This is a genomic window from Microbacterium sp. 67-17, assembly GCF_001898325.1.
GTDB lineage: Bacteria > Actinomycetota > Actinomycetes > Actinomycetales > Microbacteriaceae > Microbacterium > Microbacterium schleiferi.
In genome coordinates, this window is the sequence record NZ_MKTR01000013.1 from 1 (window position 1) to 56728 (window position 56728).

54 protein-coding genes, 4 tRNA genes and 1 pseudogene (1 of these 59 cut by a window edge) are annotated in these 56728 nt (G+C 66.1%); 36 read left to right on the top strand and 23 right to left on the bottom strand.

The genetic code is table 11. The features are described from left to right. Positions 1-57 precede the first annotated feature (57 nt). Positions 58-1215: a DUF222 domain-containing protein gene (locus tag BGO47_RS05165; protein WP_292709219.1), complete on the bottom strand. Its 1158-nt coding sequence runs from the start codon at positions 1213-1215 to the stop codon at positions 58-60. A 115-nt stretch (positions 1216-1330) separates the two neighbouring features. Here BGO47_RS05165 and BGO47_RS05170 point away from each other — a divergent pair, with 115 nt between their 5' ends. Together BGO47_RS05170 and BGO47_RS05175 are read left to right on the top strand one after the other, a co-directional pair. Next, entirely contained in the window at positions 1331-1717 is a 387-nt protein-coding gene (locus BGO47_RS05170; RefSeq protein WP_292709220.1) for a hypothetical protein, read from the top strand. 24 nt (positions 1718-1741) lie between these two features. Then, positions 1742-2428 (top strand): tyrosine-protein phosphatase, encoded by a 687-nt coding sequence (locus BGO47_RS05175; RefSeq protein ID WP_292709222.1) that lies wholly within the window; start codon positions 1742-1744, stop codon positions 2426-2428. A gap of 59 nt (positions 2429-2487) precedes the next feature. On the opposite strand, the gene BGO47_RS05180 is transcribed toward BGO47_RS05175, so the two are convergent. Beyond that, positions 2488-4191 (bottom strand): long-chain-fatty-acid--CoA ligase, encoded by a 1704-nt coding sequence (locus BGO47_RS05180; protein WP_292709225.1) that lies wholly within the window; start codon positions 4189-4191, stop codon positions 2488-2490. A gap of 82 nt (positions 4192-4273) precedes the next feature. On the opposite strand from BGO47_RS05180, the gene gatC reads away from it, so the two are divergent. The 3 genes from gatC to gatB are packed head-to-tail and all read left to right on the top strand — an operon-like array spanning position 4274 to position 7625. Next, the gene (gatC, locus tag BGO47_RS05185) at positions 4274-4573 is read left to right on the top strand and encodes an Asp-tRNA(Asn)/Glu-tRNA(Gln) amidotransferase subunit GatC (RefSeq protein ID WP_292709227.1); all 300 of its coding nucleotides are present in this window, start codon (positions 4274-4276) and stop codon (positions 4571-4573) included. After that, entirely contained in the window at positions 4570-6093 is a 1524-nt protein-coding gene (gatA, locus tag BGO47_RS05190) for an Asp-tRNA(Asn)/Glu-tRNA(Gln) amidotransferase subunit GatA (protein ID WP_292709229.1), read from the top strand. Before gatC ends, gatA begins: the two co-directional genes overlap by 4 nt. Beyond that, positions 6093-7625: an Asp-tRNA(Asn)/Glu-tRNA(Gln) amidotransferase subunit GatB gene (gatB, locus tag BGO47_RS05195; RefSeq protein ID WP_292709231.1), complete on the top strand. Its 1533-nt coding sequence runs from the start codon at positions 6093-6095 to the stop codon at positions 7623-7625. The genes gatA and gatB overlap by 1 nt, the downstream gene beginning before the upstream one ends. A 47-nt stretch (positions 7626-7672) precedes the next feature. Here the strand turns inward: gatB and BGO47_RS05200 are convergent, their stop codons facing one another. Next, positions 7673-8266, bottom strand: a complete 594-nt coding sequence (locus BGO47_RS05200) for a DUF2202 domain-containing protein (protein WP_292709233.1) — start codon at positions 8264-8266, stop codon at positions 7673-7675. A gap of 125 nt (positions 8267-8391) precedes the next feature. Between BGO47_RS05200 and BGO47_RS05205 the strand changes: the two genes are divergently transcribed. From BGO47_RS05205 to BGO47_RS05215, 3 genes are read left to right on the top strand one after another with little or no spacing between them, the layout of a single operon-like run. Continuing rightward, a complete protein-coding gene (locus BGO47_RS05205; protein WP_292709235.1) occupies positions 8392-9654 on the top strand; it encodes a DNA polymerase IV in 1263 nt (420 codons plus the stop codon). 58 nt (positions 9655-9712) lie between these two features. Then, a complete protein-coding gene (locus BGO47_RS05210) occupies positions 9713-10033 on the top strand; it encodes a hypothetical protein (RefSeq protein WP_195691589.1) in 321 nt (106 codons plus the stop codon). Next, on the top strand, positions 10008-10598 hold the full coding sequence (locus BGO47_RS05215; protein ID WP_292709239.1) for a hypothetical protein: 591 nt from the start codon (positions 10008-10010) through the stop codon (positions 10596-10598). Before BGO47_RS05210 ends, BGO47_RS05215 begins: the two co-directional genes overlap by 26 nt. Positions 10599-10619: 21 nt before the next feature. Here BGO47_RS05215 and BGO47_RS05220 read toward each other — a convergent pair whose 3' ends face one another. The 4 genes from BGO47_RS05220 to BGO47_RS05235 all read right to left on the bottom strand — a co-directional run bounded on the left by BGO47_RS05220 (position 10620) and on the right by BGO47_RS05235 (position 11866). After that, positions 10620-11105, bottom strand: a complete 486-nt coding sequence (locus tag BGO47_RS05220; protein WP_292709241.1) for a DUF2017 family protein — start codon at positions 11103-11105, stop codon at positions 10620-10622. Positions 11106-11119: 14 nt separating this feature from the next. Next, positions 11120-11422, bottom strand: coding sequence for an ATP-dependent Clp protease adapter ClpS (clpS, locus tag BGO47_RS05225; protein WP_292709243.1), 303 nt, complete (start codon positions 11420-11422; stop codon positions 11120-11122). Continuing rightward, a complete protein-coding gene (locus BGO47_RS05230; RefSeq protein WP_292709244.1) occupies positions 11413-11763 on the bottom strand; it encodes a metallopeptidase family protein in 351 nt (116 codons plus the stop codon). The genes clpS and BGO47_RS05230 overlap by 10 nt, the downstream gene beginning before the upstream one ends. Positions 11764-11790: 27 nt before the next feature. Further along, positions 11791-11866, bottom strand: a tRNA-Arg gene (locus tag BGO47_RS05235). Positions 11867-11929: 63 nt separating this feature from the next. On the opposite strand from BGO47_RS05235, the gene orn reads away from it, so the two are divergent. Beyond that, positions 11930-12553, top strand: coding sequence for an oligoribonuclease (orn, locus tag BGO47_RS05240; protein ID WP_292709245.1), 624 nt, complete (start codon positions 11930-11932; stop codon positions 12551-12553). A gap of 36 nt (positions 12554-12589) precedes the next feature. Beyond that, positions 12590-12665 (top strand) — tRNA-His (locus BGO47_RS05245). 7 nt (positions 12666-12672) lie between these two features. Here the strand turns inward: BGO47_RS05245 and BGO47_RS05250 are convergent. After that, positions 12673-13305 (bottom strand): hypothetical protein, encoded by a 633-nt coding sequence (locus BGO47_RS05250; RefSeq protein ID WP_292709246.1) that lies wholly within the window; start codon positions 13303-13305, stop codon positions 12673-12675. Positions 13306-13364: 59 nt separating this feature from the next. Here BGO47_RS05250 and BGO47_RS05255 point away from each other — a divergent pair, with 59 nt between their 5' ends. Further along, the gene (locus tag BGO47_RS05255) at positions 13365-14789 is read left to right on the top strand and encodes a PLP-dependent aminotransferase family protein (RefSeq protein ID WP_292709247.1); all 1425 of its coding nucleotides are present in this window, start codon (positions 13365-13367) and stop codon (positions 14787-14789) included. Between the two features lie 22 nt (positions 14790-14811). Here BGO47_RS05255 and BGO47_RS05260 read toward each other — a convergent pair whose 3' ends face one another. Further along, the gene (locus BGO47_RS05260; protein ID WP_292709248.1) at positions 14812-15030 is read right to left on the bottom strand and encodes a hypothetical protein; all 219 of its coding nucleotides are present in this window, start codon (positions 15028-15030) and stop codon (positions 14812-14814) included. 123 nt (positions 15031-15153) lie between these two features. Here BGO47_RS05260 and msrA point away from each other — a divergent pair, with 123 nt between their 5' ends. The 3 genes from msrA (at position 15154) to BGO47_RS05275 (ending at position 16880) form a co-directional block, all read left to right on the top strand. Continuing rightward, entirely contained in the window at positions 15154-15678 is a 525-nt protein-coding gene (gene msrA / locus BGO47_RS05265) for a peptide-methionine (S)-S-oxide reductase MsrA (protein WP_292709249.1), read from the top strand. A 160-nt stretch (positions 15679-15838) separates the two neighbouring features. Further along, a complete protein-coding gene (ssb, locus tag BGO47_RS05270; RefSeq protein ID WP_292709250.1) occupies positions 15839-16315 on the top strand; it encodes a single-stranded DNA-binding protein in 477 nt (158 codons plus the stop codon). 43 nt (positions 16316-16358) lie between these two features. After that, a complete protein-coding gene (locus tag BGO47_RS05275) occupies positions 16359-16880 on the top strand; it encodes a hypothetical protein (protein ID WP_292709251.1) in 522 nt (173 codons plus the stop codon). A gap of 93 nt (positions 16881-16973) precedes the next feature. On the opposite strand, the gene BGO47_RS05280 is transcribed toward BGO47_RS05275, so the two are convergent. Next, the gene (locus BGO47_RS05280; protein ID WP_292709252.1) at positions 16974-17858 is read right to left on the bottom strand and encodes a hypothetical protein; all 885 of its coding nucleotides are present in this window, start codon (positions 17856-17858) and stop codon (positions 16974-16976) included. Between the two features lie 1315 nt (positions 17859-19173). Here BGO47_RS05280 and ettA point away from each other — a divergent pair. Together ettA and BGO47_RS05290 are read left to right on the top strand one after the other, a co-directional pair. Then, on the top strand, positions 19174-20853 hold the full coding sequence (gene ettA / locus BGO47_RS05285) for an energy-dependent translational throttle protein EttA (protein ID WP_292709253.1): 1680 nt from the start codon (positions 19174-19176) through the stop codon (positions 20851-20853). Positions 20854-20860: 7 nt separating this feature from the next. Further along, positions 20861-21373, top strand: coding sequence for a thioesterase family protein (locus BGO47_RS05290; protein ID WP_292709254.1), 513 nt, complete (start codon positions 20861-20863; stop codon positions 21371-21373). Positions 21374-21400: 27 nt separating this feature from the next. On the opposite strand, the gene BGO47_RS05295 is transcribed toward BGO47_RS05290, so the two are convergent. Further along, entirely contained in the window at positions 21401-22312 is a 912-nt protein-coding gene (locus BGO47_RS05295) for an acyl-CoA thioesterase II (RefSeq protein ID WP_292709256.1), read from the bottom strand. Between the two features lie 68 nt (positions 22313-22380). Between BGO47_RS05295 and BGO47_RS05300 the strand changes: the two genes are divergently transcribed. Both BGO47_RS05300 and BGO47_RS05305 read left to right on the top strand, forming a co-directional pair. Further along, positions 22381-23046, top strand: coding sequence for a hypothetical protein (locus BGO47_RS05300; protein WP_292709258.1), 666 nt, complete (start codon positions 22381-22383; stop codon positions 23044-23046). Between the two features lie 56 nt (positions 23047-23102). Continuing rightward, positions 23103-24668, top strand: coding sequence for an APC family permease (locus BGO47_RS05305; protein WP_292709260.1), 1566 nt, complete (start codon positions 23103-23105; stop codon positions 24666-24668). Positions 24669-24690: 22 nt separating this feature from the next. Here BGO47_RS05305 and BGO47_RS05310 read toward each other — a convergent pair. The 6 genes and pseudogenes from BGO47_RS05310 to BGO47_RS05335 form a co-directional block, all read right to left on the bottom strand. After that, positions 24691-26373: pseudogene (locus BGO47_RS05310) on the bottom strand (FAD-binding dehydrogenase); the annotation flags it as partial. A gap of 22 nt (positions 26374-26395) precedes the next feature. Beyond that, on the bottom strand, positions 26396-26845 hold the full coding sequence (locus BGO47_RS05315; RefSeq protein WP_292709262.1) for a globin: 450 nt from the start codon (positions 26843-26845) through the stop codon (positions 26396-26398). Then, positions 26842-27924 carry a mechanosensitive ion channel domain-containing protein gene (locus tag BGO47_RS05320; protein ID WP_292709264.1) on the bottom strand — a complete coding sequence of 361 codons (1083 nt, stop codon included), beginning with the start codon at positions 27922-27924 and terminating at the stop codon, positions 26842-26844. The genes BGO47_RS05315 and BGO47_RS05320 overlap by 4 nt, the downstream gene beginning before the upstream one ends. Before the next feature lie 70 nt (positions 27925-27994). Then, positions 27995-30538, bottom strand: coding sequence for an aminopeptidase N (gene pepN, locus BGO47_RS05325; protein ID WP_292709266.1), 2544 nt, complete (start codon positions 30536-30538; stop codon positions 27995-27997). An 81-nt stretch (positions 30539-30619) separates the two neighbouring features. Then, positions 30620-32293: a SulP family inorganic anion transporter gene (locus BGO47_RS05330; protein ID WP_292709268.1), complete on the bottom strand. Its 1674-nt coding sequence runs from the start codon at positions 32291-32293 to the stop codon at positions 30620-30622. Then, positions 32290-32658: a metalloregulator ArsR/SmtB family transcription factor gene (locus BGO47_RS05335; protein WP_292709270.1), complete on the bottom strand. Its 369-nt coding sequence runs from the start codon at positions 32656-32658 to the stop codon at positions 32290-32292. Before BGO47_RS05335 ends, BGO47_RS05330 begins: the two co-directional genes overlap by 4 nt. Before the next feature lie 67 nt (positions 32659-32725). On the opposite strand from BGO47_RS05335, the gene BGO47_RS05340 reads away from it, so the two are divergent. The 5 genes from BGO47_RS05340 to BGO47_RS05360 are packed head-to-tail and all read left to right on the top strand — an operon-like array spanning position 32726 to position 36977. Continuing rightward, positions 32726-33256: a ribose-5-phosphate isomerase gene (locus BGO47_RS05340; RefSeq protein WP_292709271.1), complete on the top strand. Its 531-nt coding sequence runs from the start codon at positions 32726-32728 to the stop codon at positions 33254-33256. Then, complete coding sequence (locus BGO47_RS05345) at positions 33256-34254, top strand: DNA-formamidopyrimidine glycosylase family protein (RefSeq protein WP_292709273.1); 999 nt, start codon at positions 33256-33258, stop codon at positions 34252-34254. Before BGO47_RS05340 ends, BGO47_RS05345 begins: the two co-directional genes overlap by 1 nt. Before the next feature lie 30 nt (positions 34255-34284). Continuing rightward, on the top strand, positions 34285-34914 hold the full coding sequence (locus BGO47_RS05350) for an FMN-binding negative transcriptional regulator (RefSeq protein ID WP_292709275.1): 630 nt from the start codon (positions 34285-34287) through the stop codon (positions 34912-34914). Then, positions 34911-36404 carry an amidohydrolase family protein gene (locus tag BGO47_RS05355; RefSeq protein ID WP_292709277.1) on the top strand — a complete coding sequence of 498 codons (1494 nt, stop codon included), beginning with the start codon at positions 34911-34913 and terminating at the stop codon, positions 36402-36404. Before BGO47_RS05350 ends, BGO47_RS05355 begins: the two co-directional genes overlap by 4 nt. A 33-nt stretch (positions 36405-36437) precedes the next feature. Then, positions 36438-36977: a gamma carbonic anhydrase family protein gene (locus tag BGO47_RS05360; protein ID WP_292709279.1), complete on the top strand. Its 540-nt coding sequence runs from the start codon at positions 36438-36440 to the stop codon at positions 36975-36977. Between the two features lie 168 nt (positions 36978-37145). On the opposite strand, the gene BGO47_RS05365 is transcribed toward BGO47_RS05360, so the two are convergent. Then, positions 37146-37219, bottom strand: a tRNA-Gly gene (locus BGO47_RS05365). A 241-nt stretch (positions 37220-37460) separates the two neighbouring features. Here BGO47_RS05365 and BGO47_RS05370 point away from each other — a divergent pair. From BGO47_RS05370 to BGO47_RS05400, 7 genes are all read left to right on the top strand, one after another. After that, positions 37461-37534 (top strand) — tRNA-Pro (locus BGO47_RS05370). A gap of 71 nt (positions 37535-37605) precedes the next feature. Then, positions 37606-39036 (top strand): trigger factor, encoded by a 1431-nt coding sequence (gene tig / locus BGO47_RS05375; protein ID WP_292709281.1) that lies wholly within the window; start codon positions 37606-37608, stop codon positions 39034-39036. Positions 39037-39104: 68 nt separating this feature from the next. Then, complete coding sequence (locus BGO47_RS05380) at positions 39105-39638, top strand: tetratricopeptide repeat protein (RefSeq protein ID WP_366246874.1); 534 nt, start codon at positions 39105-39107, stop codon at positions 39636-39638. Positions 39639-39671: 33 nt separating this feature from the next. Beyond that, entirely contained in the window at positions 39672-40259 is a 588-nt protein-coding gene (locus BGO47_RS05385; RefSeq protein ID WP_292709283.1) for an ATP-dependent Clp protease proteolytic subunit, read from the top strand. Positions 40260-40291: 32 nt separating this feature from the next. Further along, complete coding sequence (locus BGO47_RS05390; protein ID WP_292709285.1) at positions 40292-40969, top strand: ATP-dependent Clp protease proteolytic subunit; 678 nt, start codon at positions 40292-40294, stop codon at positions 40967-40969. A gap of 145 nt (positions 40970-41114) precedes the next feature. After that, on the top strand, positions 41115-42383 hold the full coding sequence (clpX, locus tag BGO47_RS05395; RefSeq protein WP_292709287.1) for an ATP-dependent Clp protease ATP-binding subunit ClpX: 1269 nt from the start codon (positions 41115-41117) through the stop codon (positions 42381-42383). A 57-nt stretch (positions 42384-42440) separates the two neighbouring features. Continuing rightward, the gene (locus BGO47_RS05400; protein ID WP_292709289.1) at positions 42441-42998 is read left to right on the top strand and encodes a dihydrofolate reductase family protein; all 558 of its coding nucleotides are present in this window, start codon (positions 42441-42443) and stop codon (positions 42996-42998) included. A gap of 27 nt (positions 42999-43025) precedes the next feature. Here the strand turns inward: BGO47_RS05400 and BGO47_RS05405 are convergent, their stop codons facing one another. Next, complete coding sequence (locus BGO47_RS05405) at positions 43026-45086, bottom strand: M3 family metallopeptidase (RefSeq protein ID WP_292709291.1); 2061 nt, start codon at positions 45084-45086, stop codon at positions 43026-43028. 91 nt (positions 45087-45177) lie between these two features. Between BGO47_RS05405 and BGO47_RS05410 the strand changes: the two genes are divergently transcribed. The 3 genes from BGO47_RS05410 to BGO47_RS05420 are packed head-to-tail and all read left to right on the top strand — an operon-like array spanning position 45178 to position 47305. After that, positions 45178-45786 carry a helix-turn-helix domain-containing protein gene (locus tag BGO47_RS05410; RefSeq protein WP_292709293.1) on the top strand — a complete coding sequence of 203 codons (609 nt, stop codon included), beginning with the start codon at positions 45178-45180 and terminating at the stop codon, positions 45784-45786. Positions 45787-45788: 2 nt separating this feature from the next. Beyond that, positions 45789-46013: a hypothetical protein gene (locus BGO47_RS05415; protein ID WP_292709295.1), complete on the top strand. Its 225-nt coding sequence runs from the start codon at positions 45789-45791 to the stop codon at positions 46011-46013. Beyond that, positions 46010-47305 (top strand): MFS transporter, encoded by a 1296-nt coding sequence (locus tag BGO47_RS05420; RefSeq protein WP_292709297.1) that lies wholly within the window; start codon positions 46010-46012, stop codon positions 47303-47305. Before BGO47_RS05415 ends, BGO47_RS05420 begins: the two co-directional genes overlap by 4 nt. A 6-nt stretch (positions 47306-47311) precedes the next feature. Here BGO47_RS05420 and BGO47_RS05425 read toward each other — a convergent pair whose 3' ends face one another. From BGO47_RS05425 to BGO47_RS05440, 4 genes are all read right to left on the bottom strand, one after another. Continuing rightward, positions 47312-47563 (bottom strand): hypothetical protein, encoded by a 252-nt coding sequence (locus tag BGO47_RS05425; RefSeq protein ID WP_292709299.1) that lies wholly within the window; start codon positions 47561-47563, stop codon positions 47312-47314. A 1-nt stretch (position 47564) separates the two neighbouring features. Beyond that, positions 47565-50132 carry a valine--tRNA ligase gene (valS, locus tag BGO47_RS05430; RefSeq protein WP_292709301.1) on the bottom strand — a complete coding sequence of 856 codons (2568 nt, stop codon included), beginning with the start codon at positions 50130-50132 and terminating at the stop codon, positions 47565-47567. A gap of 206 nt (positions 50133-50338) precedes the next feature. Then, positions 50339-50905, bottom strand: coding sequence for a GNAT family N-acetyltransferase (locus tag BGO47_RS05435; RefSeq protein WP_292709303.1), 567 nt, complete (start codon positions 50903-50905; stop codon positions 50339-50341). Further along, the gene (locus tag BGO47_RS05440; protein WP_292709305.1) at positions 50902-51564 is read right to left on the bottom strand and encodes a pentapeptide repeat-containing protein; all 663 of its coding nucleotides are present in this window, start codon (positions 51562-51564) and stop codon (positions 50902-50904) included. The genes BGO47_RS05435 and BGO47_RS05440 overlap by 4 nt, the downstream gene beginning before the upstream one ends. A gap of 233 nt (positions 51565-51797) precedes the next feature. Between BGO47_RS05440 and ileS the strand changes: the two genes are divergently transcribed. The 3 genes in view from ileS to BGO47_RS05455 are tightly spaced (each overlapping or abutting the next) and all read left to right on the top strand, a layout consistent with a single transcriptional unit that may run on beyond the window. Then, a complete protein-coding gene (gene ileS, locus BGO47_RS05445) occupies positions 51798-55184 on the top strand; it encodes an isoleucine--tRNA ligase (protein ID WP_292709307.1) in 3387 nt (1128 codons plus the stop codon). Then, positions 55181-56533 (top strand): folylpolyglutamate synthase/dihydrofolate synthase family protein, encoded by a 1353-nt coding sequence (locus tag BGO47_RS05450; RefSeq protein ID WP_292709309.1) that lies wholly within the window; start codon positions 55181-55183, stop codon positions 56531-56533. The genes ileS and BGO47_RS05450 overlap by 4 nt, the downstream gene beginning before the upstream one ends. Continuing rightward, positions 56530-56728, top strand: the start of a protein-coding gene (locus tag BGO47_RS05455) for a DUF4233 domain-containing protein (RefSeq protein WP_366246875.1). The gene runs 218 nt beyond the window's last position; the window shows 199 of its 417 coding nt (coding positions 1-199); the start codon lies at positions 56530-56532; the stop codon falls past the right edge of the window. The genes BGO47_RS05450 and BGO47_RS05455 overlap by 4 nt, the downstream gene beginning before the upstream one ends.

The window sequence follows — 56728 nt, forward strand, 5'->3', positions numbered from 1 at the left end:
TGACCACGAACTGGAAACAAGCCCTCGAACAACTCGCACTCGCCTACCCCGACCGCATCACCCCCTACCTCTAACCACCAACACCAACCCGCTTACACAGAAGACTTGACAAGCCCGGAGCGCCGGCTGATTCCCGACCCCAGCAAGGGTCAGGACCGGAACGGTGATGGCCACTTCGCCGCGGATGGCGTCCAGCCCCGCCCCGTGCGCCACCGGGGCCCCGGCCAGCAGCATGTCGGCCAGCAGATCGGCGCGTTTTTGATCCATCGTCCTCGTGTCCACGGGGCGCCCCACGGTGGCGATATCGTGATGGTCGTCACCACCGGCGTCTCCCGACGGGCCGGTCACCACACGCACCACGATCTCGCCGTACGGCTCATCGCGGGGAGGAACCTCGCCCCGATGGGGTGCACGCCTCGCGCGCTGCTCATCAACCCTCGGTTCGGTCTCAGCATCCGGCTCCGACCCTTCGACCGGGAAGGGGTCGGGCGCGGCAGTATCGGGAGTATCCGGGACGTCCTGGGCCATGCGGGTGAGGCGGTCGTGGATGGCGTAGATCAGGGTCGCGGGCAGGTCCGCGATCAGGCGCGCCATGTCGTCGGGCAGGTCGATGACGCGGATGTTCCGGTCTGCTTTCGCGGCACGCTGGCGCCGGGCGGCAGATTCGGGGTCGATGCGGGCGGCGATGATCCGGGCGATACTCTTCAAGCGTCCGGCCGTTTCGGTTTCTGCGGCTGCGAGCACGCGGGCCTCGTACCTGGCGCGGAGATCAGGGGTGATGCCGGTGCCGGCGTCGAGGATCGCCGCGACATGGGCTGCGTCGATCGTTCCATGTTCCCAGGATGCGAGCACGCCCGGGTAGTCGGTGACCGTCGTGGATGCCTCGCCCATGCGGCGTTGCACGGCCCGGTCGCTCAGCCGCAACGCCGCGCCGATCTCAGCGGCAACCTCCCGCAACGGCAGATCGGCGTGGCTGCGGCGGCGGAGTCCGGTGGCGTGTTGTTCCGCAGCGCGTTCAAGGGCAAGATCCAACGCTGCGGCGAACAGCCTGGCCTCACGAGCCTGCGCCTCCGCAACAGCCCGGTGCGCCCCCTCCAACTCGGTGACCAGAGCGTCCAGAGCACGCCAGCCGACACCCGTGGTGTTCGCGTCGTGCCCCATAACCATCTCCGATCGGACCGCGGCTGCGGCATCCGCCTCGCACGAAGTGGGCACGTGTGCGATTTCCTCTTGATACCAACTCTAGAAGGGGGCTCCGACATCGGCGCGGGCTGGCCTCGACGGGCTATCCCGAACGCTGTGCGTCGGAGGCGGCTCCTAGGCTTGTGCCGTGGCGACGATAGACGACGTGCGGGCGGTCGCGGCGCGACTGCCCGGCGGCGAAGAGCGCACGACAATCGGTGGAACGTCGTGGTTCGTGCGGTCGAAGCCGTTCGTGTGGGAGTGCCGTCCGTGGCCGAGTATTCCCGAGCCGATACGCACGGTGATCGCTACCGAGCAGGTAATAGGTGTCAAGGTCGGGGATGCTATCGACGCGCAGGCTCTTCGCCAGATGTATCCGCGCGTCTTCCTATCGCAGACAACACGTTGGGGAGAGCCGAAGGTCGCGTTCCGGCTGGCCGAGATCGGTGCCGAGCACCTTGCTGAGCTCGTCGTCGAGGCGTGGCGCGTTCAGGCGCCGAAGTACCTGGTGCGTGCGTTCGACGACCAATCCTGACCCCGTGCCAGGCAGAATTGCCGAATGACCCAACGCGCGCTCGACATCGATGGCTTGGCGAACGCGCGCGATCTCGGAGGGATAGCCCGACGTGATAGATCGCTGACGCCGACCGGAGTGTTCTTCCGCTCAGAGAAGCTTGACCGTATCGGCCCTGCCGGATGGGATCGGCTCCGGGAGTATGGCGTCGCTACGGTGATCGACCTGCGTCGTCCTGACGAGAGATCAGGGGCCGTGCCGACCGATATCGCGCACGTCCATGTGGACCTCGATGGTGACGAGCGTGAGTTCTGGGAGGTTATCGAGGCGGACGGGCGGTGGGCGACGCCGCTGTATTACAACCAGCACCTCGAGTCGCTGCCTCATCGGATGGCGAGCGTGGTTCGTCCGCTTGCGGATGCGCAGCCCGGCGGAGTGCTCTTCCATTGCGCCGCCGGATGGGATCGGACGGGGCTCGTCACCGCGCTCCTCCTGCGCGCGGCAGATGTAGGCGTCGATGAAGCGACCGCTGACTATCTCCAGTCGTTCGCAACGTCCCTGCGCTCGAGACTCTGCACGGGCGCACCTTTCACGCTGAGCTCCGGAGGGACGCAGCGCGACGGTGGGGTCATACTCCCGAGACCGCTTTTGCCGAGATGTTCGACGACCTCGACGTGCATCGGTGGTTCGATCTGGCAGGTCTCGATGAGCCGACGCGTCGTTCGATCCTGACTTGGCGTGGCGCACTCGAACCCCAGCACTCACTGGAGTAGCGCCGCCGGCCCGATTCCTTACTCCTCGCCCGAGAGCTCCAGGAGCTTGGTGCGGACCTGTCGGCGCAGCACCTTGCCGATCAACGACTTCGGCAGCTCGTCGACGACGAAGATCCGCCGCGGAACTTTGTAGGGGGTGAGGATGCTGCGCGCGAAGTCGCGGATCGCCGTCTCGTCGATCTCGTCGACGCCCGGATCGAGCACGATCGCTGCGACGACCTCTTCGCCGGAGCGATCCGAGGGCAGCCCGACGACAGCGACATCGGCGACCGCCGGATGCTGTCGTAGCACTGCCTCGACTTCGGTCGGGGCGACGTTGAAGCCCCCGGTGATGATGAGTTCCTTGATGCGATCGACAATCCGCACAAATCCCGCTTCGTCGATCGTGACGATGTCGCCGGTGCGGAACCAGCCGTCCACGAAAACTTCTTCGGTCTCTTCGGGTCGGCCGTAGTAGCCCGAGAACACCTGGGGACCGCGCACGATGAGCTCGCCGCGCTCGCCCGGCGCGACATCCACGGTCGGATTGTCAGGGTCGACGACCCGGCACTCGGTGCCCGGGAGGGGCAGCCCCACGGTTCCGGGGACGCGATTGTCGGCAACCGGATTGGCCATCAGCACGGGGGAGCACTCGCTCAGTCCGTACCCCTCGACGAGGTATCCGCCGGTCTCGGCCTCGAACGGCACGACGAGCTCGTGGGGGAGTGCCATCGCTCCCGAGATCGCGACGCCGGTGCCTGCAAGCGAGATCCCCGTGCGCTGGGACTCCTTCAAGAGCCGATCCGCGATCGGGGGAACGAGCGGCAAGAAAGTCGCAGGATGCTTCTTCGTGACCTCGAGCACCATGTCGGGATCGAATCGGGGGAACAGCACCAGGCGTGCACCCATCGACATCGCGAATGTGAGGCACAGGGTCAGCCCGTAGGCGTGGAACATCGGCAGGACCGCGTAGACCACGCATCCTTCACCGCGATGGATCGTGGGGACCCACGCTCGCGCCTGTGCCGCGTTCGACAGCAGGTTGCGGTGTGTCAGCGACGCGCCCTTGGGGCTGCCCGTGGTGCCGCTCGTGTACTGGATGAGGGCGAGATCGTCGGTCGAGGGTGACGGGTGAGTGGCAGGCAGGGGCTCGTGACCGGTGACCTCGTCCCAGCTGACGGCCCCACTGACTCGTTCGGTGAGCGCCGTGCGCGCTTCGCGTGCTTTCGCAACCGGGAGCCTCAGTGCCAGCTGCATCGTCCACGGCATCGCCTTCGTGATGTCCACGGAGATGAGCGTGTTGACGCGCAGGTCGCGCGGGAAGTCCTGGACCGTGCGCACGACCTTGCTCCACACGATCGCGTGCTTGGCGCCGTGATCTTCGAACTGCTTGCGCAGTTCCCTGGGCGTGTAGAGCGGGTTGTGCTCGACCACCACGGCACCCAGTCGCAGGATGGCGTAGAAGGCGACGATGTGCTGCGGACAGTTCGGCAGCACGATGGCGACAGGGTCGCCTGCTCGCACGCCGTGTGCGTGCAATGCGGCAGCCGCGCGCTGGATCTGCTCGTCGAGCGACCGGTAGCTCGTCGTGCGTCCGAAGAATTGCAGCGCAGGTGCGTCGGGATAGTCCCGGACGGATGCGGCGACGATGTCGATCAGCGACCCGCTGACCGGCTCGAGGTCCTCGGGGACCCCCTCCGCGTAGCTGGCGATCCACGGGCGGGGCGGGTCGTAAGAGGTCACGGCACCCAGCCTAGAGGCGTGGCCCGTCGTCCGGGAGAGGGCTCGGTGGGGCCGCGTCATCGGCCCGACCTAGAATGGTTCGGTGTCTGAAATCACCCCCGATCTCGTGCGCCATCTCGGTGTGCTCGCCCGGATCCGCCTGAGTGACGACGAGGTCGAGCGCCTCACCGGTCAGCTCGACGCGATCGTCGACAACATCGCCAAGGTGTCTCAGGTCGCCACTCCCGATGTGCCCGCGACGAGTCATCCGATCGCCCTGCGCAACGTGTTCCGCGCCGACGTTCCCGGCGACATGCTCACGCCCGAGCAGGTGCTGCAGAACGCTCCGGATGCGGCAGACGGCCGCTTCCGCGTGACCGCGATCCTGGGAGAAGAGCAGTGACAGACCTCACGCGCCTGACCGCAGCCGAGCTGGCTGCCTCGCTGGTGTCCGGCGAGATCTCGAGTGTCGAAGCCACGCGAGCGCACCTCGATCGGATCGCAGCGGTGGATGCCGACATCCACGCCTTCTTGCACGTCAGCGACCACGCGCTTGAGGTTGCTGCCGGCATCGACGCGCGGCGTGCGGCAGGCGACGACCTGCACGAGCTGGCGGGAGTCCCTCTCGCCATCAAGGACGTGTTGGTCACGACCGACATGCCCTCGACGAGCGGATCCCGCATCCTCGAGGGGTTCATGTCGCCCTACGACGCGACGGTCGTCGCCCGCTCGCGCGCCGCCGGCCTCGTGCCGCTGGGCAAGACCAACATGGACGAGTTCGCGATGGGGTCGTCAACCGAGCACTCGGCTTACGGTCCCACGCACAACCCGTGGGACCTCGATCGGATCCCCGGCGGGTCCGGCGGCGGTTCTGCGGCGGCGGTCGCAGCGTTCGAGGCGCCGCTCGCGCTCGGCTCCGACACGGGCGGCTCGATCCGCCAGCCCGCTCACGTCACCGGCACGGTGGGGCTCAAGCCCACGTACGGTGCCGTCAGCCGGTACGGGGCGATCGCTCTGGCCTCGAGCCTCGATCAGGTCGGACCGGTCACGCGTACGGTGCTCGACGCGGCCCTGCTGCACGACGTGATCGGCGGTCACGACCCTCATGATTCGACCTCGCTTGCCGAGGACTGGCCGTCGTTTGCGGATGCCGCGCGCGAGGGTGCCCGTGGCGATGTTCTGAAGGGTCTGCGTGTCGGCGTCATCCGGGAGCTTCCCGACAGTGGCTTCCAGAGCGGCGTATCCGAGTCGTTCCGCGCGGCGCTTGCCCGGATGGAGGCTCAGGGTGCCGAGATCGTGGAGATCAGCGCCCCGCACTTCGAGTATGGCGTCGCGGCCTACTACCTGATCTTGCCTGCCGAGGCATCGAGCAACCTCGCGAAGTTCGACTCGGTTCGTTTCGGACTCCGCGTCGACGTACCCGGGGGAACGGTCGAGGATGTCATGGCCGCGACCCGAGATGCCGGCTTCGGCGACGAGGTCAAGCGCCGCATCATCCTGGGAACCTACGCGCTGAGCGCCGGGTACTACGACGCGTACTACGGGTCCGCGCAGAAGGTTCGTACGCTCATTCAGCAGGACTTCGACCAGGCATTCGCGCAGGTCGACGTCATTGCCACTCCCACCGCCCCGACAACAGCGTTCCGTTTGGGTGAGAAGATCGACGACCCGCTGCAGATGTACCTCAACGACGTCGCGACGATTCCCGCGAACCTCGCAGGCGTCCCCGGCATCTCGCTTCCCTCGGGCCTGTCGGTCGACGATGGACTGCCGGTCGGCATCCAGTTCCTTGCCCCGGCGAGGCAAGATGCCCGGCTCTACCGTGTCGGCGCGGCGCTGGAAGCTCTGCTTGTCGACGAATGGGGTGGTCCGCTGCTTGATCGCGCCCCGGTGCTGGGCGCCGCGACGGGAGGTCGTGCCTGATGGCTACCGCAAAGCTCATGGACTTCGACAAGGCGCTCGAGATGTTCGAGCCCGTGCTCGGATTCGAGGTTCACGTCGAGCTCAACACCGAGACCAAGATGTTCTCGGCTGCCGGCAACCCCGCCCACGCGGCAAACCACGACGCTGCACCCAACACCCTCGTCGCTCCGGTCGACATGGGGCTTCCGGGGGCGTTGCCGGTGGTGAACCAGACAGCCGTGCGCTCCTCGATCAGCTTGGGCCTCGCGCTCGGCTGCTCGATCGCGCCATCGAGCCGGTTCGCGCGCAAGAACTACTTCTATCCCGACCTCGGCAAGAACTATCAGATCTCGCAGTACGACGAGCCGATCGCGTTCGAGGGCGCGGTCGAGGTCGAACTCGAAGACGGCACGATCGTCGAGGTTCCGATCGAGCGGGCCCACATGGAAGAGGATGCCGGAAAGCTCACCCACATGGGCGGCTCGACCGGTCGCATCCAGGGTGCCGAGTACTCGCTCGTCGACTACAACCGCGCGGGCGTTCCGCTGGTCGAAATCGTGACCAAGCCGATCTTCGGCGCCGAGCACCGCGCGCCCGAGATCGCCAAGGCGTACGTGCGAACGATCCGCGACATCGTGCTCTCGCTCGGCATCTCGGAAGCGCGTCTGGAGCGCGGAAACCTCCGCTGTGACGCGAACGTGTCGCTGCGCCCGCGTGTTGCGGCCGGTGAGCCGCCGGCGCCGCTGGGCACGCGCACCGAGACGAAGAACGTCAACTCGATGCGCTCGGTCGAACGGGCGGTGCGCCACGAGATCCAGCGCCAGGCCGCGATCCTGGCAGCCGGCGGGACGATTACGCAAGAGACCCGGCACTGGCACGAAGACACCGGCACGACGTCGCCCGGTCGCCCGAAATCGGACGCCGACGATTACCGATACTTCCCCGAGCCCGACCTGCTCCCCGTCGAGCCGTCGATCGAGCTGATCGAGGAGCTTCGTGCGGCGCTCCCCGAGGCGCCGGCTGCGCGTCGTCGTCGACTCAAGACGGAGTGGGGCTTTACCGACCTCGAGTTCCAGGATGTCGCCAATGGTGGCATCCTCGCCGAGGTCGAGGCCACGATCGCCGCGGGTGCGTCGCCGGCAGCAGCCCGCAAGTGGTGGACCGGCGAGATCGCCCGGGTAGCGAACGCTCAGGACCGCGAAGCGAGCGACCTGGTCTCGCCCGCTGACGTCGCCGCACTGCAGGGCCTCGTCGATGCGGGAACACTCACCGACAAGCTGGCCCGGCAGGTTCTCGAGGGCGTCATCGCCGGGGAGGGGACTCCCCAGGAGGTCGTCGACGCGCGCGGCCTGGCGGTCGTGTCAGATGACGGGGCGCTCATCGCAGCGATCGACGAGGCGCTCGCGTCGCAGCCCGATGTGCTCGAGAAGATCCGCGATGGCAAGGTTCAGGCTGCCGGTGCCATCATCGGCGCGGTGATGAAGGCGATGAAGGGCCAGGCTGATGCTGCGCGCGTGCGCGAGCTGATCCTGGAGCGCGCGAACCAGTCCTGACGCTCGCTCGGCTCGAGCTGGTGCAGCCCGCGCGGGGCTGCACGTCTTCACGCTTGCCGCTCGAACGCAGCGAGGTGATTCTGGGAGCCGGCAAGCAGGCGTTCCAGGACCACGGCGACATCGTCGTCAGCGCCGTCCAGGGCGCGCGTCAGATCGGCGATGTCGGTTTGCTCGATGAGGACTCCGACATCGATGGCGGCCGCCCTGGACTGGCTGCCGTCGGCCACGAGCTGGTCGTAGAGTGCCTGGAGGTCGGGGTCGCTGAACACGCCGACCTCATCTGCGCGCGGATCAACGATCGCGTGCTCGGCGAGCAGGGCGGCAACAGCGTCCTGGTGTGTCGTCTCGGATGCGGCGATGTTGACGAAGACGTTCCCGCCCCACAGGTCACCGAGCACGGTGTACACGTCGTGAGCGAGCTTCTCCTCTTCGATGAGGTACCGCAACTGCGCCCCCAGGTCGCTCGTGGCGACCTCCGCCGGGAGGGGTGACGCCGTGGGCGCCAGAGGGCTCGCGGTGGTCGGGGCAGCGGATGCCTCGGCTTCGGCGGTCGGCGCGGATGCGACCGTGCACCCTGTGATCCCCAGAGCCGCAGCTGCCACCACTGCCAGGGGAAGGACATGACGGGCTGAATTGATCATGACGTGCTCCTTCGATGTCAGATTCTTATACCCCCCAGGGTATTGGGGAAGAATCGTAGGTGACTATCCAGCGCCTGTGGGCCTGCTGTGAGGGCACTGTCGGTGGTGCGGACGAGAATGGATGCATGGGACGAGGGGACGGCAGAAATCGCCTCGTGTCGCCCGACGATGCGGATGACACCGGCGCCGACATCCTGCACGTCGACATGGATGCGTTCTACGCGGCTGTCGAGGTGCTCGACGACCCGACCCTCGCGGGAAAGCCCATCATCATCGGTGCGCCCGAGAGCCGCTCGGTGGTGTCCAGTGCTTCGTACGAGGCCCGTGCGTTCGGCGTTCGAGCCGCCATGCCGGTGGGGCAGGCACTGCGCCTGTGTCCCCAGGCGATCGTCGTGCCACCCCACTTCGACCGCTACGTCGCGCTCTCGCGCGAGGTCATGCGCGTCTTCCACGACATCACGCCACTGGTCGAACCGCTGTCGATCGATGAAGCGTTTCTTGACGTGCGGGGAGCGCGGCGCCTGTGGGGATCTCCCGGAACGATCGCGCGGATGCTTCGTGCTCGCGTGCGCGACGAGACCGGCCTCACCTGCAGCGTCGGCGCGGCAGCGACCAAGCACGTCGCGAAGATGGCATCCACCCTGAGCAAGCCCGATGGCCTCCTGATCGTCGCCGAAGCAGACACCGCGGCATTCCTCGCACCGCGATCGGTTCGCGCGCTGTGGGGCGTAGGGCCGAAGGCCGCCGAGGCGCTGGAATCTCGCGGCATCCATACCGTCTCCGACGTCCTGGAGACGCCGCAGGCAGTTCTCGAGCGTGCGCTGGGCGCGGCGATGGGGGAGCGCGTGTGGAACCTCGCACGGGGCAGGGATGCGCGGGAGGTGTCCACGACCCGCGTCGAGAAGAGTGTCGGGCACGAAGAGACATTTCACACTGATATCAGCGACCCCGCTGTGCTGCGCTCGGAGCTGCGTCGCCTGGCCGACCGTGTCGCGGCGCGCCTGCGCGCAGCGTCGTGGGAGGCCGGAGCCGTGGCGATCAAGGTGCGGTTCGCCGACTTCAGCACCGTCTCCCGCTCTCGCACCCTCGCAGAGCCGAGTTCGGTCGGTCAGCGACTCGGGGAGGTCGCGCTTGAGCTGTTCGACGCGATCGACAGGCGCCTGCCCATCCGGCTCGTGGGCGTCCGCGCCGAGAAGCTGCGCACCCTCTCCGAGTCAGCGCCGGCACTCTGGGACGACGACGGAGAGTGGCGCCGTGTCGAATCCGCGCTCGATACTGCCGCTGCGCGGTTCGGTCGAGGTGCGATCACCCGCGCGACGCTCATCAGCGAGCGCGGCGGCGGGACGCTTCCCTCCAACCCTCTCCTGCCCCGCGACGATCCGCGCTGACGAGGATCGGATCGCCGTCGGCCTGTCTTCGACGGTCTCGGGGAGGTAGCGTGGGGCCATGCCCAACATCGCGCTCGAACTCGGCAAGCAGGCAGCATCCTTCGGCGTCTCCGGCATCTACGGAGAACAGCAGGACGTCGACGGCATCAAGATCATCCCGGTCGCCCTCGCCTCCTCTGGCTTCGGCGGAGGTTCGGATGAGGGCGGCAACGGTGGTGGCGGTGCCGGGGGTACGGCGATCCCGATCGGCGCGTATATTCGCCGCGGAGATGACCTGCGCTTCGAACCCAACCTGATCTCTCTGCTCGCCGTCGGCATCCCGTTCGTGTGGGTTGCCGGGCACGTCCTCATTCGTGTCATCCGCGCCCTCAAGAAGTAACGACCCCGTCGGTCAGGTTCTCACCGACGCCACACACGCTCTGCGCAACGACATTCAGGCGCTGGGGGTGCCAGCACCTGTCATCCTGATCGATGGGCGCAGCGGAGCTGGCAAGACGAGCCTCACCCGACTCCTTCTCGAACGTTGGCCGTTGGATGCCTCGCCGCAGTTGCTTGCTCTGGATTCGACGTACCCGGGATGGGACGGCCTGGATGCCGCCGTCGAGGATGTCACGCGCAACGTTCTGATCCCGCACGCGGCCGGGCAGCAGGGGCGCTGGCGGCGGTGGGACTGGGGTGCGGGTGAGTATGCGGAGTCCCATGGTGTGGACCCCGGGCTCGCGCTCGTGATCGAAGGATCCGGCATCCTCACCCCGGAAACGGCGATGCTTGCGGGGGTCAGGGTGTGGGTCGAATCGCCCGCGGACTCTCGACGCGAGCGTGCCCTCGAGCGCGATGGGGATACCTACCGACCGCACTGGGAGCGCTGGGCCCGGCAGGAGGATGATCATGTCGCGCGTGATGATCCGGCCGCACACGCAACGCGGGTCTTCGTCGTGCCCTGAACTGACCCGCGTCGCGCGTCGTCAGGATTCGCCGGAGTCCGCATCGATCGCTGTGATGAGGCTGTCGAGGCGGTAGCCGAGCCAGTCGTAGATCCCGAAACGGGGATCGGCGGCGTCGTGGTCGTCATCGGCCTGAATGCCGAGCCGCGTCGCCAGCACGAGCCGAATCGCCGACAGTGTGCGCAGCAGCGCGCTCACGTCATCGGCACTCGCGTGCACGACAACCTCTTCCGTGAGTTCCGGGTCATCGGATGCGACCGGCATGGTCGGCAGCGTCGGGCGCAGGATGCCGAGAACCGTCTCTGCATCGGCGTGGCGGCGATCGAGGAGCTCACGCTCGGTCAGGCGACGGAACTCGCGAGCTGCAGCGTCGTCGTCGAGATACCCCTCGGGAACGAGACGTGCCACGGCGTCGTCGCTTGATGCGTCTGCCGTGGCGTCGAGGAGGTCCCGGAACTGCTCCGTCATCTGCGAGAGGTGCAGAGCCTCGATTCGTGTGATGGCCATGACGAGTTCTCGGGTCATGCCGAAGCCCTCCGCACAGTCGCCGAAAGCCCGTAGTCATGCATGGCATGAACGTGAAGCTCCATCTGCTCGCGCGCCCCCTCGGCAACCACCGCGTGGCCCTCGTGGTGCACGGCGAGCATCAGAGACTCGGCCCGCTCGGCGCTGAAGCCGAAGTAGCTGCGAAAGACGTGGGTGACGTAGCTCATGAGGTTGACGGGGTCATTCCACACGACCGTCTGCCACGGCATGTCAGCGGCGTGGCGTGTGTCGACATCCTCATCGGCCCGAGGGAGTGTCGCGCTATTCATCAAGCCCATCCCAACTCGTGGAGTCGGTCATCGTCAATCCCGTAGAAGTGCGCGATTTCGTGCACGAGAGTCGTGTGGATCTCAGCGCGAAGCTCGTCCAGATCGTCGCATGCTGTCAGGTGCGCTTCACGATAGACGATGATCCGGTCGGGGAGCTCACCCACGCCATATCGGTCGCGTTCGGTGAGCGCCCACCCGTCGTACAAGCCGAGGAGGTCGAGGGAGCCATCCTCGCCGCGGTCTTCGACCACGAAGATGACGTTATCGAGTCCGTCGACCATGTCATCGGGCAGCCGGTCGAGTTCCTCCACCACCAGGCTCTCGAACGCGTCGGCATCCATCTCGATCATCGTGCCCCGCGCCTCCCGCCACGTACTTGGTGCCCCCGACTGGACTCGAACCAGTAACCGTCGGATTAGAAGGCCGATGCTCTATCCATTGAGCTACGGAGGCGCATGCACCAGATTACCGGGAGCCGCCGCGGTTGCCGTGAGCGCCAGCTCTAGGATGGGCGGCATGGCTTCGAGCGAGAACGACCGGCTGGTATGGATCGACTGTGAGATGACCGGACTGGATCTCGCCGTTGACGAACTCGTCGAGATCGCTGTCATCGTCACCGACTTCGAGCTGCGTCCGCTGGATCCTGGTTTCCAGATCGTGATCAAGCCAGACGCCTCTGCGCTGGCGAACATGAACGATTTCGTCACCGCCATGCACGAGAAGTCTGGCCTGCTTGAGGAGATTCCGAACGGCGTCAGCGTTGCCGAGGCCGAGTTCGAGGTTCTCGAGTACATCCAGCGCTTCGTTCCCCTGGAGGGCAAGGCGCCGCTGGCGGGCAACACGATCGGCACTGACAGGATGTTCCTCGCGAAGTACATGCCGCGCGTCGATCGGTGGCTGCACTACCGCAATGTCGACGTCTCGAGCATCAAGGAACTGGCCAGGCGCTGGTACCCGCGCGCCTACATCCACGCTCCGGCGAAGGATGGTGGACACCGTGCGCTTGCCGACATCAGTGAGTCCCTGCGTGAGCTTGCCTATTACCGCAGTGTCGTCTTCGTTCCCGAGCCGGGTCCGACCAGCGATGACGCCAAGCAGGCAGCGGCCGCAGCCGTGTCGGCGTTCGCCCCCGGCGTGTGAGAGAATCTTTTGGTTGCGCACTCCGGTGCGCACATGGTGGGTATAGCTCAGTTGGTAGAGCACCTGGTTGTGGTCCAGGGGGTCGCGGGTTCAAGTCCCGTTACTCACCCCAAGTGGTCCTACCTCGGTGAAGCGAGGGGAGTGACCGGCGCTGAGGCGCTCGGTGAGGGCACCCGCTTTCGCTGGGTGTCCAGGAGCGGCAGCGTGATGTGAACGAGCGGGCCGATGGTCGCCGCGAATAGCACGGTGCCAAGACCTACCGTGCCTCCCAGAAGCCAACCGATGATCAGCACGGTCAGCTCGACGCTTGCGCGAGCTGCCCAGATCGGCATTCCGAACCGGCTGTGCAGGCCGGTCATGAGTCCGTCGCGCGGCCCCGGTCCGAAGCGTGCTCCGATATAGAGACCGGAGGCTATGGCGACGAGCAGGATGCCGCAGATGAGCACCCCGAGTTGAGCGAGGAATCCGGATACTGGCGGCAGAACCCACAGCGTGAGCTGCATCGCCGTTCCGAGAATCAGGATGTTGGCGAGAGTGCCGATTCCGGGGCGTTGGCGCAGTGGAATCCACAGCAGAAGGATCAACAGGCCGAGGATGTTCGTCATCCATCCGACGCCGATGCCGGTTCTGATCGACAGCCCCTCGGCCAGCACGGTCCAGGGGTCGACTCCCAGTCCAGCATCCACCGTCAGCGCAGCTCCGACCCCGTAGAGGGGGAGCCCGATGAGAAGTTGCAGGATGCGGCGAGGCATGGCACCATCCAAGACCAGAAGTGGACTGATGTGACCAGTCCAATAGGGAAGGAGTGGCCATGGAATCGCGAATGTCCGCGCGATCGCTGACCCTCGCGCTGGGTGGATGGCGCACGCGGGAACCGGCATACGAGGCCCTCGCCGACGGCATCCGGCTGCTCTGCTTGGACAACCGCATAGCGCCGAGGACCGCGCTTCCCGCGGAGCGCGAACTTGCATCTGCCCTTCGGATCAGCCGTAGCACCGTGTCGATGGCCTATCAGAGCCTTCGTGACTCCGGTCACATCAGCAGCCTGCGCGGGTCGGGAAGCGTGACTCTCCCGCTCGGCCGACGTGAGGTCGCGCGGGTGCTCGGGACCGAGGGCACAATCGACTTGCAGCAGGCGAGCCCGCCAGCCTGGCCCGGCCTTGCCGGGCACATGGCCGAGGTTGCCGCCGATGCGGCGACTCTCGCCTCGCGCTCGGGGTACGACGTTCTCGGACGCGCTGAGCTCAGGGAAGCGATCGCAGAGCAGTTCCGCGCTCGTGGACTGCCGACCGAGTCGCGCCAGATCATGATCACCCCGGGAGCCCAAAGCGCGATCCATCTGCTCGCGAGCGTGCTCATCGGCCGCGGCGACCGCGTCGCGATCGAGACACCCACGTATCCGCATGCAGCAGACGCGCTGCGTCGCGCCGGCGGACGGCTCGTCGGCATCCCCGTGACAGCCGAAGACGGTTGGGATCTGGAGCGCGTTGCGGAATCGTTCGCTCGCACTCGCCCCTCTCTCGCTTATCTCATGCCGGACTTCCAGAACCCGACGGGGCGCAGTATGTCGGCGCACGAGCGCGAGACCATCATGATGGCGGCGGCAGGCTCAGGAACTCGGCTTGTGATCGATGAGACCACGGCCGACCTCGACATCGATCGCGGGAATCACGACCGCGGCTTCCACGGGACCGACGAGTCTCTCGTGGTGCGCGTCGGGTCGCTCGGCAAGACAGTGTGGGGCGGCTTACGGGTCGGATGGATCCGGACCGATCACGACCTCATCGACCGGCTTGTGCAGGAACGCCCGGCGTATGACCTCGGTACCCCCGAGTTCGAGCAGGCTGTAGCAACGGGGCTGATCCCGCGGCTGCCCGAGATCGCCCGCCATCGCGGTGAGTTCCTGCGCGAGGGACGGGATGCTCTGGTGTCAGCACTTTCGGAGTCGCTTCCGGAGTGGCGCGTGCCCTCGGTTGATGGGGGAGTCGCCCTCTGGGTAGAACTCAACGCGCCGTTGAGTTCGGCGCTGGTGCTCCAAGCCAGGACGGCCGGACTGCTCCTGTCGGCCGGTCCGAGGTTCGCGCCAGATGGCGGAAACGAACGGCACCTACGCATTCCGTTTACCGCACCCCCCGGCGACCTGCGCCGGGCCGTCGAGATTCTTGCGGACGTCTGGCCGGGCGTGCTTCGAGATGCTCCGCACGGTGTCCGGGACCTCTGGAGCTCACCGGTCTGAGTCGCCGACCTCGGGACAGACGTCAGGTCGACAGCAGGAGGGCCTCGACGGCGTCATCCCGGTTCCAGAACTGTCCAAGCGCATGGAACTGCCGGTCGCTCGGGTGGAAGCGCTTCACCGAGAAGTGTTCGCCCTGGGCGTCTCGACCGACGCGTACGTGACCGATCGGGCCCCGCCCGGGATCGACCACACGCCAAGCGTCGATCCCGATCGGTATGAGCTGTAGGTGTGTTGCCTGCATCCGTATCTCCCCTCCATGATCGAACATAAGTCCGACCACCGACATGTCGCGGGGAACAGGGGTACGCGCGAGACTGTTGTTCCCAGTGGCGCCCCGAACCCGGCGCCACAACAAGGAGAAATCATGCACACGTTCGTTCTCGCAGGCGGCTGCTTCTGGTGTCTCGACGCGGCTTACCGTGCTCTTCGCGGAGTCTCGTCGGTCGTTTCGGGTTATGTCGGCGGCACCGTCGAGAACCCCTCCTATGAGCAGGTCTGCACGGGCCGCACCGGGCACGCTGAGGCCGTCGCGGTCACCTTCGATCCCGACGTCATCTCCGACGACGTGATCCTGGATGCTTTCTTCACGATGCACGACCCGCGCCAGCTGAACCGACAGGGAAACGACATCGGAACCCAGTACCGCAGCGCGATGTTTCCCGCCGACGATCATCAGCGGGAGCTCTTCGAGGCTGCGCGCGATCGCGCGGCTGAGTGGTGGGACGGCGGAATCGTCACGACGATCGAGCCCCTCGGTGAGTTCTACGCCGCGGAGGAGTATCACCAGGACTTCTTCGCGAAGAACCCTACGCAGGGGTACTGCCTGGCGGTCGCCGTCCCCAAGGTGAACAAGGTGCGGGCGCGCTTCTCGGAGTACGTCACGGCCTGAGTTCTCCTCCCCAGGTACGCCGCTACGGCACCTGTGCACTGCTCACCATGGCGGTGCGTCACGGGTCGTGCCGATCGGCGAGCCTGATCTCAGCGCTGGTACCCGACGGGCACTCGGGTACCAGCGCAGCCCGGAACCGATCCGGGCGGGAAAGGGAGAAATGCACGACACCATCACCGTTATGGGAAATGTCGCGGGAGACCCGGAGTTCAAGATCACGGCCGGAGGTCTCGCGGTCGTGAACTTTCGGCTCGGGAGCGCGCAGCGGCGCCTCGATCGCCCGACCGGCACCTGGGTCGACGATGGAACGAACTGGTACAACGTCTCCGCTTTCCGGGGACTCGCCGAACACATCGCGGCTTCGGTCACGAAGGGGCAGCCGCTGGTGGTCACCGGACGGCTGCGACTTCGCCCGTGGGAAGCCGGTGGCAAGAAGGGTGTCAGCATCGATATCGACGCCGACACCGTGGGCCATGATCTGCGGTGGGGCACCACGACCTATACGAAGCAGGGGACGGCACAGGCGGCCGCGTCCTCGGCGGCGACGAGTGCCACCGAAGGTGAGGATGCCTGGGCTGCGCCGGGCCTCGACAGCGCCGCCTCGGCTGTCCCGGTCGGTGGCGAGACCCCGTTCTAGGCTCCCAGCGTGCAGTCGGCGGAGGGGCTCTAGACTCCTCTGCGTGTGCGCCGATCGACTGACAACCCGGTTCGTGCCGGCGAGAGCTCTCCGATCCGGCGTTGTCGTCGGACTACTCGGGGCGGCTCTGGCAGCCGGTGTTCTCGCTGGATGCACTGCAGCGCCCACGCCGTCGCCGACACCGACGGTGAGCGTCACGCCGACGCCCACCGAAACAGCCCCAGCTGCACCGCAACAGGTGAGTGAGGCAACGACAGCCGATGAGGCCCTGCCCTTTTTCACCGACGTCGTTGCAGCCGTGTGGGCGACGGATCAGCGCTTCCAGGGACGCGCCTACATCGATGGTCTCACTCAGGTCGGGTTCGACAAATCGGCAATGGAGGTCACGTACGACGAGTCGACTGTCGGGAACCCGGCTGAGAGCATCCAGTTCTCGGTCCGGTGGGGCGAGGAATGCCTAGTCGGTCAGGTCGGCCCTTCGACGGGAGACCCCGTGGTGGCCGTCATGCCGGGCCTCGAGACCGGCCTATGCCTGATCGGAGACACCCGACCCATCGACTGGTGACGCGCGGGCGACACTCGGGCGGCCCGTAGACTGGTCGGGCTATGGCTGAGTACATCTATCATGACCTATTGCGCGGCTAAACGAGAGCGCTGACTAGGTGAGACCTGACTCGTTGTAAGCCTTAGCAGCCGAGGCGATTGCCCTTTGCTGTTCCTCGGTGAAGAGAGGCATGGGCGAGCTGATCGCGAAACCTACACCGCACCGCTCAAGCCAATTGTTTCGCAGGACGCCACCCATGAGAGTGGTGTGATCCGGGTGAAGGACTACGCGCCCGTCCGTGGTGGTGTCGGTGATGCTGGCGACCGTGACCGGGAAAGTCAGCCGATTTAGGGCCGACATGTGCGAAGCCGCCCCGGGAAACCGCCGGACAAACTCCTCTGCATCGGGAACTTCGCGGTACTCGATGCCAAAGTAGTCTCCGTTCGTGTACCGGACGGACAGTGCTCGACCCCCCGGTGGGCTGACAATCTCTCGCACGTCGCCGGGAGTGACTATCCAGGTGTTCTCCTGGATGCGAGTTCGTCCCCGTGGAGGCATGTCGTAGTTGAGCATAAGTTCCCCCAACTGGTTTCGACTGAACCAAATTGAGGGAATACCATCAATTTCGACGAGCACGGGAGTCTCGACAAAGAAGGTCCCGCCAGCGTGCACGACGATCTCGTGACGCATCCAGTCGAAGCGACCGCTGATCTCGGTCTCGTGCTTGGCGGCTTCGGACTTGAAGCGACGCAGCTGCTCATCTGTGTATGCGCCGTTGTCAGCTTTGTCGGCGTGTTCGCGACACAGTGCGATCATCCCCTCTACTCGATGGTGGTGTTCGATCCTCCATGGCGGATCGAAGTGATGCCACGTGAGGTAGGGGCTGCCGCATACGGACCCGTCGACGGGCACCGGGCAATGGAATCGAACCTCTTGGCGTAGATGCGTCAGCACAGCTGCTGGCGGTCGTCGTCCGACGTGGCTGAGACCCTGCGACATGTTCCGATGCTACGGAAGGTCCAGTCTCGCGGCACATAATCTCGATCAGAGTGCCGCGAATGCGGCCAAATTCGATAGCTGACCGAACGTCCACGATCATCACTTTCGCTGCCTGCTGCCCCGCCCGATCAAGACCCAGACTGCAACTAGGCTTGTGGGGGACCTGTGCGCGTCGGAAGCTCCGACCGCGATGCGAAACGCTCGCGCTGACCTCTGCACGCTGCGCCAAGAACGAAACTGGAGAGACCCAGGTATGGAATACATCTAGCATGACCCATTACCTCGGCGAATGGCGCTGAGCGAGACGGTTTGGACTGTTCGGTCGTAGGTGCCGCGGTACGATCTGTGCGTGGCGAGGCGCAGCGGTCGGTGCATGCTCTGCCTGGAGGACGGCGTCTCCATAACAGATGAGGATGTTCATCCGACTTGGCTACGGACGGTTTATCGTCGTCATCATACGATCACCCAGCCGCCGAACAAGGTGATACTCCCCGTCTGTGCACGGTGCAATAGCTCTATGGGAGCGACGTTTGAGGATCCTGCCGCGCCGCTCTGGAAGCAGATCATGTGGGGGCAACCCAGACCGCTTGAGGAGCAGGATCGGGTCGTGTTGATCCGATGGCTGGTGAAGACCGATGCATTGTACGCACTGGTGCGTTTGCAAGCGCCGAGGACCGGCTACTACCTCCCCTCTGAACGCGCACAGGCGCGACTGCGCGGGCTCGTGCAGACGATGATGGAAACGCCAGGAGTGCCGGATGGGGTGTTCGTGCGTATCGGCCTGTCGTCCGCAACTGCGGCGAAGCCTTCGATCCCCCGGCCCTTCCGTCCGACATCGGTGAGCTACCACATAGCGGACGACTGGATTGATTCAATCAATAGCGTCGGGATGATCGTGACCCATACTGTGGTGCTCGCAGACCGTTCCGGGCGGCTTGATGAGTATTCGAGTGGACTCGCTGGAGATGATCGATTCACAATCTTGACAGCGTCGGGGACGCCGTGGCCCCCGCGTCGAGGTCTCGAATCAGATGGGGCCAGGCAAATGATGCTCGCGCACGGTCACGATCCTCGGAATCGAATTGGCGCGGGGTGGCGACTGCTCGTGGGGCCCGAGTCTGGCTGGTTGCGTCCCGAGCCTCACGCCTAGGCGACGCGGCTGTGACGCGGCCGGTAGGCTTGTCTTTGAGGCGCGGAGACCCGGTGGGGTGACGTGTGTCGATCTCCAGAGTGCGCCGCCTTCTTGGCGCTCGCGCTGACTGATCCGCGAGTTTGACCCACCAGAAATAGCCTGATGAGGAGCGTTTAAACACCAGTGGCAGAATACATCTATCAGATGGTCCGCGCCCGCAAAGCTGTGGGCGAGAAGCTGATCCTCGACGACGTGACGATGGCGTTCCTCCCGGGCGCGAAGATCGGAATGGTCGGCCCGAACGGTGCCGGCAAGTCGACGATCCTGAAGATCATGGCGGGCCTTGACGCCCCGTCAAACGGAGAGGCGATCCTTACCCCGGGGTTCAGTGTCGGCATCCTGATGCAGGAGCCGGAGCTCGACGAATCCAAGACCGTTCTCGAGAACATCCAAGACGGGATCGCGGTCAAGGCCAAGCTGGATCGGTTCAACGAGATCTCGGGCCTGATGAGCGACCCTGACGCTGACTTCGACAGCTTGCTGGCCGAGATGGGCACGCTGCAAGAAGAGATCGACGCGGCAGACGCGTGGGACCTCGATTCCCAACTCGACCAGGCCATGAATGCGCTGCGCACGCCCCCGGGGGACGCGCAGATTTCGCTCCTTTCGGGTGGCGAGAAGCGCCGCGTCGCCCTCACGAAGCTCCTGCTGCAAAAGCCCGACCTGCTCCTCCTGGACGAGCCGACGAACCACCTCGACGCCGAGAGCGTGCTCTGGCTCGAGCAGCACCTGCAGAAGTACGCAGGTGCTGTGATCGCCATCACCCACGACCGGTACTTCCTCGACAATGTCGCTGAGTGGATCGCGGAGGTCGATCGCGGCCGACTGATCGGCTACGAAGGCAACTACTCGACCTACCTCGAGAAGAAGGCCGAGCGGCTGGATGTCCAGGGCAAGAAAGACGCGAAGCTTGCCAAGCGGCTGAAGGAGGAACTCGACTGGGTTCGCTCGAACGCGAAGGGTCGTCAGGCCAAGTCGAAGGCTCGTCTGGCTCGATACGAAGAGATGGCCGCCGAGGCCGAGCGCACGCGCAAGCTCGACTTCGAGGAGATCCAGATTCCGCCGGGGCCGCGCCTGGGAAGCGTCGTGATCGAAGCCAAGAAGCTCCAGAAGGGGTTCGACGGTCGTTCCCTCATCGATGGACTGAGCTTCAGCCTTCCTCCCAACGGCATCGTCGGTGTCATCGGCCCCAACGGTGTGGGTAAGACGACGCTGTTCAAGACCATTGTCGGCCTTGAGCCGCTCGATGGCGGCGACTTGAAGATCGGCGAGACGGTCAAGATCAGCTACGTCGACCAGTCCCGCTCGAACATTGATCCCACAAAGACGCTGTGGGAGGTCGTGTCCGACGGGCTGGATATCATCACGGTCGGTAAGACGGAGATTCCCTCGCGTGCCTACGTGTCGAAGTTCGGCTTCAAGGGACCTGACCAGCAGAAGAAGGCAGGCGTCCTCTCTGGTGGTGAGCGGAACCGCCTCAACCTGGCACTCACCCTCAAGGAGGGCGGCAACCTCCTGCTGCTCGACGAGCCGACGAACGACCTTGATGTCGAAACTCTTCAGTCTCTGGAGAACGCCCTGCTCGAGTTCCCGGGTTGCGCCGTGGTCATCACCCACGACCGGTGGTTCCTCGACCGCATCGCGACTCACATCCTTGCCTACGAAGGTACCGACGAGAAGCCGGATGCCTGGTACTGGTTCGAGGGCAACTTCGAGGCCTACGAGAAGAACAAGCTCGAGCGACTCGGGCCGGATGCGCTCAACCGCGCGAGCTCCACGTACCGCAAACTCACACGCGACTGACCCGGAAATGAGCGAGACCGAAGCAGGTGTGCCCGGCGGGGCTCGGCTGCACCTACCGATCCACCTGCGGTGGGGCGACCTCGACGCATTCAATCACGTCAACAACACCTCGATGCTCAAGCTCCTCGAAGAGGCGCGGGTTCGCGCGTTCTGGCGGCCCGGCGCCGGCGAGAGTGCACCGCCAACGGCCGTCATGGACTCGAGTCTGCACGCCGGCGTCCTGACGCTCATTGCTCGCCAGGAGATCGAGTACCTGCTCCCTGTTCCCTACCAGCGGCATCCGTTGGACGTCCAGCTCTGGTTCGGCAGGCTCGGCGGTTCCAGCATCGACGTGTGCTACGAGGTCTGCAGCCCCCTGGAGACCGCCGGCGCGGACGGCCAGCAGATCTACGCGCGTGCAACGACGGTTGTTGTGAAGGTGGATGCCGAAACCGGTAGGCCGGTCCGTCTGAGCGAGGTCGAACGGGAAGCCTGGGCACCCTACGTCGGTGAACCATTGCGATACGGACACCGCCGCTGAGCGGGCTCAGACCAGACGCTAAGCAGGTCAGTCGCGGTCGTGCGGCAGGCGGATCGTGATCTCCTGCGCGACGCTCGCCACCAGTATTCCTTCCGAGGAATAGATTCTGCCGGTAGCGAGACCCCGGCCTCCACGGGCACTGGGTGATTCCTGAACGTAGAGCAACCACTCGTCGACCCGCGCGAACCGGTGCCACCACATGGCGTGGTCGAGGCTCGCAACCTTGAGTCCCGGGGTTGACCAGGCGACGCCGTGAGCGCGCAGCACCGACTCCTGGATCGTCATGTCGCTCAGGTAAGCGAGCGCGGCGCGATGCAGGTCGGGGTCGTCGGGCAGCGATCGGCGCGTACGAAGCCACACCGCCTGGTGAGGGACGTGCTCGCCTTCCACGTGAAGATAGATGGGGCCGGGAACATGGCGCACATCGAGCGGCCGGTCGGTGAACATGCGCTTGCTCATGGGATGCAGACCGACCAGGTGATCCTCGAGGTCGGGGAGCTCGTCCGCGTGAGGGATGCCGCTCGGCATCGGCTCCGCGTGTTCCACGCCAGGGCCCTCATCCTGGAATGAGGCGATCATCGAGAAGATCGGCACGCCATCCTGGTACGCCTGCGTTCGGCGGGTCGAGAATGATCGCCCGTCGTGGATCCGATCCACCGCGAAAGTGATTCCCGCAGAGGAGTCTCCCGGTCGCAGGAAGTACCCGTGCATCGAGTGGACGGTTCGTCCGGGCGGCAGCGTGTGCGATGCCGCCACGATGGACTGGGACAGCACCTGGCCGCCGTACACACGTCCGAGCGGCATCGACTGGGAGACGCCGGTGAAGATGTCCTCCGTCGTCCGGGCACCGCTGAAGGAAAGCGTGAGAACGGCAAGGAGCGAAGCTACCGGATCGGCTTCGACGATCTCCCTGGGGGTGTTCGTGGCGCCGTCGGTCATCGGTTCTCCCGGAGCTTGCTGGTATCGCCGCGGCCGCGGCAGCTGTTCCGCTTGGTAGTTTAGGTCGGATGTCGACGCCCCTGAATCTCGCCGACGCCGAGACCGCTGTGGACGCCCAGACCTTCGCCTCGCGAGCTGCACGTGTCGGAGACGGCGCCGTCCGCCTCCGAGCCGCCGATGGCATCCTCGTCATGACCTGCGCCCCGATCGCGCCGCGCGGGATCCTGGACACGGCGCCGACGATCCTCGGCGTCCGAGTCCTTTCCGTTGACCCGGAGCTCGCGTGCGATCTGGTGGTCGATGGCGCCTCTCTGCGGGCGCAGGGCGTGACACTTGAGTTGCCCGACGCCGGCATGCGCGCGGCCTGGGCCGGCATTTCCCCTCCCGTTTCGGGCTGGACGCTCGGCGGCGAGATCTCATCGACAGACCTCGCAGCGGCTGCCCACCGCGGCATGGAGGAGGTCGCGACATCGGTCCCCACGAATGCGGGTGAGGATGTGGTGCGTCAGATCCGTGCAGCGGTGTGGGGAGCGCCGGATGCAGGCCTCGGCGGACTACCGCGCGGCGTCGGATTCGTCGCCCAGGTGCTTGGCTTTCTCGGGCCAGACGCCGAGAGTGTGCCGATGCGCGAAACCGGTGCATGGGTGCGGTTGTCTCTTCGCCGCGGGCACGTTCTGGTGCGCAGATCCGGGATGAACCCGCGCGGGCCGCGGGCCGGGGGCATCCTCGGCTGAGGGCCGGCCGAAACATATGCTTGACCGCGAATTCGCCGTGCCCCTACGGTGACGGAATGGCGACTGCACCGATTACCTTCACGGCACCCGAGGGCAAGGGGTTGGCAGCCGGCACGCTGGGCTTGTGGGGATCGACCGTCATCGGGTTGGCATCGACGGCGCCGGTGTACTCGCTGGTTGCAACGCTCGGGTTCATCGTCATCGCGGTGGGTGCGCAGGCGCCGATCATCTTCGTCCTGGCGTTCGTGCCGATGCTCTTCATCGCCTACGCGTACCGGGAACTCAACCGCGAGATTCCCGACTGCGGGACCACGTTCACCTGGGGAACAAAAGCCTTCGGCCCGTGGGTGGGATGGATGGGCGGCTGGGGAGTCGCCGTGGCCGGGATGGTCGTGCTGGCAAACCTCGCCCAGATCAGCGGTATCTACCTCTGGGCGCTTGTCGACGGCATCGTCGGAAGCCCCCAGGACGCTCTCCTTGCCGACAATGCGCTGCTGGTCACCGCGACGGGCGTCGTCTTCATCGTCGCGATGACGTGGGTCAGCTGGCGCGGTGTCGAGATCGGCGAGAGGGTGCAGAACATCCTGCTCGGCCTGCAGTATCTCGCACTCGCGATCTTCATCGTCGCGGCCCTCTGGCACTTCTTCTCAGGCAGCGCACCCGATCCGACTCCGTTCGAGTGGTCCTGGCTGAACCCGTTCGCGATCGGCGACTGGAGCGGCTTCGTGCAGGCAATCCTGCTCGCCCTGTTCATCTACTGGGGCTGGGACACGACGCTGGCGCTCAATGAAGAGACGAAGGATCCCCGGCGAATCCCCGGACGCGCCGCACTGCTCACGACCGTCATCCTGCTGTTCACCTACGTTGCGGTGACGATCGCGGCGATGATGTATGCCGGGCTCGGCGATGGACCGACGGGCCTCGGCAACGAAGCCAACGCCGACGACTTCTTCATCGCCATCAAAGACGGCCTTCTCGGCCCGCTCGGCTGGGTGCTGGTCGTCGCAGTCATGGTCTCGGCGATCTCGTCGACGCAGACGACCATCCTCCCGACCGCTCGCGGCACTCTCGCGATGGCGGCCTACCGCGCGCTCCCCAAGAGGTTCGCGACAGTGCATCCGCGCTTTCGGACGCCGTCGTTTTCGACCCTGGTCATGGGGATCGTCGCCGTTGTCTACTACGTCGGGATGACGCTCATCAGCGACAACATCCTGCAGGACTCGATCCTCTCGCTCGGGCTCGCTATCGCGTTCTACTACGGGATCACGGGCTACGCCTGTGTCTGGTACTTCCGTCGGGAGCTGTTCACCTCACGGCGGAACTTCTTCTACAAGTTCCTGTTCCCGTTGCTCGGTGCGCTGATGCTGACCTACGCATTCGTCCAGTCGGCCATCGACATGTACGACGTCGATTACGGCTATACGGTGCTCTTCGGTGTCGGCGGCACGTTCGTTCTCGGCGTCGGCGCACTCGCGTTCGGCGTATTGCTGATGTTCCTGTGGTTCCTCTTCCCGCGCGCGAAGTCGTTCTTCCGCGGCGAGAGCCTCAACCGCGACACGCCGGTCATGGTCCGCGACGAACCGTCAGCGTACGGTCGCTCGGTTGACGGCGGACTGACCTGATCCGCGCCGTTCGGACGCCCGATCAGAGCGTCGCGACGGCTCCTCGCCCGGCTGCCCGACCGGAGAACAGGCATCCTCCGACGAAGGTCCCTTCGAGCGCGCGATAACCGTGCACGCCTCCGCCGCCGAACCCGCTGGCCTCGCCTGCGGCGAACAAGCCCGCGATCGGCTCGCCGCTGGGTCCGAGAACCCGCCCGGAGAGGTCGGTCTCGATGCCGCCGAGCGACTTGCGCGTCAACACGTGCAGCTTGACAGCGATCAGAGGTCCTGCAGCGGGGTCGGTGATGCGATGCGGGGCAGCCGTGCGGACGAGCCTGTCACCGCGGTAGGCGCGAGCCGAGCGCAGCATCGCGACCTGTGCGTCTTTCGTGAAGTCGTTGCCCATCTCACGGTCACGAGCTTCGACCTCGAAGCGGACGCGGTCGGCATCCAGAGCCTCGCCGCCGGGGAGCGCCCGCATGCCGTCGATGAGGCTGTCGAGGTCGTCTCGGATGACGAAGTCGGCGCCATGGTCGAGAAAGGCTTGGACGGGACCGGCAGCGCCCTTCCCGAGCCGCGAACGCAGCAGCAGTCGCACATCCTTGCCGGTGAGGTCAGGGTTCTGTTCGCTGCCCGAGAGCGTGAACTCCTTCTCGACGATCCGCTGCGACAGCACGAACCAGGAATGGTCGTGGCCCGTCGCACGAAGGTGCGCGAGAGTGCCGAGCGTGTCGAAGCCGGGGAACAGCGGAACGGGGAGGCGCGCGCCGGTGGCATCGAGCCAGATCGAGGACGGACCGGGCAGGATCCGGATGCCGTGCAGCGGCCAGATCGGATCCCAGTTCTGGATGCCCTCGACGTAGTGCCACATGCGGTCGCGGTTGATGAGGTTTGCGCCGGCTGCCTCGGTGACGTCGAGCATAGAGCCGTCGACGTATGCGGGAACTCCCGTGACCATGTCGGTGGGGGCCGTTCCCAGTCGCTCGGGCCACCACTTGCGCACCAGGTTGTGGTTGCCGCCGATTCCTCCGGATGCGACGACCGTCGCGCCAGCCTCGATCTCGAAGCTACCGATCACATCCCGTGACGTTGCCACGCCACGGGCGGCGCTGGAGGGCGCGAGAACATCGCCGGCAGCGCCCGTCACGGCACCGTCTCGCACCGTGAGTGAGGTCACGCGGTGGCGAGCGAGCACTGTCAGCATCCCGGCACGCTCGGCATCATCGAGTGCGGCCTGGAAGGGTGCGACAAGCCCGGGGCCGGTTCCCCACGTGATGTGGAAGCGGGGCACGGAGTTGCCGGGCCCTCCGGCGGTGTACCCGCCGCGTTCTGCCCACCCGACGACAGGGAAGAAGCCCACGCCGCGCTCGCGGAGCCAACTGCGCTTCTCACCCGCGGCGAACTCGAGGTAGGCCTCGGCCCAGCGGCGGGGCCAGGCATCCTCGGGGCGGTCGAACCCCGCCGTGCCGAACCAGTCCTGTCGTGCCAGTTCGAGGCTGTCGCGGATTCCCATTCGCCGCTGCTCGGGCGAATCGACGAAGAACAGTCCACCAAACGACCACCACGCCTGTCCGCCGAGGTTCGTGCGCGGCTCCTGGTCGAGGACTGTGACGCGCTTGCCGGCCGCGGCTGCCTCCGCGGCGGCGACAAGGCCAGCCAAGCCCCATCCGATCACGAGGACGTCGGTGCGGTGAACGGATGCTTCGGTCATGCGACTCCCTTGTCGTGTACGTCTGTGGTCGTGCGCGTCAGTTCTCGGACGTCAGCGGGATATCTGTGCGAGCGCCCGCCCCCGGCCCGATCTCGGTTCGCTCGAACGTGTTCACCATGGCATGCGCGGCCCGACTGAGGTAGTCCCAGAGGAGTTCTTCGTGCAGGGGCGACAATCCGACCTCGTCGACGGCAGCGCGCATGTGTGCGAGCCATCTGTCGCGCGCGTCGGGATTGACGTGAAACGGCGCGTGCCGCATTCGCAGGCGGGGGTGACCGCGCTGCTGACTGTAGGTCGTCGGTCCGCCCCAGTATTGCTCGAGGAACATCAGCAGACGCTCCTTCGCCGGCCCGAGATCCTCTTCGGGGTACATGGGGCGCAACACGGGGTCCTCCGCGACCCCGCGGTAGAAGCCGTCGACGATACGCGCGAACGTCTCGTGTCCGCCCACCGCCTCGTAGAACGACTGCTGCTCGGGCGTGCTCACTTCTCTGCTTCCTCGGATGCTTCAGAGTCGGCATCCGTCTTCTTGCCCGTTCGCTTGGCGCGCCAGACGGGCCGATCCGGGACCCCATGATGCGCGACCGGGGTCGGTTTGGTTCGGGGCGGGTTGGCGCCGCGCACCCGGCCGGCACTCTCAAGACCCGACAGCATGATCGAGTTCATCTGCGGCAGGGTGAGGCCCAGGTCGTCGATCGCGCGCTTGAGTCTCATGCGCAGTTCGCGCGCGACGTCATCCTTCGCTCCGGCCCTCGTTTTGACCACGATGCGGATGACCAGCGCGTCTCCCGACACCGACTCGAGCCCCCACACCTCGGGGTCCTCGATGATGCGGCTGCGCCACTTCGGCTCCTGTGCAAGAGCGCGGGCGGCATCCAGCATCGCCTGTTCCACCTCGTCCACGTCGGCATCGACGGGAACGGCAAGGTCGATGATCGCGCGCGACCACCCCTGCGACATGTTTCCAATGCGGGTGATCTCGCCGTTTCGCACGAACCACAGGGTTCCGTTGACGTCACGGACCTGGGTGATGCGGACGCTCACGTATTCGATGACGCCGGTAGCAGGTCCGAGGTCCGCGACGTCGCCGATACCGACCTGGTCTTCGGCGACGATGAAGATCCCGTTGAGCACATCCTTGACGATGTTCTGCGCGCCGAAGCCGAGACCTGCGCCGATGGCTGCGCTGAGCAGCGTGAACGAGCCCATCACCTGCGGACCGGCAAGGATGAGGATGATCAGCAGAATCGCGACGATCACCACCGTCACGTTGACGATGTTCTGCAGGATGGATCCGAGGGTGCGGGTGCGCTGGACGAGGCGCACCGAGGCCAGCGGCGACCGCTCGAGTGCCTGCGTATCGTCAACGCGAGCACGAGACTTGGCGCCTTCGACGACCCGACGAACGACGCGCCGGATGATCAGGCGCAGCACCCAGACGACCACCACGGCGCTCGCGAGGACGATGACGATCTGCAGAAGCGTGCCGCCGATCTCGCCGAGCAGCTCCAGAAAGCCATCCCAGAGGCTCGTATCTGCGGCGGGGGCCGTATCGAATCTGTGCATCAGACGAATCCTAGAACCTGCGCCCCGAGCGATGCCGGATCACTCGGGGCGCAGGTGGTGCCACTGTGGCTTAGCTCGCGTCCCGTTCCTGGACCGCCAAGGCACGCTCGACCCCGGCGAGGTTCTCCGCCACGAGTCTGCGCAGTGCCGCCGGCGCTTCCGCGTTGGCGGTGAGCCATGCGCGTGTCGCATCGCGAAGCTTCGCGTTCGCCAAGGGCGCGGGGTACAGACCGAGCACAAGGTACTCGGCGATCTTGTACGTGCGTGATTCCCAGACGGGAAGCAGCATCGCGAAGTACTGGTCCACGAACTCATCGAGAAGCAGCACACCGGCGGGGTGCGTGAAGCCGAGACCCGCGGCGCGTACGAGCGTATTGGGCAGGCGATCGGAGTCGACCAACGACGACCACGCAGCGCTCTTCGCTTCGGGGGTCGGCAGTGCAGCCTTGGCCTGGGCCGCGAACTCGGCGCCCTTGGCCGTGTTGTCTGCAGCCAGCGCTTCGTCGATGACGCCCTCGGTGATGACCCCGCCTGCGGCCAGCGATACCAACAGCTGCCATGACAGGTCAGTGTCAATGGTGAGCCCATCGAGGCTGATCTCGCCGGCGCGCAGGGCTCGCACTGTTTCCCAGTGTTCGGGAGTGGCTGCGGCGCTCGCAAATGCTGTGACGAACTGCAGTTGGCTGTCGCTGCCGGCATCCGCTGCCTGAGCAAGGGCCCACAGCCCGTCGGCCACCTTCTGACGCGACGTGTCGCGCTTGTCGGGGGTCACGTAGGAGTTTGCCGCCAGCTGAAGCTGCGCGAGAGTCGTTCGCACGGTGGTCGACTCAGTCTCGGAGGCGATGTTGCCGAGGACCAGGTCGATGTAGTCGGATGCCGAGGCCTCGGCATCCCGCGTCTGATCCCACGCGGCGCCCCACACCAGCGACCTGGCGAGGGGGTCGGAGATCTTCGAGAGATGGTCGATCGCCGTCTGCAGGGAGCGCTCGTCGAGACGGATCTTCGCGTACGCGAGATCGTGGTCGTTCAGGAGCACCAGATCGGGTCGGGCGAGGCCGACGAGCTCGGGTACGTCGGTGAGGTCGCCATCGACATCCAACTCCGTGAAGTGGGTGCGCACGAGCCCACCGTTCTGGAGGTCGTAGAAGCCGACGCCGAGTCGATGGGGGCGGATGGTCGGGTAGTCAGACGGGGCGGTCTGGACGATCTTGAACGCCGAGATCGTGCCGTCCGCGGCTTCTGCGATCGCGGGGGAGAGGGTGTTGACGCCCGCGGTCTCGAGCCACTTCTTCGACCACTCGGTCAGCTCGCGGCCACTGGTGATCTCCAGCTCGGTCAGCAGGTCGCGAAGCTCCGTGTTGCCGTACTCGTGCTTGCGGAAGTACGCGCCCACCCCGGCGAAGAACTCGTCGATCCCGACCCAGGCCGCCAGCTGCTTGAGGACCGAGCCGCCCTTGGCGTAGGTGATGCCGTCGAAGTTCACCTGAACGTCTTCGAGGTCGCGAATCTCCGCGACGACGGGGTGCGTCGAGGGGAGCTGATCCTGGCGGTAGGCCCAGGTCTTCTCCATGGCGTTGAACGTCGTCCACGCCTCGGTCCACTCGGTGGCCTCAGCTGTCGCGATGGTCGAGGCCCACTCCGCGAAGGACTCGTTGAGCCACAGGTCGTTCCACCACTTCATCGTGACGAGGTCACCGAACCACATATGGGCGAGCTCGTGCAGGATCGTGACGACCCGTCGCTCCTTGACGGCATCCGTCACCTTGCTGCGGAAGACGTAGACCTCGGTGAAGGTGACTGCTCCCGCGTTCTCCATCGCCCCGGCATTGAACTCCGGGACGAAGAGCTGGTCGTACTTCGCGAACGGATAGGGGTAGTCGAACTTGTCCTCGTAGTAGGCGAAGCCCTGACGCGTCTTCTCGAAGATGTAGTCGGCATCCAGGTACTGCCACAGGCTCTTGCGCGCGAAGATCCCGAGCGGGATGACGCGGCCCGACGCGCTCGTCAGCTCCGAGAACGTGGACTCGTAGGGGCCGGCGATCAGCGCCGTGATGTACGACGAGATGCGCGGGGTCGGCTCGAATTCCCACGTCGCGATGCCTTCGCCGCTGGGCACAGGCGCGGGGGTGGGGGAGTTGGAGATGACCTTCCACGACGCGGGAGCGGTAACCGTGAACTGGAACGTCGCTTTCAGGTCGGGTTGCTCGAAGACGGCGAAGACTCGCCGGGAGTCGGGCACTTCGAACTGCGTATAGAGATACACCTCGCCGTCCACCGGGTCGACGAACCGGTGCAGGCCCTCGCCGGTGTTCGTGTACTCGCAGTCGGCGACGACGACGAGCTCGTTCTCGAGTGCGAGCTGGTCCAGTGCGATCCGGGAGTCCGCGAACGCGGATGTCGGAATGCTGCGCCCGTTGAGCGTGATCGAGTGGACGGCCCGCGCGATCAGGTCGATGAACGTGGAGGCGCCCTCGGTTGCGGTGAAACGCACCGTTGCGGTGGAGCGGAACACCTCCGGGCCGGTGGTCAGATCAAGCTCGACCTCATAGGACTGCGTGTCAAGGACGCCGCGACGTTCCTGCGCTTCGATGCGGGTGAGGTTTTCTCCAGGCACTTTCGGATGCTCCCAAGTGTGTGAGGGGTCAGGGATGCCGCGACACGGCCTCGCGCATTGTGGGCGCGATAACCCCCAAGCCTACGCCGCGAGCTCTCGCGCGATGTGACTGCGGGCGTGGGTAATCGCTGCGGGAAGGTCGGTGAAGAGGTGATTGTGGTGGCGCAGGGAATCCAGGACCCCGACCCGCCGGAACAGACCGTCGTGAAGCGGCTGCACACCTTTGATCAACACCGTGATGCCGCGTCTTTCGAGCGACTGGATGATGTCGGCCAGCATTCGTGCACCCGTGGCATCCACCAGCTCGAGCTGAGACATCCGGAGCACGACGACCGAGACATCGGTGAGTGAGGCGACCTGCTCGAAAACGCGGTCGGCGGAGGCGAAGAAGAGCGGGCCGTCAATGGCGATAATCGCGATCCGTTCGTCTCCGTCGACCGCTTCGCCGCTGATTGCTTCGCGACGCACGCCGGTCTGGCGCGAGAGGCTGCGCACCGCGATGACTCCCGCGAACAGAACGCCGATGATGACCGCCACGATGAGGTCAAACGACACCGTCACAAGCGCGGTGATGACGAAGGCGATCGCATCGGCGCGTGTCGAGGTGATGATCGCTCGCACGGTCGAGGCATGCACCATTCGCACGGCCGTCATCATCAGCACGCCTGCGAGAGCGGCGAGGGGGATGGCGCCGACGGGCCGAGAGATCACGAGGACAACGAGCAGGAGGACGAGAGCGTGCGTGATCGCGGCGACACGGGTGCGTCCGCCCGAGCGCACGTTGACGGCGGTGCGTGCGATGGCGCCGGTGGCAGGCATCCCGCCAAAAAGTGCTGAGCCGAGTGAGGCGATGCCCTGGCCGACGAGTTCGCGGTCGGGGTCATAGGGCCCGGTGTCGGCGAGGGACGCTGCAACACGAGCCGAGAGCAGCGACTCGATGGCCGCAAGTGCTGCCACCGTCAGGGCGGGCAGCAGCAGTTGACCGATGACACTCGGGTCGAGCGAAGGGAAAGACGGCGGGGGCAGGCTCGACGGAAGGGCGCCGATCGTCGCCAGTGGCGTAGCGATGATCAGGGCAAGCGCCGTCACGACGGCGATGCCGATCAGGGAGCCGGGAAGAGCGCGGTGGATCCGGGGCGCGATGAGCATGACGAGGGACACGATGGCGGCAGCCCCCAGCGACCACGGGACGTAGGACCAGTCCGCCTCAGCGACCGATTGGACCGCGGCGATGATCGCGTTCGAGGAGTGGTCGCCGGCATGAACAGTGTGCGGTGAGGTGAGCAGCGGCACCTGCTGGAGGAAGATGATGACTGCGATCCCCAGGGTGAAGCCTTCGATGACGGGCCAGGGGATGAACGAGACGGCGCGACCGAGCCGCAGAGCGCCGGCAGCGACGACGATGACGCCCGCGATCGCCGTGACGGCGACCACGGCACCGGCACCATGGGTTGCGACGATGGGAACCAGGACGACGACCATCGCTCCGGTCGGCCCCGAGACCTGCACGTTCGATCCGCCGAAGACGGCGGCCAGGATGCCCGCGACGATCGCCGTGACCAGGCCCGCCTCAGCGGAGAGGCCGGAGCTCACTCCGAAACCGAGAGCGAGTGGGAGCGCGACGATTCCGACCGTGACGCCGGCAACGAGATCTCCCCGCCATGTGCGGGGCAGCCGGCGGTAGTCCTGGATGCTCGGCAAGAGTGCTCGCGCCGATTGTGCGAGCGACCGCGCCGAGCGGCGTGCCCGACTCATGGCGCTGCCGTGCCGAACGTGGGCAGTGTGTCGACGTGCGCCAATTGAGCGCTGTCGGCTTCCAGCAGGCTCAGGAGCAGCGCCCGCGCGACAGCGAGCAGGTCGGCGACGCGGGGATCAGCAAGTCGGTAGAACACGTGGCTGCCTCGACGCTCCGACTGCACGAGGCGATGGCGGCGGAGCACCGCCAGGTGTTGCGACAGGTGCGACGCCTCGAGCCCTGTCTCAGCTTGCAGATCGGCGACGCTCACCTCCGAACTCGAAGACAAGAGTTCGAGGATGCGGATACGGAACGGATGCGCGAGCCCCTTGAACAGGTTGGCCTTGACTTCATAGAGCGGTCTTTGAGCATCATTCAATGGCATGATGAAAACATCATATCGGCGTAGATCGGTCCGCGCCGTTCACCCGCGCTTCCCTAGGATGGGAGCCATGCGCATCCATATCGCCACCGACCACGCCGGCATGGAGTTCTCCACGCAACTTCAGCACCATCTGGCTGAGGAGGGTCACGAGGTCATCGACCACGGCCCGATCGAGTACGACGCCGTCGATGACTACCCGTCGTTCTGCATCCGTGCCGCCCTCGGTGTCGTCGCCGATCAGAGCGCGGGAGTCGAGGCCCTCGGGATCGTGTTCGGCGGTTCGGGAAACGGTGAGCAGATCGCTGCGAACAAGGTTCGCGGGATCCGTGCAGCCCTCGTCTGGAGCATCGCGACTGCGGAGCTCGCGCGACAGCACAACGACGCGAACGTCATCGCCATCGGAGCCCGGCAGCACTCTTTCGACGAGGTCGTGACCTTCATCGACCGGTTCATCGAGACGCCGTTCTCGAACGAGGAGCGTCACGTGCGCCGCATCGGTCAGATCGCGGCGTACGAGGCCGACGGTTCTCTGCTGCCTGACCCGCGGGATGTCGCGAACACCGCGGCGACGGACTCGTTCGACCCAGAAGCTGGTTGATGCCCGAGGGTCATTCCGTTCACCGGATCGCCCGGCAGTTCGCGCGGAACTTCGTCGGTCGCACGGTTGACGCATCCAGTCCGCAGGGCCGCTTCGCCGAGGGCGCTGCTGCGCTCGCTGGACGAGAGATGCTCGAGGCCCGTGCTGTCGGCAAGCAGATGTTCCTCCGTTTCGATGGCGACATCTGGCTGCGCGTGCACCTGGGTATGTATGGCGCGTGGGACTTTGCGGGCGTGATCGACGCCGACCCAACGATCGCCTCTGCGAACGGGCGGATGGGACAGACGAACCAGCGCGGCACGGTTCTCGACGAGCCGATCATGGATGCCGCGGGCGAGAACTCCCTCACCTCGATCGGGGCGCCCCGGCGGGCCCGCGTTCACGTGCGGATGTCGGAGCAGACGACAGGTCTGCCTGATGAGGTGGGCCAGTGGCCGCCGCCCGTGGTCGGTCAGGTGCGGCTGCGGTTGCTCACCGACGAGACGTGCGCTGATCTGCGGGGACCGACAGCATGCGAGCTCCAGACGCCGGATGAGGTCGCCGCCTCGATCGCAAAGCTCGGGCCGGATCCGCTCGTCGACGACCTCGCTGAGGGCGAGGAGCGGTTCACCGCCCGCGTGCGGCGTGCCCCCACACCGATCGGACTGCTGCTGATGGACCAGTCGGTCGTCAGCGGAATCGGCAATGTCTATCGAGCCGAGCTTCTGTTCCGGGCGCGGTTGAACCCGCATACCCCGGGGCGCGATGTGCCCGAGGAGACGGTCAGATCGCTGTGGCGAGACTGGACGCGACTGCTTGCCATCGGCGTCGAGACCGGCCAGATGATGACGATGGACGACCTGGATGCCGACGCCTACCGTCGCGCCATGGCACACCGCGACGACCGTCACTGGGTATACCACCGTGCCGGGCTGCCGTGCCGAGTCTGTGGCACCGCAATCGTTGTCGAAGAGGCAGCGTCACGGAAGCTGTACTGGTGCCCCCGGTGTCAGGCGTGACGCTGAATCCTCCCGTCATAGGCTGAACGCATGCGTCAGAACCCGAGCTTCGCCATGACCGACGTCGGCGAGTTGCGGCGGGTCGTCGAACACAACCCGTGGGCGACACTCGTCAGTTCGACGGATGACGGTCTCGTTGCCTCCCACTACGCGGTCCTCTTGGATGACACCAGGGACGACCTCACCGTCGTCGGTCATGTCGGCAAGCCCGATGACCTGATCCTGGGGCTCGGAGAACGGGAGCTCCTCATCGTGTTCCAGGGTCCGCACGGCTACATATCGCCCAGCTGGTACGGTGACCGGCCGAGCGTCCCGACCTGGAACTTCGTGACAGTCCACCTGCGGGGCGTGCCGGAGCTTCTGTCGACGGAGGAGAACCTGCGCGTGTTGGATCGTTTGGTTTCGCGTTTCGAGAGCCCGATGCCCGAGCCTCGGATGCTGTGGGAGCGTCCGAACGACGCGGATTTCGTCGAGCGACTTGAGCGCGGCACCGTCGGCTTTCGCCTCACACCGACATCGGTGACGACCAAGCGCAAGCTCAGTCAGAATCGTCCCGTCGAGCTCGTCGATCACGTCATCCGTGAGCTCGAGAGCGACGGCCCGCATCACAATCCGCTGCTTGCCGCGGAGATGCGCCGCGCGAACGACGCTCGCGCATGAGTGCCGTCGACGCAACGGTGTCGACCATTGTCGGCGTGCAGATCACAGGACCGGGAAGCGAGCTCTTGCCCGTCGACGGCGCGTATGACGTCTTCATCGAGGGTGGCCGCATCAGTGATCTTGCCCCCGCCGGCGCTGTTCGTCCGGTCGGCGAGGTGCTACAGGCAGATGGTGCCTGGCTCATCCCGGGGCTGTGGGATCACCACGTGCACACGGTGTCCGCCGCTCTCACCCGACAGCGTGAGCCGCTCGGTGCTGCCGAATCAGCGCTTCATGCCGCTCACATCATGGCGGGCGCCCCGCTCCTCGGTCGCGGCATCCGTGTGGGTGCCGGCTTTCGGGATGCCTTCTGGCCTGACGAACCGACGCTCGAGATGCTGGATGCGGCGACCGGCGCCGTCCCCGCGTATCTGATCAACGCGGACCTGCACAGCGTGTGGCTGAACTCCGCTGCCTTCGCGCGCGAGGAGATCACGCCTCCTGACGCATCGGGGATGCTCCGGGAGGAGCCGGCGTTTGAGATCACTCGGCGGCTGGCGGCCGCGAGCCCCGATGATGCCGACGAGGCAGTGGCCGACCTCGCACGACACGCCGCATCCCGTGGGGTCGTCGGGATCGTCGACCTCGACATGGCCTGGAATGCGGATGCCTGGTCACGCCGCGTCGCTACGGGCTTCGACACGCTGCGCGTCGAGTTCGGTACCTACCCGTCGCATCTGAGCCGACTCATCGAGACGGGATGGCAGAGCGGTGACCGGCTGAGCGAGCTGATCACGGTCGGGCCGCTGAAGGTCATCACTGACGGGTCGCTGGGAACGCGGACCGCCGCGTGCTCGCATCCGTATCCGGATGACCCCCACAATCACGGCGTTCTGACGATCCCGCCCGCTGAACTGGTCGCACTCATGACGGATGCCGCGGCCCACGGCATTTCATGCGCGATTCACGCCATCGGTGACCTGGCGAACACCCATGCCCTTGACGCCTTTGCGGTGACGGGCGCGGCCGGAACGATCGAGCACGCGCAGCTGGTTTCAGCCGTCGACATCCCGCGCTTTGCTCGCCTCGGTGTCGGGGCGAGTGTCCAACCGGAGCATGCCCTCGATGATCGCGACCTCTCTGACACGATCTGGTCTGCGCAGATCGCCAGGCCCTACCCCTTCCGCGCGCTGGTAGATGCGGGAGCGAATCTGCTGTTCGGTTCTGATGCGCCGGTGGCGCAGCTCGATCCGTGGGCGGCGATGGCGTCGGCGATCTATCGCACCCGCGACGGGCGGTCACCGTGGCAGGTCGAGCAGGCCGTTGACGCAGGTGTCGCGCTGGCCGCCTCGACACACGGCGGGTCCGCCGCTCCCAGTCGCATCGAACCGGGAGCCGTTGCAGACCTCGTGCTGTGCGGGGAAGACCCGATCACGGCGTCCGAATCGGGACTGCGATCGATGGAGGTCCGCGCGACCCTGCTCGGTGGCCGCGTGACCCATCTGGCCTAGCCCGGTGACGCTCCGCTGCCCTACTGTCGAGGCATGAACTCCGACGCTGCATCCGTTCTTTCCGTTGGAGGCTCGACACCCGCGATCGATGACTCCGCCTTCCTTGCGGCAGGCGCGCGGGTGATTGGCGATGTGCGGCTCGGGCCCGAGTCGAGCGTCTGGTACAACGCAGTTCTGCGTGGTGACAGCGCCTCGATCACGGTCGGCGCCGGATCAAACCTGCAAGACAACGTCTCGGTTCACGTGGATGCCGGCAGCCCCGTGGTCATCGGTGAGAACGTCTCGGTCGGCCACAACGCGGTAGTTCACGGGTGCACGGTTGAGGATGGATGCCTCATCGGGATGGGATCCGTGGTCCTCTCGGGCGCCGTCATCGGTGCCGGGTCGCTCGTGGCCGGGGGAGCACTCGTTCTCGGCGGCACGATCATCCCGCCCGGATCGATGGTCGCCGGCGTCCCCGCGAAGGTGCGCCGAGAGCTGACGGATGAGGAGAAGCTCGGCATCCTGCGCAACGCCGAGGTCTATCGCGAGCACATCGTCACGCACCGCGAGGCCCAGGACGCGCCGGAGTAGTGGGAGTGGGGGAGTAGGGGAGTTCGGCGGGAATCGTCCCCACCGCCACTCCACACGCGGCTGCGCCGCGCGCGGAGCCTCCGGCGGCGTGGGCCCACCCTGCGGGTTCGCTTCCCGCAAAACGCACGATCGCTCTCCCGCACGGCCTGCGGCCGTACGCGAGAGCGATGGAGGGGGCGACGGGAATCGAACCCGCACAACCAGTTTGGAAGACTGGGACTCTACCATTGAGCTACGCCCCCGCAGCGGCCGGAGCCGCAGCATCCGACAGTCTATAGGGCACCGCAGCCCGTGCTCGCACCCGCGGCCCACCGGCGCCTCGCGGAGGTAGGAGAAATCGCCGCGGTAGGACGGATGCCGGGCCAATCGTCCTACCGTGCGAAGAGTTCCTACGTGCGCGACATCGACGGCAGCCGCAACGCTGGCGCGCGCGTCAGCTAGACTTCTGTGGGCCGTCTGTCGCACAGCGCGTGAGATCCCGCCCGGGGCGTAGCTCAGCTTGGTAGAGCGCCCGCTTTGGGAGCGGGAAGTCGCAGGTTCAAATCCTGTCGCCCCGACGTCACGGTCCTACACACCCAGACCTTCGCCGCGTAGCTATGCGGTGCAGCACGAGGAGAACAACACAGGCATGGTCACCAGCACTGTTGAGAAGCTCAGCCCGACCCGCGTCAAGCTGCTGCTCTCGATCACCCCCGAAGAACTCAAGCCGAGCATCGCGCACGCGTACGAGCACATCGCGAAGGATGTCCAGATCCCGGGCTTCCGCAAGGGCAAGGTTCCGGCTCCGATCATCGACCAGCGCATCGGTCGCGGTGCGGTCCTCGAGCACGCCGTCAACGACGGACTCGACCGCTTCTACCGCGAGGCGGTGGAAGCGCAGGAGCTGCGCGTCATCGGTCGCCCGAGCGCCGACATCACCGAGTGGCCCAATGAGAAAGACTTCTCGGGCGAGCTGAAGGTCGAGATCGAGGTCGATGTTCGCCCTGAGGTCACCCTGCCCGCCCTGGACAGTCTGACCGTGGAGATCGAGGCAGTCGAGGTCGATGACGCCGCGGTGGATGCCGAACTCGACAAGCTGCGCGCGCGCTTCGGCACGCTCATCACCGTCGACCGCCCCGCCACGTCCGGTGACTTCGTCGAACTCGACCTCGTCGCCACGATCGACGGTTCCGAGATCGACCGCGCTGAAGGCGTGTCGTACGAGGTCGGTTCGGGCGAGTTGCTCGAAGGCATCGACGAGGCGATCGACTCTCTCACCGCAGGTGAAGACACCACGTTCCGTTCGAAGCTCGTCGGCGGCGACCACGCCGGTGAAGAGGCTGAGGTTGCGGTCACCGTGACCAGCGTCAAGGAGCGCGAGCTGCCCGAGGCAGACGACGACTTCGCGCAGATCGCGAGCGAGTTCGACACCATCGCTGAGCTCCGCGAGAGCCTGCGTTCCTCGGCTTCGCAGCAGTCGGGCCTGCAGCAGACCTCGGCGGCGCGCGACAAGCTCGTCGACATGCTGATCGAGCAGGTCGAGATCCCCGTGCCGGCCGGCCTCATCGAGGACGAGGTCCACCAGCACCTGGAGGGTGAAGGTCGCCTCGAAGACGATGAGCACCGTGCCGAGGTCACGGAGGCATCCGAGAAGCAGTTCCGCACCCAGATGATCCTCGACAAGCTCACCGAGACCTACGACGTCAAGGTGTCGCAGGATGAGCTCACGCAGTATCTGATCCAGTCGGCTGCTCAGTACGGCATGTCGCCGCAGGACTTTGTCAACGCGATCCAGCAGGGCAACCAGCTGCCCGCGATGGTCGGTGAGGTCGCCCGCAGCAAGGCGCTCGTTCACGCCCTGCGCGATGTGAAGATCGTCGACACGACCGGCGCTGCTGTCGACCTGTCAGCCCACCTCATCCTCGCCGAAGACGAGGCTGAGGCTGAGGAAGAGGTCGTCGAGGAGGCGCAGGACATCGCGGATGCCGCAGCCGACGCCGACGAGATCATCGAGGCCGAAGAGAAGCCGGCGCCGAAGAAGCGCGCACCGCGCAAGTCTGCCAAGACCGACGCGGAGTAGGACCAGAAGGTTCCGAGGGGCGGATGCTGCAGCAGGCAGCATCCGCCCCTCGTCGTAGCAAGGGGTAGATGGTGCAGACCTGGAATGAGCGGGTGGCTGCCGTGTGGGCTGATGACTCCCTCACCGACGACGAGCGAATTGTGCTTATCGATGCGATCGCAGCGGAGCGGGCCGAGGACGACGCGATCGCGCTGTTTGAACGCGCCGGCGCACGGGATGCGGCCGGGCTGGAGCGCGATGCCGAGCCGCTGTATCGCGCGGCGATCGCCGCTGGACTCCCTGAACCCCACCGCGTGCAAGCGGTGATCCAGCTGGACAGCACTCTTCGCAACCTGGGTCATACTGACGAGTCGGTCGGTCTGCTCCAGGCCGAGTACGAGCGCGATCCGGACAGCGACCTGAGGGACGAGGTGGCCGCGTTCTATGCCCTCGCACTCGTTTCGGCGGGTCAGCCGGATGCCGCGGCATCCGTCGCGTTGACGGCCCTCGCACCGCACTTAGCCCGCTATCGTCGCTCGGTCGAGGCATACGCGCGCGAGCTCGCCGCGCGGCACGATCTGCCCACGGCGAACACGAGCGGGTCACCCGAACCCCGCCGGTAGATTCGATGTCACGCAACGAACACAGGAGCACACATGGCTGAACCACTGGTCGCGACGAGCGTCTTCGACAGGCTGCTGAGAGACCGCATCATCTGGCTGGGGTCGGAGGTGCGCGACGAGAACGCGAACGAGATCTGCGCGAAGATCCTGCTTCTTGCTGCTGAGGACTCGCAGAAGGACATCTACCTGTACATCAACTCGCCCGGTGGCTCGATCACGGCGGGTATGGCGATCTACGACACGATGCAGTTCGTGCCCAACGACATCGTCACCGTCGGTATCGGCATGGCGGCCTCGATGGGCCAGCTGCTGCTGACCAGCGGGACCAAGGGCAAGCGCTACATCACGCCGAACGCGCGTGTGCTGCTGCACCAGCCGCACGGTGGTTTCGGTGGAACCGCAAGCGACATCCAGACGCAGGCGCAGCTGATCACCTCGATGAAGAACCGTCTCGCCGAGATCACCGCCGCGCAGACCGGAAAGTCCGTCGAGCAGATCAACGAGGACGGCGACCGCGACCGCTGGTTCACCGCCGACGAGGCGCTCGAGTACGGCTTCGTCGACCACATTCGTGAGCACGCTGCCGATGTTTCAGGCGGCGGCGGAACCGACACGAAGTAACCAGCGGCGCGAGCGAAGAAGAGAGTAAACGCATGAACACCCCGAACCTCCGCCTCCCGCAGGCCTCGCCCTCGGCGCTGCAGATGCCCAGCAGTCGCTACGTCCTCCCGCAGTTCGAGGAACGCACCGCCTACGGCTACAAGCGTCAGGATCCCTACAACAAGCTCTTCGAGGACCGCGTCATCTTCCTGGGTGTCCAGGTGGACGACGCCTCGGCAGACGACGTCATGGCGCAGCTACTGGTGCTCGAGTCGCAGGATCCCGATCGCGACATCATCATGTACATCAACTCGCCCGGTGGATCCTTCACCGCGATGACGGCGATCTACGACACGATGCAGTACGTATCGCCCCAGATTCAGACCGTCGTGCTCGGCCAGGCGGCTTCGGCTGCTGCCGTGCTGCTGGCTGCCGGGGCACCCGGCAAGCGTCTTGCGCTGCCGAACGCCCGCATCCTGATCCACCAGCCCGCCATGGGCGAGGCCGGTCACGGGCAGGCGTCGGACATCGAGATCCAGGCTGCGGAGATCCTCCGTATGCGCACGTGGCTGGAGGAGACGCTCGCGAAGCACTCCCACCGCACCGCCGCCGAGGTCAACCGCGACATCGACCGCGACAAGATCCTTTCTGCGGAAGAGGCAGTGACCTACGGATTGGTCGACCAGGTGCTTACGACGCGCAAGCGTCAGCCCGCGTTGCCCGCGAAGTAAGACCAGAAACCGGGCCCCGGCATCCGTCACACGACACGGATGCCGGGGCCCGGCGCTGTCGGCACGAGCTGCGCGCAATCCCACCGGATGTCGCCGGCCTCGGTTAGGCTCGGACCACAGCCGCCCGGAACGAGGAGGACCCCTGATGGCACGCATCGGTGAGAGCGCTGATCTGTTCAAGTGCTCTTTCTGCGGTAAGAGCCAGAAGCAGGTGCAGCAACTCATCGCCGGACCCGGCGTGTACATCTGCGACGAGTGCGTCGAACTCTGCAACGAGATCATCGAAGAGCGCATGGCAGAGTCTGGTGACGGTGTTGTCGCCGATTTCGACCTTCCCAAGCCCCGCGAGATCTTTGCGTTTCTCGAGGAGTACGTCGTCGGCCAGGAGCCTGCCAAGCGGGCGCTGTCGGTTGCCGTCTACAACCACTACAAGCGTGTTCGTGCGCACTCGACGTTGCAGCCCGCCGAGCAGCGTGCTGAAGACATCGAGATCGCGAAGAGCAACATCCTGCTTCTCGGACCCACGGGATGCGGAAAGACCTACCTCGCCCAGACACTTGCCAAGCGCTTGAATGTGCCGTTCGCGGTTGCTGATGCGACGGCACTGACCGAGGCCGGCTACGTCGGTGAGGACGTCGAGAACATCCTCCTGAAGCTCCTGCAGGCGGCCGACTTCGACACCAAGCGCGCCGAAACCGGCATCATCTACATCGACGAGGTCGACAAGATCGCCCGCAAGGCCGAGAACCCCTCGATCACGCGGGATGTCTCGGGCGAGGGTGTGCAGCAGGCCCTGCTGAAGATTCTTGAGGGAACGGTTGCTTCGGTGCCGCCGCAGGGCGGTCGCAAGCATCCGCACCAGGAGTTCATCCAGATCGACACGACGAACGTGTTGTTCATCGTGGCTGGTGCCTTCGCTGGACTGGAAGACATCATCTCGTCGCGCGTTGGAAAGCACGGGGTGGGCTTCGGGGCGCCCCTTCACAACAAGGGCGACGACCTCAGCCTCTTCAGCGAGGTTCAGCCCGAGGATCTGCACAAGTTCGGCCTGATCCCCGAGTTCATCGGGCGTCTTCCTGTTGTCGCATCCGTGTCGCCGCTTGACCGCGAAGCCCTCATCGAGATCCTCACCGCTCCGAAGAACGCGCTGGTCAAGCAGTATCAGCGGATGTTCGAGATCGACGGGGTCGACTTGGAGTTCGACGACGAGGCGCTCGTTGCTATCGCCGATCTCGCGGTGGCCCGCAAGACCGGGGCCCGCGGCCTGCGCGCGATTCTCGAAGACGTGCTGGGGCCGATCATGTTCGAGATCCCCTCGGCCGAGAACGTCGACAAGGTGATCGTGACAAGGGCTGCGGTTGAGGACGGCGCAGCCCCGACGCTTGTGCTGCGGCAGGCCCGCAAATCCGCCTGAGCGGGCGGCTACGTCCAGCCGCGGAGGGATGTCGGAGCCCCCGAGTAGCGTCGCGGCGTGACGCGATTCATCTACGACACCGCAACCAGCTTCACCGGCTTCATCGCCGACTCCGACCACTCCTTGCAGTGGCTCTTCGACGTTCCAGGCGGCACGGAGCCCGATCCGGAGCTCCTACCGCCCACTGATGCGCTGATCGTCGAGGGCTCATCGACGTACGAGTGGCTCCTGCGCGAGTCTGATCTCGTCGATCACCCCGAGAAGTGGCAGGAGCTGTTCGGCGCTCGGCGCACGTTCGTCTTCACGACCAGGAACCTTCCCGTGCCGCAGGGTGCAGACGTAACCTTTCTGTCGGGACCCGTGTCGGCCGTGTTGAGTGAGATCCGCGAGGCGGCCGAAGAGTCAGACGTCTGGATCGTAGGCGGCGGAGACCTTGCCGCGCAGTTCTACGACGCCGGTGCGCTCGACGAGATCGCGATATCGATCGCGCCCGTCGCGCTGACCAGCGGCGCGCCGCTGTTTCCGCGTCGCGTTGAGTCTGATCGGCTCCGTCTCGTCGAGGCGCGTCAGGTCGGTCAGTTCGCGCGGCTGCGGTTTCTCGTCACACCCTCGTAGGCCTTTGGGGTGTTCACCGCGTGAGATCTAGCCATCGAGGCCTCGGCGACGTAGCAGGGGAGCGATCTCCGCATCCCGGCCCCGGAAGTCTCGGTACGCATCAAGCGGATCCTTCGACCCGCCGACGCCGAGGAGCCGCTCACGGAATCGGTCGCCGTTTGCCCGAGTGAGGCCGCCGCTCTCACGGAACCACTCGACGGTGTCGGCATCCAGGACTTCGCTCCAGATGTACGAGTAGTAGCCCGCGCTGTAGCCACCCGAGAAGATGTGGGCGAAGTACGTGGATGAGTACCGCGTCGGGACTGCGGGGTTATCGAGTCCGATCTCGGCGAGGGCGGATGCTTCGAACGCTGCGACATCACGGTCGCTGGCTGCGTCGGCTGCCGAGAGCGAGTGCCACGCCTGATCGAGCCAGGATGCCGCGAGGTACTCGCTCGTCGCGAACCCCTGGTTGAAGCTCTCAGAGGCACTCAGGCGCTCCACAACGTGGGCCGGAAGCGGCTCATCGGTCTCGATATGACGCGCATAGGCCGCAAGGATCTCGGGCCAGAAGATCCACATCTCGTTGACCTGGCTCGGGAACTCCACGAAATCGCGGAACACGTTCGTGCCCGCGAAGTGCGGGTACGTGACGGTCGCGAACAGGCCGTGCAGCGCGTGGCCGAACTCGTGGAAGAAGGTCGTCACCTCATCGAGGGTCAGCAGCGTGGGAGTTCCGGTCGCGGGCTTCACGACGTTGAGATTGTTCACCACGACCGGTGCAGTGCCGCGCAGCCGCGACTGGGACACGATGGAGTTCATCCAGGCGCCGCCCCGCTTGGTGTCGCGGGTGTACAGATCGAGCAGGTAGAGCCCGAGTGCAGAACCATCGGCGTTGAAGACCTCGAAGACCCGCACGTCGGGGTGGTAGCCCGGAAGATCGGGGCGCTCGGTGAAGGTGATGCCGTAGAGCTCCGTGGCTGCGCGAAACACGCCGTCGCGGAGCACGCGTTCAGCCTCGAACCAGGGGCGGAGCGCCGCGGCGTCGATGTCATACTCGGCAGCGCGGACCTTCTCGGCGAAGTAGGCCCAGTCGTGCGCCTCGATTGTGAACGGCTCGGGTTCGGCATCCGCCATCGCTTGAAGGGCCGCCTGCTCGGTGCGCGCGTTTCGGGCTGCGGGCGCGGAGAGGCGGAAGAGCAGCTCACGGACAGCTTCAGGGTTTCCCGCCGTTTCATCCGACGTGACGTAGTCCGCGTGCGAGCGGTAGCCCAGAAGCTCGGCGCGCTCGGCGCGCAGCCGCACGATCTCGCGCAAGACGGGACGGTTGTCGTTGGCGTTGTCACGGGTGCCGCGCGCGCGGGATGCCGCCATGATGCGTGCCCGCGCGTCACGGTTGCGCAGCGATCCCAGATAGGGATGTCCGGTGAACAGGGTGAGTGAGATCAGCCAGCCGCTGGCGATGCCGCGATCGGCAGCGGCGCGCGCGGCGGCCGAGATCTCACCCTCCGTGAGTCCATCGAGCTCGGTGACGTCGTCGAACACGACGGCGAGATCGTTCGTGTCGTTGAGGAGGTTCTTCTCGAAGGTTGTGGTGAGCGTTGAGAGGCGGCCGTTGATCTCGGTGAGGCGCGCTTTCTGGGCTTCGTCGAGGCCGGCTCCCGCGTGGGTCATCTCGCGGTAGTGGCGCTCAACCAGATAGCGATCCTCGGGCGTGAGACTGAGGTCATCCAGGTGGGAATGCACGCTCGCGATGCGTCGATAGAGCTCAGCGTTCAACTGCACAGCATCCGTGTGCGCTGCCATCAAGGGCGCCAGCGCTTCTTCGATCTCTTGGATCTCTGGCGTCGCGTCAGCGGAGGACACCGTGTAGAACGCCGATGCGACATCGTGGAGAAGCTCGCCGCTGCGCTCGAGGGGCACCAGCGTGTTCTCGAAAGTCGGCGCCGCGGCGACGGTGGTGATCGCGTCGATCTCACGTCGATGCGCGGCGAAGGCCTCGGTGAACGCCGGCAGGTAGTGCTCCGGTCGGATGGCCCGGTAGTCCGGGAGCCGGTAGGGGAGCGGGCTTGCGGCAAGAAGAGGATTCGACACGTCGACGTCGGTCATGGACCCAACCTATCTCGTCGCATCAGTACCGCAAACCAAAGTTTGCAAAACGAAGCTTGCAAAGAAACCTTTGTGGATCTACCGTAGGAGTGTGAACAGGTCGCCAGAGGACTCGGGTGAAGTGCCCCCGCGCATCGGTGAGGCGCGTGAGCTGGATGTCGGCGCGCTACGCGCGCTTGCGCACCCCCTACGCGTCGAGATCTACGACATCCTCAGCCAGTTCGGTCCGCAGACGGCAAGTTCGCTGGCGGAGCAGCTGGGGGAGTCTTCAGGGGCGACGAGTTATCACCTGCGCGCCCTCGCCAAGCACGACCTCATTCGCGAGATTCCTGATCGAGGCACGGGGCGCGAGCGCTGGTGGGAACGCCCCAAGGGGGCGGTGTCGATGACTGGCCAGACCGCTGTCAGAAGTCCTGCTGGTCGAGCAGCCAGCCAGGTTGTGATCAGCGAGTTCTATCGACGTCGCAACAGGCAGCTCGAGGAGTTCATCGCGCGACAGATCCGCAAGGACCCCGACGAGTGGACGGCGATGCTCAGCACCGCCACCGTTCGACTGACGGATGCCCAGTTCGAGGAGCTCGGCCATGAACTCGAGGCGGTCATCGACTCGTATGTCGCGCGCTATCGGGAGCAGCAGGGTGAGGGAGTGCGGCCCTTCACCATTCGAACCGACGTGTTCCCCCTGACAGACCCGGAGTAATCATGACCACCATCAGCACCGCGGCCCCCGGCCGCTGCGATCAGCCGCAGCCGAGTGCGCTCGACCGGGCGGCGCTGGTCATCTTGCGAGCACTCGAGCGAGACATCGAAGCGCGGGTCCGACGGCGTGCATTGACCCGTCCGATCCGGCACGCGACGCAGAGCGTGTACGCCGAGCGGCGCGCGGATGCCTGCGCCGGCGGCCAGGTCGGCATCCTGCCGCGATGACTGTCGCGCCGACCCCTGTCCGGCGTCAGCCTCCGCTCGGTCGGGACTTCGGCAAGCTCTGGACTGCTGCAGCATTCAGTAACCTCGCCGACGGCGTGGGGCGCACGGCGGTGCCTCTCATCGCGACGACGCTGACGCGAGACCCGGTCGCCATTGCCGCGGTGGGCGCGCTGGCCTTCGTTCCCTGGCTGTTCTTCGGGCTCCCGGCGGGCATGATCGTCGACCAGTTCGATCGACGCCGGGTCATGGCCTCGGCGAACGTGCTGCGCGGCGGCGTCGCGGTTGCACTTGCCGCTCTGACCGCGACCGGCCAGCTCCAGCTGTGGCACCTGTTGGTCGCGACTGTGGTGTTCGGCATTGGAGAGACTCTGTTTGACAATGCGACGAACGCCGTGATCCCCTCGCTGGTCGGTAGGCCGGGGCTGGACCGCGCGAACAGCCGCATCCAGGCTGCGCAGATCACCATCGACAGTTTCGTCGCCCAGCCCATCGCGGGTGTCTTGTTCGCGATCTCGCTCGTGCTCCCGCTCTGGGTCGGCTCGGCGGGGTATCTGATCCCGATCGTCTTGGCGTTGATGCTGCCGCTCTCCGCTGCCCACGCGCTTCGCGGGTCGGCCGCAGATGCAGCATTTGCGACCGACGAGGTGGCGGTGCCGGGTGAGCGGCTTCCTGCCTCCGACACCCCGCGGGTCTCGACCAAGGATGCAGCGCTGTACCTCTGGCGCCACCGCTACCTGCGCGCTCTCGTGGTGTTCACCTCGATCCTCGGCGGCGCATTCTCCTTCGCGCAGGCGCCGACGATTCTCTACTTCCTCGAGACCCAAGGTGTGGCGCCTGCGGCGATCGGCTTCGTCACCGCAGGAATCGGAGCCGGCGCGCTGCTGGGCTCACTGGTCGCTCCCGCACTTGTGCGCCGATTCGGTCGCGGCGCCGTCATGCTGGGTGCGAATCTCGGTGCAGGGGTGTGTCTGGCACTCGTGGGGATCGCCCCCGAAGTCGTCAGTGCGATCGTCGCCTACGCGGGAATGGCGTTCGCGGTGTCGCTGTGGAACGTCCCCTGGGGAGCGCTGCGGCAGATGATCATTCCCGGCGACATTTTCGGGCGGGTGCTCGGGATCATTCGGAGTGTCACGTGGGGGCTGTTTCCGATCGCCACGATGCTCGGCGGTCTGGTCGCGCGCGTGGACCTTCGCCTCCCGTACGTCATCGCCGCAGCCGTGACGATCATCGCTGCCCTCGCCGCTGCGCGACTTCTTCTGGCAGCCAGCCGGGTGTCACCGCACGAGGAGTGATCTCAGTCAGGAGAACTCGTCGTCGGGATCGTGGTGCACGACCGCCTCGCCGTCGGCGCCGAGAGTCACGATCACGCCGGTGTCCAGTTCCGCGATCGGTCGACCCTCGAGCCACGTGAGCGTCCAGCGCGGCGTCGGTTCCTGAGCGAGCTGCCCGGCAGAGATCAGGTCTTCGACAGCGGCGATCTGGGCGCGCAGTACCTCGGGTACGGCCTGCGGAGGTTCCGCACCCAGAGGCCAGCGGGTTCCGAGCTGCATGTCAGACCTCTCCGAGTTCGATGGCTGCGACGGTCGTGCTGTCGGCATCCGTGTAGCTGATCGTGTCGATTCGACCCACGGCTTTCAGGTCGCCCTCTGCCGTGCGCAGTCGCTCCACCGTCGCCGCGGGCGCACCGAGCGTGATCGAGGTGACGGGCGTCTTCTGGGAAGCCTTCGCCTCGGTCTTCGCGCGACGGATGCCGATGAGTGCCTCACCGACAGCGGTGAGCACGGCCGGGTCGCCCTCGATGCCGAGCGGCTCGGGCCATGCTGCCGTGTGAATCGAGCCCTCCTCGAACCACGACCAGGCTTCTTCTGCAGCGAAGGAAACGACGGGCGCCAGCAGGCGCAACTGCGTCGACAGTGCGATACGCAGTGCGAGGGCAGCGGATGCCTGGCCGACGTCCGTCTGGTCGTAGGCGCGCTCCTTGACCAGTTCGAGGTAGTCGTCGCAGAACGTCCAGAAGAACGACTCGGTGAGCTCCAGTGCGCGGGCGTGATCGTAGGAATCCAGCGCTGCCGTAGCATCGCGCACGACGCCATCGAGCGTCGCGAGCATCGAAGCGTCCAGCGCATGCGTGATCTGCGCGCCCTCGGGGACCGGGAACGAGAGGACGAACTTCGCGGCGTTGAGGATCTTGATCGCCAGGCGTCGACCGATCTTGATCTGCGTCGGGTTCTGCGGGTCGAACGCGGCATCCGTGCCCAGACGGCTGGATGCCGCCCAGTAGCGCACGGCATCTGAACCGTGCTGTTCCAGGATGTCGGCAGGCGTCACCACGTTGCCCTTGGACTTGGACATCTTCTTACGGTCGGGGTCCACGATGAACCCTGAGATCGCCGCGTCAGTCCACGGCGCGCGGCCGTCTTCGAGCGCGCTGCGCAGCATCGTCGAGAACAGCCAGGTGCGAATGATGTCTTGGCCCTGCGGACGCAGGTCGAAGGGCGCGACGAGATCCCACAGCTCGGGGTCGCGCTCCCAGCCGCCGGCCAGCTGAGGCGTGAGCGACGAGGTGGCCCAGGTGTCGAAGATGTCGCGCTCTCCCTCAAAACCGCCGGGGACGCCGCGCTGAACCTCGGTATATCCCGGGGGAACGTCGGTGGTGGGGTCGACGGGAAGCTGGTCGTGAGTGGGAAGCAGCACGCGGTCGTAGTCGCGCTCACCGTTCTCGTCGAGGCCGTACCAGACCGGGATCGGCACGCCGAAGAACCGCTGGCGCGAGACGAGCCAGTCGCCGGTGAGGCCGCCGACCCAGTTCTCGTATCGCACACGCATGAAGTCCGGATGCCACGACAGCTCCTTGCCGAGGGCAATGAGCTTCTCGCGCAGTGCCTCGTCGCGGGCACCGTTGCGGATGTACCACTGGCGCGTCGAGACGATCTCGAGCGGCCGGTCGCCCTTCTCGAAGAACTTCACTGCGTGCGTGAAGGGCTTGGGTTCGCCGATCAACTCACCCGACTCCTGCAGCAGCTCGACGACGCGCTTCTTGGCGCTGAAGACCGTCTTGCCGGCGAGCTCCGCGTAGGCGGCACGCGCGGCATCCGTCGTCATGACCTCGGGAGCCTCGGCGATGATGCGGCCGTCCATTCCGATGATCGTGCGGTTCGGGAGGTCGAGCTCGCGCCACCAGATGATGTCGGTGACGTCGCCGAAGGTGCAGATCATCGCGATGCCGGAACCCTTGTCGGGCTGGGCGAGCGGATGAGGCAGCACCGGCACTTCGACCCCGAACAGCGGTGTGCGCACGGTCGTTCCAAACGCGGGCTGGTAGCGCTCGTCATCGGGGTGTGCAACCAGCGCGACACACGCGGCAAGCAGTTCGGGACGCGTGGTCTCGATGTGGATGTCGCCGCTGCCGTCGCTCTTGTGGAAGGCGAGACGGTGGTACGCGGCGGGCTGCTCGCGGTCTTCGAGTTCTGCCTGCGCGATCGCGGAGCGGAAGTCGATGTCCCACAGGGTGGGGGCGAGCGACTGGTAGGCCTCGCCGCGCTCGAGGTTGCGCAGGAACGCGAGTTGGCTTGTGCGCATCGTCTCGTCCGAGATCGTGCGGTAGGTCTGGGTCCAGTCGACCGAGAGCCCCAGCATCCGCCACAGGTCTTCGAAGTGCTTCTCGTCTTCGACCGTGAGCTTCTCGCACAGCTCGATGAAGTTGCGGCGGCTGATCGGCACCTGGTCAGCGGCCTTGCTGCTCTTGTTGTCACCACCCTCGTACGGGGGAGTGAAGTCGGCGTCATACGGCAGCGAGGGGTCGCAGCGGACCCCGTAGTAATTCTGCACGCGGCGTTCGGTGGGAAGCCCGTTGTCGTCCCAGCCCATCGGATAGAACACGGTCTTGCCCCGCATCCGTTCGAAGCGCACCTTCACGTCGGTGTGGGTGTAGCTGAACACGTGGCCGATGTGGAGCGACCCGGATGCGGTGGGCGGGGGAGTGTCGACCGAGTAGACCCCAGCTCGACCGACCGCCGCAGCGCGAGCGCGGTCGAAGCCGTACGTGCCGGCATCCGTCCAGGCCGCATCCCACTTCCGCTCGAGACCTTCGAGGGCGGGCTTATCGGGAACTGCGGCCATGGGGTCTCCTTGGGCGATATGTGCGGCACTGTGTGAGCGTGCCTGAGTGTGGGATACGCCTCGATTCTACTGGCCGCGGCGCGGAGAGCACGGGTCCCCAGCGCGCGAGAATTCGCTCCGGCGCCGAGAATCCGCTCGGGCGCCGCACGCCGGGCGCCGGATCGGATTGTCACGGGGCGCGGGCACGGGGCGAGGGCCGCGCCGGGTCAGGGAGACGGATGCCGAGAGCGCCAGCCCTCGCGCGTGATGGCGAACGCCAGATGTGGCATGTCGATGTCGCGGTAGCGCTTGATGAAACGCTCGCGGACCGTCATCCCGAGCCGGATCGCGACGTTCATCGACGCGAGGTTGGTGTCGCGCACGATCGCGTAGATCGCAGGTGCATCGAGGTGCGCGAAGCCCCAGTCGACGCACGCGGATGCCGCCTCTGTCGCGTATCCGTGGCCCCAGAGCTCTCGAAGCAGGTGGTAGCCCACCTCGACGACCTCCGCTGCACCCACGCGCTGGATCGTCAGCCCGCAGTCGCCGATGACCTCGCCGGTCTCGGCATCCGTCAGCGCCCAGAGCCCGAACCCCCGGTCCCGATAGCGGCGGACCTGTCCCTCGATCCAGTCGGCAGTCTCGGCCGGCGAGAACCCGTGTTCGTAGGCGGCCATAGCGACCTCGTCACCCAGAACCCGGTGCAGCGCCGTCGTGTCGTGCGGCATGAGTTCGCGAAGCGACAGGCGTGGCGTCCGAATGCCGTCAAACGTCGCAGTTCCCGCCTCGCTCATTCGAGCACCCGGATGCCGAGAGCTGTCGCGAAGGCGACCGCGTGCTGTTCGGCCTGGCGGATGGCGAGCGTCGCGCCGCTGAGGCCAGCTGGGTCGGTGAACGAGAGGGCCTCGAGACCACGGAGATCGAGGTTGTTGCTGCGTACGCTGCGACAGTCGACCTCGTCGGCGTGGCATCCGGAGAACTGCACGCGATCGAGGGAGGCCTCGGGCAGGTCAAGCGAGCCGAACCGGCAGTCCACGAACCGAACATCGCTGAGCGTCGCGAGAGCGAGGTTCGCGTAGTCGATCCGCAAACCGCGGAACTCGACACTGTCGAGCTCGGCACCGCTGAGTTCGAGGGTCGCAAGCCGGCCACCGTCGATCGTGACGGTGCGCCAGGCGCTGCCCGGTGCGATCAACCGCGTCGCACGGATGCCGCTGATCAGCACATCGCGCAGGGATGCGCCCGTCAGGGTGAAGATATCGAGGTCAGCATCCGGGATGGCGCACTCGGCGATTCGGCTGAAAGATGCGTCCACGTCGCCGTGAAGCGGGGAGAGCCGCGCGCCGAAGAGCTCATCGTGTCCCGTCAGCGTTTCCGCAGGCTCAAGCACCCGCGGCAGGTCAGGGCTGCTGACGCGCGGAGGCAGTGGACCGGTGGATCGAGAGCGAGGCACGAATCCACCCTAGGCGCCGCTAGAATTGAGCAATCAGCACCGATCCGGCTATCACCGGGGAGCTCTCGGAAGAACGGTCCCGCGAGGGGCTCAGTAGAACCGAGCGGGTCAGGCCCGTCATAGCCGCAGTGAGAGGGGCTAGGCCGGACGCAGACCGGACTGGCACGCAGGGTGGTACCGCGGCTTACGAGAGTCGTCCCGGCGGATGATGTCCGTGACCCTTGCGAGATGACATGAGCTACCCCCGCACCTCCGCCTTCGGCCCCGCCGCTGATGTTTCGCCGAGCCCGCGCTTTCCCGCGATCGAGCGCGACGTGCTCGCGTTCTGGAAGCAGGACGACACCTTCCGGGCCTCGATCGAGCAGCGCGACGGCGCCGAGGAGTGGGTCTTCTACGACGGTCCCCCGTTTGCCAACGGCCTGCCGCACTATGGGCACCTGCTCACTGGTTATGCGAAGGACCTCTTCCCGCGCTTCCAGACCATGCGCGGCAAGAAGGTCGACCGCGTCTTCGGGTGGGACACGCACGGCCTTCCCGCCGAACTCGAGGCGATGAAGCAGCTCGGCATCACCGAGAAGGCCGAGATCGAGCAGATGGGTATTGCCGCCTTCAACGCGAAGGCGCGTGAGTCGGTGCTGACGTACACCCACGAGTGGGAGGACTACGTCACCCGCCAAGCGCGCTGGGTCGACTTCGAGCGCGGTTACAAGACTCTCGACACGGGATACATGGAGTCCGTCCTCTGGGCGTTCAAGAGCCTCTACGACAAGGGGCTCGCGTACGAGGGCTACCGCGTACTGCCCTACTGCTGGCGCGACGAGACCCCGCTGTCCAGCCACGAGCTGCGCATGGACGACGACGTCTACAAGATGCGTCAAGACCCGTCGGTCACCGTGACCTTCCCGCTGATCGGCGCGAAAGCCGAGGCGCTGGGGCTCACCGCCGTTCGGGCGCTCGCGTGGACGACGACGCCGTGGACCCTGCCGACCAACCTCGCGTTGGCGGTCGGACCCGACATCCGGTACGTCGTGGCTCCCGGCGGCCCGAACGGCGCGGCTGATGTTCACCGCGCGCCCGGTGGGGTCGCGGATGACGCCGTCGAGGCGACCGCGCACGAGTACCTGCTCGCCGAAGACCTGCTCGCCGGTTACGCGAAGGACCTCGGGTACGAGAGCGCCGACGACGCCCGCGCGGCGGTCTCGCGCAGCATCCTGGGGTCGGAACTCGCCGGCGTCTCGTACGACCGGCTTTTCGACTACTACGCGGATGCCGAGACCTGGGGCACCCAGAACGCGTGGCAGATCCTCGTTGACGACTACGTCACGACCAGCGACGGTACCGGCATCGTCCACCAGGCCCCGGCCTACGGCGAAGACGACCAGCGGGTTTCGGAGGCTGCTGGCATCCCGACGATCCTCTCGCTCGACGAGGGGGGCAAGTTCCTGCCGCAGGTGACGGATGTCGCCGGTGAGCTGTGGATGGACGCCAACCGTCCCCTCATCCGCCTGCTGCGCGATGGCGGCCGGTTGCTGCGCGAGGCCAGCTACGAACACTCGTACCCGCACTGCTGGCGCTGCCGGAACCCCCTGATCTACAAGGCAGTCTCGAGCTGGTTCGTGCGGGTGACCGAGATCAAGGACCGCCTGATCGAGCTCAACGAGCAGATCACCTGGGCGCCCGAGAACGTCAAGCACGGGCAGTTCGGCAAGTGGCTCGAGGGTGCACGCGACTGGTCGATCAGCCGCAACCGCTACTGGGGTTCGCCGATCCCGATCTGGAAGAGCGACAACCCCGAGTACCCGCGCGTTGACGCTTACGGATCGCTCGACGAGCTCGAGCGCGACTTCGGCACCCTGCCGCGCAACGAGGCGGGCGCGGTCGACCTGCACCGGCCGTACATCGACGACCTCACACGCCCGAATCCCGACGACCCAACCGGGCAATCGATGATGCGCCGCATCGAGGATGTCTTCGACGTGTGGTTCGACTCGGGATCGATGCCGTACGCGCAGGTGCACTACCCGTTCGAGAACCACGAGTGGTTCGACGAGCACGCCCCCGCCGACTTCATCGTCGAATACATCGGACAAACGCGCGGCTGGTTCTATGTCATGCACGTGCTCTCGGGGGCCCTCTTCGACCGGCCCGCCTTCACCGGCGTATCGTGCCACGGCATCGTGCTCGGGTCCGACGGGCAGAAGATGTCGAAGTCACTGCGTAACTACCCCGACGTCTCGGAAGTGTTCGACCGCGACGGCTCGGATGCCATGCGCTGGTTCCTCATGTCGAGCTCGGTGCTGCGCGGCGGCAACCTGGTCGTCACCGAGGAAGGGATCCGTGCGGGGGTCCGCGAGTTCCTGTTGCCGCTGTGGAACGCGTGGTACTTCTTCGCCACCTACGCCAACGCGGCGACCGGACCCGACGGCGCCGGATACGAGGCCTCCTGGCGGACCGACTCGACCGATGTGCTCGACCGCTACATCCTCGCCCTCCTGGGGGACCTCGTCGCCGGAGTCGCCGCAGACCTCGAGGTGCTCGATTCCACGAGTGCTGCTGAGAAGCTCCGCGACTTCGCCGAGGCGCTCACCAACTGGTACATCCGCCGCTCTCGCGACCGGTTCTGGCTGGGCATCACCGACGATCCACGCTCACGTGAGGCGTTCGACACCCTCTACACCGTGCTCGAGACGCTCACTCGTGTGGCTGCACCGCTGATCCCGCTGGTCGCCGAGCGCGTCTGGCAGGGACTCACCGGCGGGCGCAGTGTGCACCTGCAGGACTGGCCGGATCCGGCATCCTTCGCCCCCGCGACCGACATCCGCACCGCAATGGATGCCGTGCGCGAGGTCTCCAGCGTCGCCAATGCGCTGCGCAAGAAGGAGGGCAAGCGCGTGCGCCTGCCGCTGTCGCGCCTGACCGTCGCAGTCACGGATGCCGCGGCCCTCGGCCAGTTCGAGGGAATCCTGCGCGATGAACTCAACGTCAAGAGTGTCGAACTCGTCGAGCTCACCGAAGGTCTGGCGGAGTCCTACGGCATCAGCCAGCGCCTCGCGGTCAACGCGCGGGCAGCCGGCCCGCGGCTGGGTAAGCAGGTGCAGCACGTCATCGCCGGCGCGAAGGCCGGACTCTGGAGCGAAGCGGACGGCGTGGTCGTCGTCGACGGCATCGCCCTCGAGTCCGGCGAGTACGAGCTCACGCTCGAGGCCGGGGGAGTTGCCGAGGGTACGGCGATCGCGCTGCTCGGCGCTGGCGGGTTCGTCCTGCTCGACACGACCACCACGCCCGAGCTCGAGGCCGAGGGACTCGCGCGTGATGTCATCCGTGCGGTGCAGGACACGCGCAAGGCAGCGGGATTCGAGGTGAGCGACCGCATCCGTCTCGAGGTGGAGTTCGAATCTGAAAGTGACGCCGCCGCAGTGGTCGCTGGTTTCGATGCCGCTGACGTTGCGGGAGAGACGCTAGCTGTGTCCTACGCCATCTATGCACCCGGCGAGCAGACCGTGCTCGAAGACTGGTCGCCCGTCGGCGAGATCGAGCACACGGAGCGCTTTGCAGCGGGTACCTATGCCAACGCCGGCGGATTCCGCGTGATCGTTGGTAGGGCTGGAGGAAACGCATGAACGACCGTGAACGTGCCGACGCCGTCTACGACATCCTGCTGGCCCGCCAGGGAGAGCAGTGGGTTCAGCCGCGCATCGAGCGCACGCAGAGACTGCTGGACTATCTCGACAACCCGCAGCGCACGTACCGGGTTGTGCACGTCACCGGCACGAACGGCAAGACGTCGACGAGCCGCATCATCGAGAGCCTCATCCGCGCTCACGGGCTTCGCACGGGCCTGTTCACCAGCCCGCATCTCGAGCGATTCACCGAGCGCATCCTCATCGATGGGGAGCCGGTGACCGATGGGGCCCTCATTGCAGCTTGGGACGAGATCGCCCCGTTCATCGACCTCGTGGATGCCGAGCTCACGGCATCCGGCGATGCGGAACTCACCTTCTTCGAGCTGTTGACGGTGTTGGCGTTCGTCGTATGCGCCGATGCTCCCGTCGATGTCCTCGTGCTCGAGGTCGGGATGGGCGGGCTCTGGGACTCCACGAACACGGCGGACGGTGACGTCGCCGTGTTCGCGCCGATCGACCTCGATCACGCCGCGCGCCTGGGAGACACGATCGAGCAGATCGCGACGGTCAAGGCGGGCATCATCAAGGAGGGCGCGGCTGTCGTGTCAGCGCGGCAAGCGCCATCAGCTGAGGCTGTGCTGCGCGGACAGGCAGGGAGGCGAGACGCCACGTTCGCGATCGAGGGCGACCAGTTCGCGCTGCAGCAGTCTGCCCTGGCCGTCGGCGGTCAATTGATCTCGGTCCGGGGGCTTGCCGCCGAATACGCCGATCTGTACCTGCCGCTGTACGGCTCGCACCAGGGCTTCAATGCCGCGCTGGCGATCGCCGCCGTTGAGGCGCTGATCGGCGGCGGCCGGCAGCCGATTGTCGCAGACGTGCTGGTGGAAGGTCTGTCCAGCGTCACGTCACCGGGGAGGCTCCAGCTCATCGGCACGGATCCGACGGTTCTCGTCGACGCTGCACACAATCCGCACGGCGCGCGAGCTCTCGCCCAGGCACTCGGCGAATCCTTCGACTTCGACGAGTGGGCACTGGTGATCGGCGTCCTCTCCGATAAGGATGCCGACGGCATCGTGTCGGCGTTGAGCGAGGTCGCGACGGCGTTCTTCGTCACGGCACCCGATTCTGATCGAGCAACGGATGCCGACGTACTGGCCGACCTGCTCGAGGCGCGGGAACTTCCCGTCGCCGTCTTTCCTGAGCTCGAGTCGGCCGCCGAAGCCGCGAGGACCTGGGCGAGTTCTGCGCCGCGCCGCGCTGTCATCATCACCGGGTCGGTCGTGCTCGCAGGTGAAGCGATCACGCTCTCGGCAGACAACGAGTGGAAAGCGGGGGCCGGCGCGTGAGCGCGGACGGGCCTACGGCGTCTCCGCGCCCACGCCGTGCTCGCGGTGCCCGGGAATCCCTGGGATCTGTCGTTCTCGGCTTCGAGTCGATCATTGTGTTTCTCGGCGGCCTCGTCGTGTACGGCCTTCGCGTGCTGCCTGACGGGATCGAGCCGTGGTGGGGCATCATCGGGGGTTCGGTCCTGGCGCTGTTGA

Coding starts and splice junctions, on each gene's coding strand:
- BGO47_RS05175 (WP_292709222.1), top strand. CDS start 1,742: ATGACCCAACGCGCGCTCGACATCGATGGCTTGGCGAACGCGCGCGAT.
- gatB (WP_292709231.1), top strand. CDS start 6,093: ATGGCTACCGCAAAGCTCATGGACTTCGACAAGGCGCTCGAGATGTTC.
- BGO47_RS05200 (WP_292709233.1), bottom strand. CDS start 8,266: ATGATCAATTCAGCCCGTCATGTCCTTCCCCTGGCAGTGGTGGCAGCT.
- BGO47_RS05205 (WP_292709235.1), top strand. CDS start 8,392: ATGGGACGAGGGGACGGCAGAAATCGCCTCGTGTCGCCCGACGATGCG.
- BGO47_RS05210 (WP_195691589.1), top strand. CDS start 9,713: ATGCCCAACATCGCGCTCGAACTCGGCAAGCAGGCAGCATCCTTCGGC.
- BGO47_RS05220 (WP_292709241.1), bottom strand. CDS start 11,105: ATGGCCATCACACGAATCGAGGCTCTGCACCTCTCGCAGATGACGGAG.
- clpS (WP_292709243.1), bottom strand. CDS start 11,422: ATGGGCTTGATGAATAGCGCGACACTCCCTCGGGCCGATGAGGATGTC.
- BGO47_RS05230 (WP_292709244.1), bottom strand. CDS start 11,763: ATGATCGAGATGGATGCCGACGCGTTCGAGAGCCTGGTGGTGGAGGAA.
- orn (WP_292709245.1), top strand. CDS start 11,930: ATGGCTTCGAGCGAGAACGACCGGCTGGTATGGATCGACTGTGAGATG.
- BGO47_RS05250 (WP_292709246.1), bottom strand. CDS start 13,305: ATGCCTCGCCGCATCCTGCAACTTCTCATCGGGCTCCCCCTCTACGGG.
- BGO47_RS05255 (WP_292709247.1), top strand. CDS start 13,365: ATGGAATCGCGAATGTCCGCGCGATCGCTGACCCTCGCGCTGGGTGGA.
- BGO47_RS05260 (WP_292709248.1), bottom strand. CDS start 15,030: ATGCAGGCAACACACCTACAGCTCATACCGATCGGGATCGACGCTTGG.
- msrA (WP_292709249.1), top strand. CDS start 15,154: ATGCACACGTTCGTTCTCGCAGGCGGCTGCTTCTGGTGTCTCGACGCG.
- ssb (WP_292709250.1), top strand. CDS start 15,839: ATGCACGACACCATCACCGTTATGGGAAATGTCGCGGGAGACCCGGAG.
- BGO47_RS05280 (WP_292709252.1), bottom strand. CDS start 17,858: ATGTCGCAGGGTCTCAGCCACGTCGGACGACGACCGCCAGCAGCTGTG.
- BGO47_RS05290 (WP_292709254.1), top strand. CDS start 20,861: ATGAGCGAGACCGAAGCAGGTGTGCCCGGCGGGGCTCGGCTGCACCTA.
- BGO47_RS05295 (WP_292709256.1), bottom strand. CDS start 22,312: ATGACCGACGGCGCCACGAACACCCCCAGGGAGATCGTCGAAGCCGAT.
- BGO47_RS05300 (WP_292709258.1), top strand. CDS start 22,381: ATGTCGACGCCCCTGAATCTCGCCGACGCCGAGACCGCTGTGGACGCC.
- BGO47_RS05305 (WP_292709260.1), top strand. CDS start 23,103: ATGGCGACTGCACCGATTACCTTCACGGCACCCGAGGGCAAGGGGTTG.
- BGO47_RS05320 (WP_292709264.1), bottom strand. CDS start 27,924: ATGCACAGATTCGATACGGCCCCCGCCGCAGATACGAGCCTCTGGGAT.
- BGO47_RS05330 (WP_292709268.1), bottom strand. CDS start 32,293: ATGAGTCGGGCACGCCGCTCGGCGCGGTCGCTCGCACAATCGGCGCGA.
- BGO47_RS05335 (WP_292709270.1), bottom strand. CDS start 32,658: ATGCCATTGAATGATGCTCAAAGACCGCTCTATGAAGTCAAGGCCAAC.
- BGO47_RS05340 (WP_292709271.1), top strand. CDS start 32,726: ATGCGCATCCATATCGCCACCGACCACGCCGGCATGGAGTTCTCCACG.
- BGO47_RS05345 (WP_292709273.1), top strand. CDS start 33,256: ATGCCCGAGGGTCATTCCGTTCACCGGATCGCCCGGCAGTTCGCGCGG.
- BGO47_RS05350 (WP_292709275.1), top strand. CDS start 34,285: ATGCGTCAGAACCCGAGCTTCGCCATGACCGACGTCGGCGAGTTGCGG.
- BGO47_RS05355 (WP_292709277.1), top strand. CDS start 34,911: ATGAGTGCCGTCGACGCAACGGTGTCGACCATTGTCGGCGTGCAGATC.
- BGO47_RS05360 (WP_292709279.1), top strand. CDS start 36,438: ATGAACTCCGACGCTGCATCCGTTCTTTCCGTTGGAGGCTCGACACCC.
- tig (WP_292709281.1), top strand. CDS start 37,606: ATGGTCACCAGCACTGTTGAGAAGCTCAGCCCGACCCGCGTCAAGCTG.
- BGO47_RS05380 (WP_366246874.1), top strand. CDS start 39,105: ATGGTGCAGACCTGGAATGAGCGGGTGGCTGCCGTGTGGGCTGATGAC.
- BGO47_RS05385 (WP_292709283.1), top strand. CDS start 39,672: ATGGCTGAACCACTGGTCGCGACGAGCGTCTTCGACAGGCTGCTGAGA.
- BGO47_RS05390 (WP_292709285.1), top strand. CDS start 40,292: ATGAACACCCCGAACCTCCGCCTCCCGCAGGCCTCGCCCTCGGCGCTG.
- clpX (WP_292709287.1), top strand. CDS start 41,115: ATGGCACGCATCGGTGAGAGCGCTGATCTGTTCAAGTGCTCTTTCTGC.
- BGO47_RS05405 (WP_292709291.1), bottom strand. CDS start 45,086: ATGACCGACGTCGACGTGTCGAATCCTCTTCTTGCCGCAAGCCCGCTC.
- BGO47_RS05415 (WP_292709295.1), top strand. CDS start 45,789: ATGACCACCATCAGCACCGCGGCCCCCGGCCGCTGCGATCAGCCGCAG.
- BGO47_RS05420 (WP_292709297.1), top strand. CDS start 46,010: ATGACTGTCGCGCCGACCCCTGTCCGGCGTCAGCCTCCGCTCGGTCGG.
- BGO47_RS05425 (WP_292709299.1), bottom strand. CDS start 47,563: ATGCAGCTCGGAACCCGCTGGCCTCTGGGTGCGGAACCTCCGCAGGCC.
- valS (WP_292709301.1), bottom strand. CDS start 50,132: ATGGCCGCAGTTCCCGATAAGCCCGCCCTCGAAGGTCTCGAGCGGAAG.
- BGO47_RS05435 (WP_292709303.1), bottom strand. CDS start 50,905: ATGAGCGAGGCGGGAACTGCGACGTTTGACGGCATTCGGACGCCACGC.
- ileS (WP_292709307.1), top strand. CDS start 51,798: ATGAGCTACCCCCGCACCTCCGCCTTCGGCCCCGCCGCTGATGTTTCG.
- BGO47_RS05450 (WP_292709309.1), top strand. CDS start 55,181: ATGAACGACCGTGAACGTGCCGACGCCGTCTACGACATCCTGCTGGCC.